Raw genomic sequence first — 57,671 nt, 5'->3', positions numbered from 1 at the left:
GGAGCCGGGGGGATTTGAACCCCCGTCCGCCAGTACTCCGCTTTCGGGACTACATGCTTAGCCAGATCTATTAAGTTAACCCTCTGCGACCCGATTGGCAGGGTGCGTTGGGCGAGCTGTGTAAGTTTTAGCCGATTCGTCCACAGCGTACTGCACGGCGATTCTGTTCTATATGACAATCATTTTGGGTTTACAGACATCCCCTGATGATTGCTGGAGCCGAAGCTGCCAGGAGGAAGGCTAGCACCGCTTACGCGGCGAGAGCTTGTTCCCCGTAGGTTTCGTCATTGGCAACTATAGAAAGTTGCAACAGTGGATTTACGAGTTCTGTTACCAACTCGGCATGCCCCTAGAGTTTCATCACCGGCGTCGAATCCTAATCGGCCCCAGATCTGCTGCCCTAGCAGTCAGGTCGCGGAGTGTACCCGAATCAATAAGATACGTCGACCATCGTGCTCGGCATCGGGGGAGGCCAGCGTTTCGCTGGCCCGCACCCGTCTTACTTAGCGGCAGCGCCTTCGCTGCCCGAACCGGTGGTTTTCAGTTCAGTGATAGCTTTGGTGGTCAGGGCGATGCATTCTTTTTCATCGCCGGCTGCTTTGGCTTTCATGGCCGCTTGCTGGGTTCTTTCAAGCTCAGCCTTGGTGTCTTGGCTCAGGTTGGTGCCGGAAGACGTTTGGGCGTCTTTCAGGGTTTGCAGGTTTGCGCCGCAAAGGTCATCAGCCGCGAATACCGGGGAACCCATCAGTGCTGCGGTCAGGAACAAGCCAGTGATTGCTGTGCGCTTCATGTTGTATCTCCTTTAGCCTGGGGACTCGGTATGGCCGCTGTAGAGGGCCGATGTCCGAGAAAGTCTTAAGCTCCGTCGTTGCCGTGGGGCTTACACAGATGGACTGCCCTCAAACGCAGGGGTTCTATTTTTTTTCACAATCATGCGAAAAAGCCATATCACACATTCGGTAACAAACAGCGTCGAACTCCAAGCCCTGTGCCTTTATCAAGCGGTTCTTGGTTGCGTGACCCGGTCGACCAGGTAAACGAGCCCGTGGTAATCAATGCCGCCATGCTGGGTCAGACCGATTTCGCAGGTGCGGCTGGTGGAGATTCCCTCGCTGCAATGCTGGACGGCGTTCTTGAGGGTGCGCAGTGAATGTGCGTTCAGCTCAGGCGTTGTGAAGCCTTTATCTCCCGCGAAACCGCAGCAGTGAATGCCTTCGGGGATGACCACATTGACGCTGCACAGCCGCGCCAGATCAATCAGCGCCTGGCTTTCGCCCAAATGCTGTGTGCTACAGGTGACGTGCACGGCAATGGCTTCCTGCTGTGGGGTGAACACCAGTTTGTCCAGCAGATGGGTGCGGATGAAGCGCACCGGGTCGTAGAGGTCCAGACGCGTTTCCTTGAGGTCTTCGGCCAGTCGCAATGTGCAGGGGCTGGTGTCGCAGTAGATCGGGTCCAGCCCGCCGCGACTGGCTTTGGTCAATGCGGCGAGCAATTGCTGACGCTTCTCTTCGGCCTGTTCGGCATAGCCCTTGGACGCAAACGGCTGCCCGCAGCACAGGCTGTCCTGACCTTCCGGAAACACCACTTGATAACCCGCCTTTTCCAGCAGCCCGCGTGTCTTGTCCAGCAGCGACATTTGCTCGCGATCACCGGCGGCCGGGCCCATCACCCGGGACACACACGCCGCCAGATAGACCACCCGAGGGCGCTGATCTTCAACCGGTGGCGTGAAGCGAATGGCGTTTTCGGGCTGGGGCATTGCGGACGTCCATTGTGGGATACGTCCTGCCGATGCCTTGCTCAGCGCCGATGAAAGTTTCCCCAGCCTCGGCGCGCCCAGCAACATCCGCGCGCCGTTGGCGGCATGCAGCGTGAACCTTGCCCCTTGCAGTGCTGTGTTGAAGTGGTGCGCGAGCCAGCCGGCCGCTTTGTCGTGGGTGGCTTCCCGGGCGCGGAGTTTTTTCACCAGCGCGCCGGTGTTGATGCCCACCGGGCAACGTTGCGCGCACAGGCCCGTCGCCGCACAAGTGTCGATGCCTTGATAGTGGTAATCACGCTCCAGCTCCGTGGTGTCGGTGCCCGCGCGTTTCTTGGCCTGGATGTCGCGCCAGATGACGATGCGTTGGCGCGGGCTGAGCGTCAGGCCTTTCGACGGACACACCGGCTCGCAGAAACCGCACTCAATGCATTTATCGACGATCTCGTCCGCAGCAGGCATGGGCTTGAGGTGCTTGAGGTGAATCTGCGGATCGGTGCTCAGCACCACGTCGGGATTCAGAATGCCGTTGGGGTCGAGCAGTCGCTTGAGTTGCCACATCAATTGATAGGCGTCGCTGCCCCATTCCAGCTCGACGAAGGGCGCCATGTTGCGCCCGGTGCCGTGCTCGGCCTTGAGGGAGCCGTTGAATTCCACGGCCACCAACTGCGTCACATCGTCCATGAATGCCTGGTAGCGCGCGACTTCCTGCGGATCGTTAAAGCCCTGGGTGAAGACGAAATGCAGATTGCCCTCCAGCGCGTGGCCAAACAGGATGGCTTCGTCGTAACGGTGCTTGTCGAACAGCTCGATCAGCCGTCGCACCCCCAGTGCCAGATGCTCGACGGGGAAGGTCACGTCCTCGATGATCACGGTGGTGCCGGTCTCGCGCACGGCGCCCACGGCAGGGAAGGTGTCCTTGCGGATGGCCCACAAACGCGCGTTTTCCAGCGGGTCTTCGGTGAAATCGATTTGCTTGTCCACCGGGAAATGCGCGATGGACGCCATGATCTGCGCGAGCTGCTCATGCAGCAGCGGTTGCGTTGCGGCGCGGGCTTCGATCAGCAAGGCGCAGGCGTTTTCCGATAGCTCGCGTACGAAAGACGGCATGCCCGGCTTGTCCTGTACCGAGCGCATGCTGCGCCGATCCAGCAGCTCCACGGCAGACACCGGCTGCGTCTTGAGCACGGTCACTGCGTTGCAGCAGGTTTCAACCTCCGGAAACACAATCAGTGCCGACGCCTTGTGTGGGTGATCGACCACTGTGTCGTAGGTCACCGCGCTGATGAAGCCCAGCGTGCCTTCCGACCCCACCAGCAAATGGCTGAGGATATCCAGCGGTTCTTCGAAATCCACCAACGCGTTCAGGGACAGCCCGGTGGTGTTTTTGAGTCGGTATTTATGACGAATCTTCGCCGCCAGTTCGAGGTTGGCGCGGGTGTCGCGGCCCAGCGCTGCAAGACGTTCCAGCAAATCGGCGTGGCTGCCGCGAAAGGCCGCGACGCTTTGAGGGTCTTCGGTGTCGACGCGGGTGCCGTCGGCCAGCACGATGCGCATGCCGGCGAGGGTGTGGTAGGTGTTCTGCGCAGTGCCGCAACACATGCCGCTGGAATTGTTGGCGACGATGCCGCCGATCTTCGCGGCGTTGATTGACGCAGGATCCGGCCCGATCTTGCGCCCGAACGGTGCCAGCCAGGCATTGGCCTGGGCGCCGATCACGCCCGGTTGCAGACGAATCTGGCCGCCCTGTTCGCGCACCTCGCGGCCGTTCCAGTTATCCCCCAACACGATCAGCACTGAATCGCTGATCGCCTGCCCGGACAGGCTGGTGCCGGCAGCACGAAAGGTCACCGGCACCCTGGCCGCCTGCGCCATTTTGAGCAGCGCCACGACTTCATCTTCGGATTCGACACGAACGACCAGCTTGGGGATCAGCCGGTAAAAACTGGCGTCTGTGCCGAAGGCCAGCGTGGACAGCTGATCGTCGAAACGGCGCCCCGCTGGAATCAGGCCCTGGACATCGGCCAGGAAGGAGGCGGGCAGGCTCATGGGGTTTCCTCATCAATCATCAGGGTTTCGCCGCGGCCTCTGGCGTGCCGCGTGCGCGGTGTCAGGGCGCCAAGGCGCTCAGTTCACGGACCAGGGAGTCGCGGTTGATCTCGCTGATGGATTTGGCGCCGGTCAGCACCATGGCCACACGCATTTCCTTTTCGAACAGGTCCAGCAGGTTCTTCACCCCGGCCTCGCCGTGGGTGGCGAGGGCGTAAATGAATGCCCGACCGATCAACACGGCATCGGCGCCCAAGGCGATCATGCGCACCACATCCAGGCCGCTGCGAATGCCGGAGTCGGCGAGGATTTTCAGCTCACCCTTCACGGCGTCAGCAATGGCCGGCAACGCGCGGGCACTGGACAACACGCCATCGAGCTGGCGGCCGCCGTGGTTGGACACGATGATGCCGTCGGCACCGAATTTTACGGCGTCACGCGCATCGTCTGGGTCCAGAATCCCCTTGATGAGCATCGGGCCGTCCCAGAAATCGCGGATCCACTCCAGGTCTTTCCAGGAAATGGACGGATCGAAATTGGTCCCCAGCCAGCCGATGTAGTCGGCGAGCCCGGTGGGGTTGCCGCGGTACGTCGAGATGTTGCCCAGGTCGTGGGGCCGGCCGTTGATGCCCACATCCCAAGCCCATTGCGGGTGGGTCATGGCCTGCAGCACGCGGCGCATCGGGCCGTTCACGCCGCTCATGCCGTGATGAGCGTCACGGTAGCGGGCGCCGGGCACTGGCATGTCGACCGTGAACACCAGCGTCTTGACCCCGGCAGCCTTGGCCCGCTCAAGGGCGTTTTTCATGAAGCCACGGTCCTTGAGCACGTACAGCTGAAACCAGATGGGGCGGTCGATGGCGGGGGCGACTTCTTCAATCGGGCAGACCGACACCGTGGACAGCGTGAAGGGAATGCCCTTGGCCGCTGCCGCCCGCGCGGCCTGCACTTCGCCTCGCCGGGCGTACATGCCGCACAGACCGATGGGCGCGAGTGCGACGGGCATGCTCATGGTTTCGCCGAACAGAGTGGTTTCCAGGCTCAGCTCGGACATGTTTTTCAACACTCGCTGGCGCAGGGCAATGCTGGCGAGGTCCGAGACGTTATGGCGCAAGGTGTGTTCGGCGTAGGCGCCGCCGTCGGCGTAGTGAAACAGGAACGGCGGCAGCTTGCGTTGCGCTGCGGCGCGGTAGTCGGTGGAGGCAGAAATGATCATGGGGTCTCGCAACGTTGAGTGAGCGGGGAACGGCCGGGCGCGCCGAAGCGCACCCGGCGCTCGTCTCGTCAATGAACCAGCATGCCGGTGAACCAGTAAGCCTGGGCGTAGGTGACGCAGCCAACGATGGTAGCGAAGAAGATGCTGTGTTTAAGCGTGAAGCGGAACAGGTCTGACTCTTTGCCCACCAGACCGGTCGCGGCGCACGCAACGGCAATCGACTGGGGCGAAATCATCTTGCCGGTCACGCCGCCGCTGGAGTTGGCCGCCACCATCAAGATGTCGCTGACGCCTACCTGATGCGCGGTGGTCGCCTGCAGGGAGCCGAACAGCGCGTTGGACGATGTGTCCGATCCGGTCAGGAACACGCCCAGCCAGCCGAGGAACGGCGAGAAGAACGGAAACGCGGTGCCTGTGCCGGCCAGGACCAGTGCCAGCGTCGAGGACATGCCCGAGAAGTTCATGACGAAGGCGAAGGCCAGCACCATGCCGATGGACACGATGGCCCAGCGCAGCTCGATCAGCGTCTCTTTGAACGTAATCAGCCCGGTCTTCGGCGTGATGCGCAACACGATCATCGCGAGGATCGCCGAGAACAGGATGGCGCTGCCGGACGCGGCGATGAGGTCGAACTTGTATACCGCCGGCATCGGCGTGGCTGTTGCGACAATGGGCGCGCCCTTTATCACCAGCTTGTCGAGCATCGGGATCGCGATGTTCATGGTCCATGCTTCCAGCGCGCCGCCCGCCGCAAACAGCGCCTTGAACGGCTTGAGCGTCCAGATCGTCACGACCACGGTCAGAATCAGGAACGGCGACCACGCTTTGAAAATGGTGCCCAAGGAGTACGGCGATTTGGTACTGGCGCGCGGTTGACCGAAGCCCCCGGGCCCGCCGCCGACAATGACAGCCGCGCCGCCAGCGGTACTAGCTACGTGAGTTTCACCTGCGCGGGCCGGTTGCCACACTTTCAGGAACAGCGTCAGCGAAACGAGGCTGACCAGTGCTGAGGTGATGTCCGGCAGTTCCGGGCCGATGTAGTTGGACGTCAGGAACTGAACCACCGCGAAACTTCCGCCCGCGACCAGCGCGGCTGGCCAGGTTTCCTTGACCCCTTTCACGCCGTCCATCATGAACATCAGCCAGAAAGGTACGAAGACCGACAGCAGCGGCAATTGACGGCCGGCCATTGCGCCGATCTTGAACGCATCCAGCCCCGACACCTGGCCTGCGACGATGATCGGAATGCCCAGCGCGCCGAACGCAACCGGTGCGGTGTTGGCAATCAGGCACAGGCCAGCGGCGTACAGCGGGTTCAATCCCAAGCCAACCAGCAAGGCAGCGGTAATCGCGACCGGAGCACCAAAACCGGCGGCGCCCTCGAGGAATGCACCAAAGCAGAAGCCGATCAGCAGCACCTGCAAGCGTTGGTCATCAGTGATCGACATGACCGAGCTGCGGATGATCTCGAACTGGCCGCTCTTTACCGTGAGTTTGTAGAGGAACACCGCCGCAACGATGATCCATGCGATAGGCCACAGGCCATAGCAAAACCCGTAAAGCGCTGAGGCGATTGCCATGGTGGCGGGCATCTGGAAAGCAAAGATCGCGACCAGAATCGCCAGGACCAGCGTAATAGTGCCCGCAACATGGCCTTTGAGCCGGAATACGGCCAGCGCGAAAAAGAAAAACACGATGGGGATAACGGCCGCGAGGGCGGATAGCCAAAGGCTGCCGAGCGGTGTGTAGAGCTGCTGCCAGGTTTGCATGTATGAGGCCCCTAATTGTTGTTGGTTAGGCCCGGTGTCCATGTCGTACGTGCGCGGCTCCTGCAGGCGACGTGATCTACGTCGTCATCCTGCTGGCGCTGACGAACGAGTCGCACAGCTCACCAGCTCAAGTCGTACGCCGTCGCGAGGACTTGCGGCGGGGAGGGCAATAGCCACCCACCGCCGGCATCGAAAAAATTGGTAATACCAATTTACAATGTCTTAGCGCTAGGTTAAAAGCCTCAGCATTGCCGTGTCAATTTGTGGTTCTAGAACTTTTGTCGCAGTTGGGCGGCTTTTTCGTCGAATAAGCGGTTATGGCCCCATCAGTTAAGTGAATCCGCGGGCACAATCCGCCAGAATATGCGCCCCCGGAAAACGGCCGGGGCTGTGGAGTAGTTATGGGCTTTGATCAGGTGCGCCAACGGCGTTTGTCTGACGATATCGTTGAGCAACTCGAACGTATGATCCTGGAGGGCACGCTCAAGGCGGGCGGCCGCCTCCCGGCGGAGCGAACCTTGGCCGAACAGTTTGGCGTATCGCGGCCATCGCTTCGGGAGGCGATCCAGAAGCTCGCCGCCAAAGGGCTGCTGATCAGTCGTCAGGGCGGCGGCAATTATGTGGTGGAGAATCTGGGGTCGACGTTCAGCGATCCGCTCATGCATTTGCTGGAAAGCAGCAACGAGGCGCAGCGCGATCTGCTGGAGTTTCGGCACACGCTCGAAGCGTCCTGCGCGTATTACGCCGCCATCCGCGCCACCGATGTTGATCGCGCTCGCCTGCGAGAGGCGTTCGATGCCTTGCAGGACTGTTACAGCCGCGCTGAAGAGGTGAGTCGCGCCGAGGAGGGTGCCGCCGATGCAAGCTTCCATCTGGCGATTGCCGAAGCGAGCCACAACGCGGTGTTGCTGCACACCATTCGAGGTCTGTTCGATCTGCTGACGCGCAATGTCGTCACCAATATCGGCGGCATGTACAAACAGCGCACGGAGACCCGCGACATGCTGATCAGTCAGCACCGCGAGTTGTATCTGGCGATTATCGAAGGCCGCGCGGACGATGCGCGTGAAGTCTCGAGCAGGCACTTGCTGTACGTGCAGGAGGTGCTGGAGGAGGTCAGGCAGCAGGTTCAGCGCACGGCACGGGCCGAGCGGCGGAACAGGATTTAAGGGGCGGTTCGCTTTCTGTAGGAGCCAACTTGTTGGCTCCTACAATGGCAAAGCAGCGCTAATCATCCTTGCCTTTGTTGCGCACCGCACGCTGCAGTTCGCGGTTCGAGTCGCGTTCGCGCTCGGTGTCACGCTTGTCGTATTCCTTCTTGCCTTTGCCCAGAGCAATTTCGCACTTGATCAAGTGCTGCTTCCAGTAAAGGGCAAGGGCTACGCAGGCATAACCCTTTTGCTGAACCGAGGTCGTGAGCTTTTCAAGCTCGCGCTGGTTGAGCAGGAGTTTACGGGTGCGTGTCGGGTCAGCGATGACGTGGGTACTGGCCGTCGTCAACGGTGAAATATGGCTACCCATCAGCCATGCCTCGCCGTCTTTGAGCAGCACGTAACTGTCAACCAGCTGCACCTTGTTGGCACGCAGGCTTTTTACTTCCCAGCCGGCCAGGACCAGACCGGCCTCGAACTTGTGTTCGATGAAGTAATCGTGACGCGCCTTTTTATTTTGCGCGATGGTCCCTGTGGGATGTTTCTTGAGCTTAGCCATAGGCGACGCATTATAGGGACTCGGTGCGTTGTCGGCTATGGGGATCCTGCGTGCTTGAGCACGTTCATCGAATCCCGGACAATGCCCGATCTTTTTTGGGTGCTGGACGTATCAACGATGTCAACGGACAAGGTTTCAGTCCACGGTAGCTGGGCGAGTCGCTGGGTATTCATCCTGGCCGCCACCGGCTCTGCGGTGGGGTTGGGCAGTATATGGAAATTTCCCTATATGGTCGGCGTCTACGGCGGCGGTGCCTTCGTGCTGGTGTTTCTCGCCTGCATCGCGTTGATCGGCATCCCGGTCATGATTGCCGAAACACTGATCGGACGTCGCTCGCGGCAAAGTCCGGCCAATGCGCTGAAAGTGCTGGCGCTTGAGGCGGGGCACTCGACCAAGTGGTCGTGGGGTGCATTTGCCGGAATGATCACTGCGCTGTTGATCCTCTCTTTCTATAGCGTGGTCGGCGGTTGGTCTCTGGAATACATCCTCGATGTGGGCAAGGGAAATTTCCAGGACCTGACGCCAAACCAGGTCGGCGGGTTCTTCGGCGCGATGATTGCCGACCCGTGGCGGCTGGTGGGGTGGCACACGCTGTTCATGGTGCTATCGGCGATTACCATCGCCAAGGGTGTGAACGCAGGGCTTGAGCGCAGCCTGCGTATTCTGATGCCCTTGCTGTTCATCCTGATGGTGATCCTGTTGGGCTACAGCCTGACCACCGGGCATTTCATGGAAGGTGTGCATTTCATGTTCGACTTCAAGCCGGAAAAGCTGCTGGACGGCTTGCTGCCGGCTATGGGGCACGCGTTCTTTTCGCTGAGCGTGGGTGTCGGATCGATCATGATCTATGGCGCCTACATGACCAAGGGCGCGTCCATCAGCGCGACCGTCGTCGGTGTGGCGCTGCTCGACACCTTCGTTTCGCTGCTGGCCGGGCTGGCGTTGTTTCCGATTGTCTTTGCCGCAGGGCTGAACCCCGGCGAGGGACCGGGTTTGATGTTCGTCACCCTGCCGGTTGCGTTTGGCAACGTAGCGTTCGGTCAGTTGATGGGGGTAGTGTTCTTTGTGCTGGTAGCCGTAGCGGCCTGGAGTTCGGCCATTTCGCTGCTGGAGCCGATGGTGGCGTACCTGGTTGAGCGCACGAAGATACGGCGCGGCTGGATCACGTTCTGGCTGTCGTTCATTTGCTGGTTTGTCGGGCTGGGCACCGTGTTCTCGTTCAACATCTGGCAGCAGGCCAAATTTTTCGTGAACGATGGCGGCGCGTTTCACCTCTACCAATGGGGCGCGGCTGGCGGTCTGGACTTTTTTGGAGTGATCGATTTCTTCACTTCACGCATCATGTTGCCGCTAGGCGGCTTGTGCTTTGTAGTATTCGCAGGTTGGGTGATGGGCCGGGAGGCGGTACGCGACGAGTTGTCGATCCGCAGTCCGGTACTCTTCGCTTTGACGTTCTTTTTGATGCGCTATGTGGCGCCGATCGGCATTTTGGTTGTATTTGCCGCTCAGCTTTGGAAATGACGCTGACATGACTACGCATATTCAACGTTCGGCCTTGTTGCCGTATCCCGCCCAGGCGCTGTATGACCTGGTCAATGACGTTTCTCGCTATTCTGAATTCTTGCCCTGGTGCTCGGGTACCACGGTGCTTGAGGACACCGACACGCAAATGCGCGCACGGGTTGAAGTCGCCAAGGGCGGCCTCAGTCAGCATTTCATCACACGCAACACCCTGACGCCCGGACAGACCATCGAGATGAATCTGGAGGAGGGCCCCTTCAGTCAATTGCATGGCGTCTGGACCTTCAAGGCGCTCAATGACAAGGCGTGCAAGATCAGCCTCGACCTGTCGTTTGATTACGCGGGGCCAATCATTCGCGCAACCCTGGGTCCGCTGTTCAATCAGGCGGCAAACACCCTGGTCGATGCGTTCTGCCAGCGAGCCAAAGAGCTGCATGGCTGAGCCGGTGGTCAGCATTGAGGTCGTTTACGCGTCAGTTGATCGCCAGTTGTTGCTCAAGGCCAGTGTGTCGGCTGGTGCAACGGTGCGTGAAGCACTGGCTTCGAGCGGGATTGGCGCGGTGTTTCCTGAGCTGGATCTGCAGCAGTGTCCAGTCGGCGTCTTTGGCAAGCGCGTGACCCATCCCCAGACCCAAGTCGTAAACGAGGGTGACCGACTGGAAATCTATCGTCCCCTGCTGGCCGATCCCAAGGAGGCACGCCGGTTGCGCGCCGCCAAGGCTATCCAGACGAAAAAGGACCTGGACGCGATTTAAGTTTTTAATCGGCTCGATTGAGCAGACGTAAAAAAGCCCGGCATGCCGGGCTTTTTTTGTGACGCCGTAATCTGCGGTTCAGCGCGGATTGGTGTCCAGTGGTTCCTGAGTCGGGACCGGAACGGTCTCGACCTTGTCCACGTCATTCTGGATCTGTTCAAGCAGTGAGCCAGGCTTCGGTGGCTCTTCGGCTTTTGGCTGCTCGCCCTGATTCTCGGGGGGCGTGGTGGTGTCAGTGCCCTTGCCGAGAATCGCTTCGTCACGACTTACGCCCGGCTTGAAGTCACCGGAAAGGCTCGCCAGCTGATCATTGCCGTTGAAGAAAAGCGCGATGCGTTCCTGTTGGCGTTCACCGCCACCAGGCTGCAGGCTGTAGAGGTAATCCCAGCGATCGGCGTGGAAGGTGTCGGCCAGCAGAGGGTTACCCATGATAAACCGCACTTGCCGACGGGTCATTCCGGGCCTTAACTGGTCTATCATGTCCTGCGTGACGACATTTCCCTGCTGGATGTCGATTTTGTAAACCCCGGGGAATGAACAACCGGCGAGTGCGAGCAGTCCCACGAGGGTGAAACTGGTTAGCAGGAGCTTGGTGTTTTGCATCGGTGGGCGACTTCCACTATCTTGGCTGGGACAACGTAAACCCCGATCATACCTGCATTAAGAGAAGCTGCGAAGCAGCGTCTGCGAGAAAGCTGACCATGGTAGAAAATAGCGAACTACGCAAAGCTGGACTTAAAGTGACCCTGCCACGGGTCAAAATCCTTCAAATGCTCGATTCTGCCGAGCAACGTCACATGAGTGCGGAAGACGTTTACAAGGCGCTCATGGAGGCCAGCGAAGACGTCGGTCTTGCGACGGTTTACCGTGTTCTGACTCAGTTCGAGGCTGCCGGATTGGTGGTTCGCCACAATTTCGACGGCGGTCATGCTGTATTCGAGCTGGCAGACGGCGGACACCACGACCACATGGTCAACGTGGAGTCCGGTGAAGTGATCGAATTTTTCGACGAAGAAATCGAGAAGCTGCAGAAGGCCATCGTCGTCAAGCACGGCTTTGAGCTGGTGGATCACAACCTTGTGCTCTACGTACGCAATAAAAAGGTGTAAGCCTTTTTATCGCAAAAAAGGCGACCTGCGGGTCGCCTTTTTCGTTTCCGCCGGCCTTATGACTTGGCCGTGACGACCATCTTCTTGGCGTGCGCCAGGGATTCTTTTGTTAGATCGATGCCGCCCAGCATGCGCGCCACCTCTTCGACGCGTTCGTTCTTGCTGAGCTTGGAGACCGCGGTGCGCGTCGTGTCCTCATCGCGCACCTTGTGCACGAACAAATGCTGATGCCCCTGCGCTGCCACCTGCGGCAAATGCGTGACGGTCATGACCTGGCCGCGATCCCCCAGACGACGCAGCAACTGCCCGACGATTTCCGCAGTAGGGCCACCGATACCGACGTCGACTTCGTCGAACACCAACGTTGGGACGCGTGATGTCTGCGCAGTGATGACCTGAATGGCCAGACTGATGCGTGACAGCTCACCGCCCGACGCCACTTTGGCCAGTGCCTTGAGTGGCTGCCCGGGGTTGGCGCTCACCAGCAGCTCGACGTGTTCCAGGCCGTTGGGCAACAGTTCCTGGTCGCTGTTGACGCGCAATTCAATGATGAATCGCCCGCCGGGCATGCCCAGTCGCTGGATTTCCTGTTCAACGGCCATCGCCAGTTCCGGCGCGGCGCGGTGACGCAGATCACTCAGCTCTCGTGCTTTTTCCTGATAGTGACGGGCATAGGACGACACTTCGTTTTCGAGGCGCTCGATGGCTTCATCGTTGGCATTGAGCGTCTCGATTTCGTCCAGTAGCTTCTGGTGCAGTGCGGACACTTCTGTCGGCTGGACCCGATGTTTGCGGGCCAGGGTGTAGATCGCATCCAGGCGTTCTTCCACTTGTTGCAGGCGAGCAGGATCCGCATCGAAACGATCAAGGAAGCGGTTGATTTCGCCAACGGCTTCCTCCACCTGAATCTGCGCACTGGACAGCAGATTGGTGGCTTCGCTCAAGGCATCGGGTGAATTGTCCACACTGCTAAGGCGGTTCAGGCTTGCCGTCAGCGCGTTGAGCACATTGCCCGAATCGCTTTCGCTGCATTGCTCGACCACTTGCCGGCAGATCGTCAGCAAGCTTTCGGCGTTGGTGAGATTCTTTTGTTCCTGCTCCAGGCGGATGACTTCGTCTTCGCCCAGGCTCAGGCTTTCCAGCTCTTCAAGCTGGTAGCTCAGCAGCTGGTGCTTTGAGCGCTGTTCATCGCCTGAATTGGCGAGACGCTCCAGCTCTTGACGAGTCTGGCGCCAGCGTTGCGCCGCCAGTTGAACCTGTCGCGCCAGATCTGTTGCGCCTGCGTATGCGTCCAGAAGCCGGCGATGGGTGTCGGTTTTAAGCAGCGATTGGTGTTCGTGTTGGCTGTGAATGTCGATGAGCAACTCGCCCAACGATTTCAGGTCGCCTTGCGGGCACGGCGTGCCGTTGATGTACGAGCGCGAGCGCCCTTCGGCCGTGATGACCCGACGCAAAATGCACGGACCGTCGTTATCGAGGTCGCGTTCTGCCAGCCAGGTGCGCGCTTCGGGAATGTCGGCCAGATCGAAGGTGGCGAGGATGTCTGCCTTGTCTGCGCCAGGCCGCACAACGCCGCTGTCGGCGCGATCGCCAAGGGTCAGGCCCAAGGCGTCGAGCATGATCGATTTGCCAGCACCGGTTTCACCCGTGATCACACTCATGCCCCGATCCAGTTCCAGATCGAGGTGTTCAACGATGGCGTAATTGTGTACGGACAGATGCACCAGCATAAGGGCAGCTCCCAAGCGATTTGTCTGGTTATTTATACAGTGTTTCCATTCGCGCTGACAATGCTCGCGCTTAGCTTGATTTGATTGGTGTTCACTCTTTTTTAGCACCGTTGCTGTTTTTCGGTTCTGTGCATGCCGTGAAATCCATGTCAGAAAATTTGCAACGACATTCGCCCCATCCGCGTCTCGAACCCTTGAAGCGAAAAATTCCGACCCCATATAGCCGGACAGAAGCGTGAGTTGAGCTCACGGACGTTATTAGAAGGAGAGAGCTATGGCTGACGAACAGAATCCGGATATGCAGACTCAGGATCAGGCAAGTGATGCAGCGACTTCCGCAGACGAGTTGGTGTCCCGGGTGCAAGTGCTGGAAGAGCAACTGGCAGCTGCACACGACCAATCCCTGCGTGTAGCCGCTGATCTGCAGAACGTCCGCCGTCGTGCAGAGCAGGATGTCGAAAAGGCGCACAAGTTCGCGTTGGAGAAGTTCGCCAGCGACCTTCTGCCGATCGTCGACAGCCTCGAGCGCGGCCTGGACCTGTCCAACCCGGACGACGAAAGCATTCGTCCGATGCGTGAAGGTATCGAGCTGACGTTGAAGATGTTCGCTGACACCCTCAAGCGTTATCAGCTTGAAGCCATCGATCCTCATGGCCAGCCATTCAATGCTGAGCACCATCAGGCGATGGCCATGCAGGAAAGCGCTGATGTCGAACCAAACAGCGTGTTGAAGGTGTTTCAAAAGGGATATCAGCTCAATGGTCGTTTGCTGCGCCCGGCCATGGTCGTGGTCAGCAAGGCACCGTCGCCTGTTGCACCGTCAATTGACGAGCAGGCTTGAAATCAGCTGAGTGGCCCCCATTTACAGGCCATGCGTTAAAGAATTACCGCAATTTGTCTACGCAGTTGCGGCAACCTAATTAAAGTTCTGGGAGAGTCAAAGATGGGCAAGATTATCGGTATCGACCTGGGGACCACCAACTCCTGCGTCTCCATTCTTGAAAACGGTAAAGCCAAGGTTATCGAGAACGCTGAAGGCGCGCGGACTACCCCGTCGATCATCGCTTACGCGAACGACGGCGAAATCCTGGTCGGCCAGTCTGCTAAGCGCCAAGCTGTCACCAACCCGCACAACACCCTGTACGCGGTAAAGCGTCTGATCGGTCGTAAGTTCGAAGAAGAAGTCGTTCAGAAAGACATTCAGATGGTCCCGTACAAAATCGCCAAAGCTGATAACGGCGACGCGTGGGTTGAAGTCAACGGCAAGAAAATGTCCCCTCCTCAGATTTCCGCTGAAATCCTGAAGAAGATGAAGAAAACCGCCGAAGACTACTTGGGCGAAACCGTGACGGAAGCTGTTATCACCGTCCCGGCTTACTTCAACGACAGCCAGCGTCAAGCCACCAAGGATGCCGGTCGCATCGCGGGTCTGGACGTCAAGCGCATCATCAACGAGCCAACCGCTGCCGCACTGGCCTACGGTATGGACAAAGCGAAGGGCGACCACACTGTCATCGTTTATGACCTGGGTGGCGGTACGTTCGACGTCTCGGTGATTGAAATCGCTGAAGTCGATGGCGAGCACCAGTTTGAAGTGTTGGCCACCAACGGCGACACGTTCCTGGGCGGTGAAGACTTCGACATCCGCTTGATCGACTACCTCGTAGACGAGTTCAAGAAAGAAAGCGGCATGAACCTAAAAGGTGACCCGCTGGCAATGCAACGTCTGAAAGAAGGCGCTGAGAAAGCCAAGATCGAGCTGTCTTCGAGCAACTCCACCGACGTCAACCTGCCGTACATCACTGCAGATGCGACCGGTCCGAAGCACTTGAACGTGAAAATTTCCCGCGCCAAGCTGGAAGCGCTGGTTGAAGACCTGGTTCAACGCACCATCGAGCCTTGCCGCATTGCCTTGAAAGACTCCGGTATCGATATCGGCGCGATCAACGACGTGATCCTGGTCGGCGGTCAGACCCGTATGCCGCTGGTTCAGCAGAAAGTGACCGAGTTCTTCGGTAAAGAAGCCCGCAAGGACGTCAACCCGGACGAAGCTGTTGCCATGGGTGCTGCGATTCAGGGCGCTGTTCTGGCTGGCGATGTGAAGGACGTTCTGCTGTTGGACGTCAGCCCGCTGACCCTTGGTATCGAAACCATGGGCGGCGTGATGACCGCGCTGATCGAGAAAAACACCACGATTCCTACCAAGAAATCCCAAGTGTTCTCGACGGCCGATGACAACCAGGGTGCCGTGACCATTCACGTGCTTCAGGGCGAGCGCAAGCAAGCCGTGTCCAACAAGTCGTTGGGCAAGTTCGATCTGGCCGAGATTCCACCAGCGCCACGCGGCGTGCCTCAGATTGAAGTGACCTTCGACATCGATGCCAACGGCATCCTGCACGTCGGTGCGAAAGACAAGGCCACTGGCAAGACCCAGTCGATCGTCATCAAGGCGAACTCCGGTCTGTCGGACGAAGAAATCCAGCAGATGATTCGCGACGCTGAAGCAAACACTGAAGAAGATCGCAAGTTCGAAGAGCTGGCCACTGCCCGTAACCAGGGTGATGCACTGGTCCACTCGACGCGCAAAATGATCGCTGACGCTGGCGACAAAGTGACTGCAGAAGAGAAGACCGCCATCGAAGCCGCATTGGTTGCCCTTGAAGCTGCCGTTAAAGGCGACGACAAGGCTGCCATCGACGCGAAAGTCGAAGAGCTGTCGAAGCTGTCCGCGCCGGTTGCTCAGAAAATGTACGCCGAGCAAGCCGACAAGCCTGAAGGCGGCGCCCAAGCCGCACAGGAAGAAAGCAAGCCTGCGGACGACGTGGTAGACGCCGAGTTCGAAGAAGTGAAAGACCACAAGTAAGCGCAGGCTCACTTGAACGCCAGTTGACCGCTTTCGGGTGGTCGCTGGTAGGATGTCGCCGCGCGGGAGCTTGCTCCCGCGTTGGCGTGTCTGGAACAGACGAAATTTCTGGCGTGTGGATATTTCCGCATGCCTCGTGGCAAAGCCGGATGCTCCTGCGTTCTGGCTTGTTCTGCCGCTTTTCTCGGTCGATCAACTGGCCGATGAACGAAGACCAGGATCGTTGAATTGACGTGAGTTGGGTCCGGGCCTGAATGGGGTCCAACGAGTTCGGCAAGCTCAGGAGGGTTTTGTCGGACGTCCTCAAGAGTGCAGAAGACTTATGGCAAAGCGTGACTATTACGAAGTATTGGGGGTGGAGCGTGGCTCCAGCGAGGCGGACCTGAAAAAGGCATACCGTCGTCTCGCGATGAAATTTCACCCGGACCGCAATCCAGGTGACAAGGCCTCTGAAGATTCCTTCAAAGAGGCCAATGAGGCTTACGAAATCCTGTCCGACGCCAGCAAGCGCGCGGCCTACGATCAATACGGCCATGCCGGTGTCGATCAAGGCATGGGCGGCGGCGGTCCCGGTTTCGGCGGCCAGAACTTCTCCGACATCTTCGGGGATGTGTTCAGTGACTTCTTCGGCGGCGGACGTGCAGGCGGCGGTCGTGGCGGCGCACAACGCGGCAGCGACTTGCGCTACACGCTTGAGCTGAATCTCGAAGAAGCGGTGCGTGGCACGACGGTCAACATCCGCGTTCCGACGCTGGTCAACTGCAAGCCATGTGACGGTTCGGGCGCGAAGAAAGGCTCGGCGCCGGTCACCTGTCCTACTTGTGGCGGTATCGGCCAGGTGCGCATGCAGCAGGGCTTCTTCTCTGTGCAGCAGACCTGCCCACGCTGCCACGGCAACGGCAAGATCATTTCTGATCCGTGCGACTCCTGCCATGGCGAAGGTCGCGTCGAAGAGTACAAAACCCTTTCGGTCAAAGTGCCACCTGGTGTCGATACCGGCGATCGCATTCGTCTGTCCGGCGAAGGCGAGGCGGGCGTGCAGGGTGGTCCGACGGGCGACCTGTATGTCGTGATCAATGTGCGTGAGCACGCCATCTTCCAGCGTGACGGCAAGCACCTGTTCTGCGAGGTGCCGATCAGCTTCACCGACGCGGCGCTGGGCGGCGAACTTGAAGTGCCGACGCTGGACGGTCGCGTCAAACTCAAAATTCCGGAGGGCACTCAGACCGGCAAGCAGTTCCGCATGAAGGGCAAGGGTGTTGCGCCTGTTCGCGGCGGCGGTGCAGGCGACTTGATGTGCCGCGTTATCATCGAAACCCCCGTGAACCTTGGGCGTCGTCAGCGCGAATTGCTGGAAGAGCTGCGTGCTTCGCTGGACGGTGACAGCTCTCATTCGCCCAAGGCCAATGGCTGGTTCGAAGGCGTGAAGCGTTTCTTCGGCGATCTCTGAGGAGCAGGGCATGCGACGTATTGCTGTGATGGGCGCCGGCGGGCGCATGGGTAAAACGCTGATCGAAGCGGTACAGGCCACGCCAGGCGCCGGGTTGACTGCCGCCGTAGATCGTCCTGACAGCACGCTGGTCGGCGCTGATGCCGGCGAGCTGGCGGCGTTGGGCCGGATCGGTGTGCTGTTGTCGGGCGATCTGGCCAAGGTGGCGGACGAATTCGATGTGTTGATCGATTTTACTCATCCGTCCGTCACGCTGAAAAACCTGGAGTTCTGCCGTCAGGCGGGCAAGGCGATGATCATCGGTACGACCGGTTTCAGCGTCGAGGAAAAGCAGCTGCTGGCTGAAGCCGGCAAGGACATTCCGATTGTCTTCGCCGCTAATTTCAGCGTAGGCGTCAATCTGTGTCTGAAGCTGCTGGACACGGCTGCGCGCGTGCTGGGTGACGAGGTCGATATCGAAATCTCCGAAGCCCATCACCGTCATAAGGTCGATGCGCCATCGGGTACCGCCGTGCGCATGGGTGAAGTCATCGCCAGTGCGCTGGGGCGTGATCTGAAAGAGGTGGCGGTCTACGGTCGTGAGGGTCAGACCGGCGCTCGTGACCGGCAGACCATTGGCTTTGCAACAGTGCGTGCCGGCGACATCGTCGGTGATCACACTGTGCTGTTCGCCGCCGACGGTGAGCGGGTCGAGATCACGCACAAGGCGTCCAGCCGCATGACGTTCGCCAAGGGTGCCGTGCGTGCAGCCTTGTGGCTCGACGGCAAGCAGCCGGGCCTCTACGACATGCAAGACGTGCTGGATCTGCGTTAAGTCCCTCTCGCATGACATTGCGGGCGGACCAGGTGTTTTACCTGTATCCTGCCCGCAGTTTTGAGCCGCTACGCGATGTTCTGTCGCCTCCCTCAGCCTCCAAGGCATTTTAGCGGTGGATTAAAAGCCCCTCTGTCTGTAAGCTACAGCTTTAGTGTGTCCACTAAAAGCGCGCAGATAATTCTATGAAAAAAGCGGGGTGACGTGTCTATACGTCATTCCGCTTTTTTACAACCTGCGAACGCCCTTTCAGGCTTTACTACGGGAGGTCTTCTTGACTAAGCCAGCCATACTCGCCCTTGCTGATGGCAGCATTTTTCGCGGCGAAGCCATTGGAGCCGACGGTCAAACCGTTGGTGAGGTGGTGTTTAACACCGCAATGACCGGCTATCAGGAAATCCTTACCGATCCTTCCTATGCCAAGCAAATCGTCACCCTGACTTACCCTCATATCGGCAATACCGGCACCACGCCGGAAGACGCCGAGTCGGATCGCGTCTGGTCAGCCGGCCTGGTGATTCGTGATCTCCCACTGGTTGCGAGCAACTGGCGCAACAAGATGTCCCTGGCCGACTACCTTAAGGCCAATAACACTGTCGCTATCGCCGGTATCGATACCCGCCGCCTGACCCGCATTCTGCGTGAGAAAGGTGCGCAAAACGGCTGCATCATGGCGGGCGACAATATTTCCGAAGAGGCTGCAATTGCAGCTGCGCGTGGTTTCCCCGGCCTCAAAGGCATGGATCTGGCGAAAGAAGTCAGCACCCAGAAGAGCTACGAGTGGCGCTCAAGCGTGTGGGACCTCAAGACCGACACCAGCCCTGAAATTGCCGCTTCCGATCTGAAATACCATGTGGTTGCCTGGGATTACGGCGTCAAGCTGAACATCCTGCGCATGCTGGTGGCCCGCGGCTGCCGCGTCACCGTAGTGCCGGCACAGATGCCCGCCAGCGAAGTACTCGCACTCAAGCCGGACGGTGTGTTCCTGTCCAACGGCCCCGGTGATCCGGAGCCCTGCGATTACGCCATCCAGGCGATCAAGGACGTGCTGGAGACCGACATTCCGGTGTTCGGCATCTGCCTGGGTCACCAGCTGCTGGCTCTGGCATCAGGTGCTGCAACCATCAAGATGGACCTGGGCCACCACGGGGCCAACCACCCGGTCCAGGATCTGGACACCGGCGTCGTCATGATCACCAGTCAGAACCACGGTTTTGCAGTGGATGAAGCGACCCTGCCAAGCAACGTTCGCGCGATTCATAAATCGCTGTTCGACGGCAGCCTGCAGGGTATCGAGCGGACCGACAAGGAGGCCTTCAGCTTCCAGGGTCACCCTGAAGCCAGCCCGGGCCCGACCGACGTTGCGCCGCTGTTTGATCGCTTCATCACAGCAATGGCCAAGCGCCGCTAAGCGGCTGACTCGACCACAGTGAGCAGGTGACAGGGGCGAGCCGGATGAACCGTCCGGCGACATCGCCCCCTAGCCGCAGAATGTTCAAGACGGCTTGCCGACTGACATAGGATTTGAGTGACAACCCATGCCAAAACGTACAGACATTAAAAGTATCCTGATTCTCGGCGCCGGCCCCATCGTGATTGGCCAGGCCTGCGAATTCGACTACTCCGGCGCCCAGGCCTGCAAGGCTCTGCGCGAGGAGGGTTACCGCGTCATTCTGGTGAACTCCAACCCGGCAACGATCATGACCGACCCGGACATGGCCGATGCGACCTACATCGAACCGATCAAATGGCAGACCGTTGCCAAGATCATCGAGAAAGAACGCCCGGACGCACTGCTGCCGACCATGGGTGGCCAGACGGCGCTCAACTGCGCACTGGATCTGGAGCGCGAAGGCGTTCTGGAGAAGTTTGGCGTGGAAATGATCGGCGCCAACGCTGACACCATCGACAAAGCCGAAGACCGCTCGCGCTTCGACAAGGCGATGAAGTCCATCGGCCTTGATTGCCCGCGTTCCGGCATTGCCCACACGATGGAAGAAGCCAATACCGTGCTTGAGAAGCTTGGCTTCCCTTGCATCATCCGTCCATCGTTCACCATGGGCGGCACGGGCGGCGGTATCGCTTACAACCGTGAAGAATTCGAAGAAATCTGCACCCGCGGTCTGGACCTGTCGCCGACCAAAGAGCTGCTGATCGACGAATCGCTGATTGGCTGGAAAGAATATGAAATGGAAGTTGTCCGCGACAAAAAGGACAACTGCATCATCGTCTGCTCCATCGAAAACTTTGACCCGATGGGCGTCCACACCGGCGACTCCATCACGGTTGCGCCAGCGCAGACGCTGACCGACAAGGAATACCAGATCATGCGTAACGCCTCGTTGGCGGTACTGCGTGAGATCGGCGTTGAAACCGGCGGTTCGAACGTTCAGTTCGGCATTTGCCCGGACACTGGCCGCATGGTCGTGATCGAGATGAACCCGCGGGTATCGCGTTCGTCGGCACTGGCTTCCAAAGCGACCGGCTTCCCGATTGCTCGCGTTGCCGCCAAGCTGGCCATCGGTTACACCCTGGATGAACTGCAGAACGAAATCACCGGCGGCAAGACCCCGGCGTCCTTCGAGCCTTCCATCGACTACGTCGTGACCAAGCTGCCGCGCTTTGCCTTCGAGAAATTCCCGAAAGCAGACGCCCGCCTGACCACGCAAATGAAGTCGGTCGGCGAAGTCATGGCCATCGGCCGGACGTTCCAGGAGTCCTTGCAGAAAGCACTGCGCGGTCTGGAAGTCGGCGTAAGCGGTCTTGATCCGAAGCTGGATCTGAGCAATCCGGACAGCATGAGCGTCCTCAAGCGCGAGCTGACCGTGCCGGGCGCCGAGCGTATCTGGTACGTCGCTGACGCCTTCCGCGCTGGCATGACGGTCGAGCAGATCTTCAGCATGAACATGATCGACCCTTGGTTCCTGGTGCAGATCGAAGATCTGATCAAGGACGAGGAGAAGATCAAGACGATGGGCCTGTCGAGCATCGACCGCGACCTGATGTATCGCCTCAAGCGCAAGGGCTTTTCCGATTCGCGTCTGGCCAAGCTGCTGGGCGTCACTGAGAAGAACCTGCGCACGCATCGTCACAAGCTCGAAGTGTTCCCGGTCTACAAGCGCGTCGACACCTGCGCTGCCGAGTTCGCCACTGACACCGCGTACATGTACTCCACGTACGAAGAAGAGTGCGAAGCCAGCCCGACAACGCGCGACAAGATCATGATCCTGGGCGGCGGTCCAAACCGTATCGGTCAGGGCATCGAGTTCGACTACTGCTGTGTACACGCGGCTCTGGCCCTGCGTCAGGACGGGTACGAGACCATCATGGTCAATTGCAACCCTGAAACCGTTTCTACCGACTACGACACCTCTGATCGCCTGTACTTCGAGCCAGTGACCCTGGAAGACGTACTGGAAATCGTCCGTGTCGAGAAGCCTAAAGGCGTGATCGTCCAGTACGGCGGCCAGACTCCGCTGAAGCTGGCTCGCGCCCTGGAAGCCGCTGGCGTGCCGATCATCGGTACCAGCCCTGATGCCATCGACCGTGCCGAAGACCGTGAGCGTTTCCAGCAGATGGTCGAGCGCCTGAACCTGCGTCAGCCGCCTAACGCCACCGTGCGCAGCGAAGACGAAGCCATTCGCGCCGCGGCCAAGATCGGTTACCCGCTGGTGGTGCGCCCGTCCTATGTGTTGGGCGGTCGTGCGATGGAAATCGTTTACGAAGAGGACGAACTCAAGCGCTACCTGCGCGAAGCGGTTCAAGTGTCCAACGACAGCCCGGTGCTGCTGGACCACTTCCTCAACTGCGCCATCGAAATGGACGTGGATGCGGTGTGCGACGGCACCGACGTGGTGATCGGCGCCATCATGCAGCACATCGAGCAGGCGGGGGTTCACTCCGGTGACTCGGCCTGTTCGCTGCCGCCATACTCGCTGCCTGCGCATATCCAGGACGAGATGCGCGAGCAGGTCAAGAAGATGGCCCTCGAACTGGGCGTCGTCGGGCTGATGAACGTTCAGTTGGCGCTGCAGGGCGAAGACATCTACGTCATCGAAGTGAATCCGCGTGCATCGCGTACCGTACCGTTTGTTTCCAAGTGCATCGGTGTGTCTCTGGCGATGATCGCCGCCCGTGTAATGGCCGGTAAAACGCTGAAGGAAATCGGTTTCACCAAGGAAATCATCCCGAATTTCTATAGCGTGAAAGAAGCGGTCTTCCCGTTCGCCAAGTTCCCGGGTGTCGACCCGATCCTTGGCCCGGAGATGAAGTCCACCGGCGAAGTCATGGGCGTGGGCGACACGTTCGGCGAAGCGTTCGCCAAAGCCCAGATGGGCGCCAGCGAACTGTTGCCAACGGGCGGCACGGCATTCATCAGCGTGCGGGACGACGACAAGCCATTGGTGGCCGGCGTCGCGCGCGACCTGATCAGCCTGGGCTTTGAAATTGTTGCCACCGCCGGTACTGCACGCCTGATCGAAGCGGCTGGCCTGAAGGTCCGTCGCGTGAACAAGGTGACCGAGGGTCGCCCGCACGTGGTCGATATGATCAAGAACGACGAAGTCACGTTGATCATCAACACCACGGAAGGTCGGCAGTCGATTGCTGATTCCTACTCCATCCGCCGTAACGCCTTGCAGCACAAGATCTACTGCACCACCACCATTGCTGCGGGCGAGGCTATCTGTGAAGCGCTGAAATTCGGTCCTGAAAAAACCGTGCGTCGCTTGCAGGATCTACATGCAGGATTGAAGGCATGATCAAATACCCTATGACTCTCCAGGGCGCCAAAGCCCTGGAAGAAGAGCACGCTCATCTGACCAAAGTCGTCCGTCCGAAGCTGAGCCAGGACATCGGCACCGCCCGCGAGCTGGGCGACTTGAAAGAAAACGCCGAATACCATGCTGCCCGCGAGCAGCAGGGTATGGTCGAAGCGCGAATCCGTGATATCGAAGGCCGCATGCAGAATGCTCAGGTCATCGACGTCAGCGCGATTCCGCACACCGGCAAGGTGATTTTCGGCACGACAGTGGAGATTGCGAACGTCGAGACTGACGAGCGCGTGACTTACCAGATCGTGGGTGAGGATGAGGCTGACATCAAGCTTGGCAAGATTTCCGTTGGCTCACCGATTGCGCGTGCGCTGATTGCCAAGGAAGAAGGTGACGTCGTCGCGGTGAAAACCCCAGGCGGCGTGATTGAGTATGAGATCGTAGAAGTCCGCCACGTGTGATACGGGCGCCCGCCTTGCGCGGGTGCTACCTCGGGCTGCCAATCGGTAAGATTGGCGGCCCGATGTCGCGATGGGCCAAGCAGTTGTCAGGCGAACCGATGGACGTTGGACAGTTGCTTGTTTACCTTGGCGTTCTTGCGGTAGATGAGCGCCATTTTGCCGATTACCTGCACCAGATCGGCGTGGCCGGCCTTGCACAATTGTGCGATGGATTCCAGACGGCTTTCGCGATCGAGGATGTTGAGCTTGATCTTGATCAGCTCGTGATCGCCCAGTGCGCGTTCCAGTTCGGCCAACACACCTTCAGTCAGACCATTGTCAGCCACAGTCAACACCGGTTTCAGATGGTGGCCAATGGATTTGTATTGTTTCTTCTGCTCTTGAGTGAGCGGCATAATCTGACCCCTGCGTCTGATCTTGTAAAAAGCGGCGGCCAGTTTACCCGAGCGAGTCCGGGACCGCCCAGTTAATCGCGACTCGTCCCATTTTGAGGTGCTACGTGGCCCGTTCCAAAACCAGCCATAACTGGCTCAAAGAGCATTTCGACGACAAGTACGTCAAAATGGCGCAGAAGGACGGTTACCGTTCTCGCGCCAGCTACAAGCTGCTAGAGATTCAGGAAAAGGACAAAATCATCCGTCCCGGTATGACCGTTATCGACTTGGGTGCCGCGCCAGGCGGTTGGTCCCAAGTGACCAGTCGTCTGATTGGTGGGCAGGGAAGATTGATCGCTTCCGACATCCTGGAGATGGACAGCATCCCCGATGTGACCTTTATCCAAGGGGATTTCACCGAAGACGCGGTGCTCGCACAGATCCTGGAAGCCGTCGGTAATACGCAGGTAGACCTTGTGATTTCCGATATGGCCCCCAATATGAGTGGACTGAGCGCTGTCGACATGCCTCGTGCAATGTTTCTGTGCGAATTGGCACTCGACCTTGCCGGGCGTGTCTTACGGCCAGGTGGTGATTTTCTGATCAAGGTCTTCCAGGGTGAAGGCTTTGATGTGTACCACAAGGACATCCGCAAGTTGTTCGACAAGGTTCAGATGCGTAAACCGTTGTCCTCACGTGATCGTTCCCGCGAGCAGTATCTGCTGGGGCGTGGGTTCCGCGGTATCGAGGGTTCCGCCAGTATCGAACGTCTCGACGTACCGCTATAGCTTTTTTCAAATGGTTTTATTGATGAAGCGTATCCAAGATCGTGTAGTCAAAGGTTCACAAAGGGTTACAGACGTCGCCTGCCGCGTCTGTAGGATCTGTAGTAAGTTAGGCCGGTAAATATCATGCGAGGCAGGCTTCAGCCTGGGGCTTGCTTCAGAGGGTAGCTAATTGAACGATATGGCAAAGAATTTGATCCTGTGGTTGATCATCGCCGCTGTCCTTGTGACGGTGATGAACAACTTCTCCAGCCCGAACGAGCCGCAGACCCTCAACTACTCTGAGTTCATCCAGCAAGTGAAGGATGGCAAGGTCGAGAAGGTTGCCGTTGATGGCTACGTCATTACGGGTAAACGCAGCGACGGCGACGCCTTCAAGACCATTCGTCCCGCTATTCAGGACAACGGCCTGATCGGCGATCTTGTCGACAACAACGTCGTTATCGAAGGCAAGCAGCCTGAACAGCAGAGCATCTGGACTCAGCTGCTCGTCGCCAGCTTCCCGATCCTGGTGATCATCGCGGTCTTCATGTTCTTCATGCGCCAGATGCAAGGCGGTGCAGGCGGGAAGGGCGGACCGATGAGTTTCGGCAAGAGCAAGGCGCGCCTGCTGTCCGAAGATCAGGTCAAGACCACGCTGGCCGATGTCGCAGGTTGCGACGAAGCCAAGGAGGAAGTCGGCGAGCTCGTAGAATTCCTGCGCGATCCTGGCAAATTCCAGCGTCTGGGCGGTCGGATTCCTCGTGGCGTGTTGATGGTCGGCCCTCCGGGTACCGGTAAGACCTTGCTGGCAAAAGCCATCGCAGGGGAAGCCAAGGTTCCGTTCTTCACTATCTCCGGTTCTGACTTCGTTGAAATGTTTGTGGGTGTTGGTGCAAGCCGCGTCCGTGACATGTTCGAACAAGCCAAGAAACATGCACCTTGCATCATCTTCATCGACGAAATCGATGCTGTGGGTCGCCATCGTGGCGCCGGCATGGGTGGGGGTCATGATGAGCGTGAGCAGACTCTCAACCAGTTGCTGGTAGAGATGGACGGCTTTGAAATGAATGACGGCATCATCGTCATTGCCGCGACCAACCGTCCAGACGTCCTTGACCCGGCTTTGCTGCGTCCAGGTCGTTTCGACCGCCAGGTGGTTGTCGGCCTGCCGGACATTCGTGGTCGGGAGCAGATTCTCAAGGTTCACATGCGCAAAGTGCCGATGGGTGACGACGTTGCCCCGGCGGTGATCGCTCGTGGTACGCCAGGCTTCTCCGGTGCTGATCTGGCCAACCTCGTCAACGAAGCGTCTCTGTTCGCTGCCCGTACCGGCAAGCGCATTGTCGAGATGAAAGAGTTTGAGCTGGCCAAAGACAAAATCATGATGGGCGCCGAGCGCAAATCGATGGTGATGTCGGAAAAGGAAAAGCAGAACACTGCTTACCACGAGGCGGGGCATGCCATCGTTGGTCGTGTGGTGCCTGAGCACGATCCGGTCTACAAGGTTTCGATCATTCCCCGTGGTCGTGCGCTGGGTGTGACGATGTTCCTCCCCGAGGAAGATCGGTACAGCCTGTCCAAGCGTGCGCTGATCAGCCAGATCTGCTCGCTTTATGGCGGTCGTATCGCTGAGGAAATGACCCTTGGTTTTGACGGTGTCACTACCGGCGCCTCGAACGACATCATGCGGGCCAGTCAAATCGCCCGGAACATGGTGACCAAGTGGGGTCTTTCTGAAAAGCTCGGTCCGCTGATGTACTCCGAAGACGAAGACGGCGGTTACCTGGGCCGTGGCGGTGGTGGTCAGACGGCCAGTCTGTCTGGTGACACTGCCCGTTTGATCGACTCCGAAGTGCGCAGCATCATTGATCAGTGCTACGGCACCGCCAAGCAGATCCTGACGGACAATCGCGACAAGCTCGATGCGATGGCTGATGCGTTGATGAAGTACGAAACCATTGATGCCGAGCAGATCGACGACATCATGGCGGGTCGCGCACCGCGTGAGCCGCGTGACTGGGAAGGTGGTTCGGGTACCTCGGGTACGCCACCTGCGCCTGTCGGGCCTCGTCCGGAAACTCCGATTGGCGGCCCTGCTGCTGATCACTAGGGTTTGATATGACTTCTGCGCTGTACTCGACCCGGTTGCCTTGCGGCAACCGGGTTCTTGATTTAGCCCGTACGCACGTGATGGGCATCCTCAATGTCACTCCAGATTCGTTTTCCGATGGCGGGCGCTTTGCCCGGCAGGACGCGGCCTTGCGACATGCAGCGGCTATGGTCGCTGCAGGTGCAACGCTGATCGACGTCGGTGGAGAGTCCACTCGTCCCGGCGCTCATTCCGTTTCACCCCTTGAAGAGCTCGAACGCATCGGGCCGGTGGTCGAGGCGATTCATCGCGAACTCGACGTCATTGTCTCGGTAGACACCTCGACGCCAGCGGTCATTCGCGAGGCGGCCCGTCTGGGCGCAGGGCTGATCAACGACGTGCGGTCACTGAGGCGAGAGGGCGCTCTGGATGCTGCGCTTGCCACCGGGTTACCGGTCTGTCTGATGCACATGCGCGGCGAGCCAACCGATATGCAAAATGATCCCCACTATGTCGACGTAGTGGGGGAGGTCAGCACCTTCCTGAGCGATCGGATGGCTGAATGCATGGCTGCCGGCATTGATCGAGACAAGATCGTTCTTGATCCCGGATTTGGCTTTGCCAAGACAGTGGAACATAATCTGAGCCTATTCAAGCATATGGCAGCGCTCCATGCGTTGGGTCGCCCATTGCTGGTCGGAGTGTCGCGCAAAAGCATGATTGGCAAAGTGCTCGATCGTCCGGTGGATGAGCGCCTTTACGGAGGTCTTGCGCTGGCGGCTATGGCCACACTCCAGGGCGCGCGAATTCTGCGTGTGCATGATGTTGCTGAAACGGTCGATGTAGTGCGCATGCTTGCCGCTGTTGAATCGGCAAAATAAGAATGATGGAGCTTCAATGACTACCAAAAAATATTTCGGCACCGACGGCATTCGCGGTCGAGTCGGCCAGTTTCCCATTACCCCTGATTTCATGCTCAAGCTTGGCTGGGCGGCCGGGATGGCGTTTCGCAAAATGGGGGCTTGTCGGATCCTCGTGGGCAAAGACACGCGAATCTCTGGCTACATGTTTGAATCGGCGCTAGAAGCTGGCCTTTCCGCCGCCGGCGCCGATGTCATGCTGCTTGGTCCGATGCCAACGCCGGCGATCGCGTACCTGACCCGGACGTTCCATGCCGAGGCGGGCATCGTGATCAGCGCATCGCACAATCCGCACCATGACAACGGCATCAAGTTTTTCTCCGGTCAGGGCACCAAGCTGCCGGATGATATCGAGATGATGATTGAAGAGCTGCTTGATGCACCGATGACGGTTGCCGAGTCTGAAAAGCTGGGCAAGGTCTCGCGGATCAACGACGCCGCAGGCCGTTACATTGAATTCTGCAAAAGCAGCGTCCCGAGCAGCACCGACTTCGCAGGCCTGAAAATGGTCATCGACTGCGCGCATGGGGCGACTTATAAAGTAGCGCCAAACGTGTTTCGAGAGCTGGGTGCACAGGTCACTGTGTTGTCCGCCTCGCCCAACGGGCTCAACATCAACGACGACTGCGGTTCAACCCACATGGGCGCGCTGCAAGCTGCCGTGGTCGCCGAGAAGGCTGACCTGGGTATCGGCTTCGACGGCGACGGCGATCGAGTCCTGATGGTCGATCACACGGGCGCGATCGTCGATGGTGATGAGTTGCTGTTCATCATCGCCCGCGATTTGCACGAACGTGGCCGCTTGCAAGGCGGTGTCGTGGGTACCTTGATGAGTAATCTCGGGCTTGAGCTGGCGTTGGGCGAACTGAATATTCCGTTTGTTCGTGCCAACGTCGGCGACCGCTATGTCATCGCCGAGTTGTTGGAGCGTAACTGGCAGGTGGGCGGCGAGAACTCCGGACACATCGTCTGCTTCCAGCACACGACCACCGGAGACGCCATCATCGCTGCGCTGCAGGTCTTGCTGGCATTGCGGCGCAGTGGCGAAAGCCTTGCGCAGTCGCGGCAGGCATTGCGCAAATGTCCTCAGGTGCTGGTGAATGTTCGCTTCAATGGCGGGGGTGTTGATCCTCTGTCGCACCCGGCGATCAAGGAGGCGTGTGACCGGGTGACGGCAGCCATGGGTGGCCGCGGTCGCGTGCTCCTTCGTAAGTCGGGGACTGAGCCTCTGGTGCGGGTGATGGTCGAAGGCGAGGATCAGGCTCAAGTCGGCGGTTACGCGGATGAGTTGGCAAAACTGGTTACTGAAATTTGCGCCTGAATTCGGCTTGCCAGTGTTGAAACTGTTGGGTAACATCTGCGCCCACTTTGACCGACGAGGTACAGCATGCGTCGCCCTATGGTAGCTGGTAACTGGAAAATGCACGGTACCCGCGCCAGCGTCGCTGAGCTGATCGAGGGTCTCGGTAATCTGTCCCTCCCTGGCGACGTTGATATTGCGGTGTTTCCGTCGAATCTGCATGTCGAGCAAGTGGTCGGCGGATTGCACAGCAAAGCAATTCTTGTCGGTGCGCAAAACTGCGCCCACGAAGCAGGGCAGGGTGCGTTAACGGGCGAAGTCTCGGCAACTCAGCTGGCCGATGCAGGTTGCAAGTTCGTGCTGGTAGGGCATTCCGAGCGTCGCCAGATAATGGGTGAGCGCAATGAGGTGCTCAATCGCAAGTTCGCTGCCGCTCAAGCGAGTGGTCTGACTCCAGTGCTTTGTATTGGTGAGACCCTCGAAGAGCGCGAAGCGGGCAGGACCTTGGTGGTTGTCGGGCAACAGCTTGACAGCATCATTGAAGAGCTCGGTATTGATGCGCTCGTCAATGCGGTGATTGCTTACGAGCCGGTCTGGGCAATCGGAACGGGGCTGACTGCATCGCCCCAGCAGGCCCAGGATGTGCACGCAGCTATTCGTGCGCAGCTCGCAAAAGAGAATGCTGAGGTCGCACAAGGCGTGCGACTTCTTTATGGCGGCAGCGTGAAGGCGGCCAATGCGGCTGAACTGTTCGGCATGCCGGATATCGATGGGGGGCTCATTGGTGGTGCCTCCCTGAATGCAGATGAGTTCGGTGCGATCATTCGCGCCGCGGGAAACTGAAAAAATGCTGGAAACAGTCGTAGTCGTTTTTCATCTGATGGGTGCTTTGGGCGTAGTCGCTCTGGTATTGATGCAGCAGGGTAAAGGTGCGGATGCAGGTGCGTCTTTCGGAGCCGGTGCGTCAAATACTGTGTTCGGCGGACAAGGTTCTTCTACCTTTCTCAGTAAACTTACTGCTATACTCGCGGCCTGTTTCTTCATAACCAGCTTGGGGTTAGGTTACTTTGCTAAAGAGAAAGCTCACCAGCTGACTCAAGTAGGTTTGCCAGATCCAGCGGTATTGGAAGTGAAGCAAAAGCCGGCTGCAGATGATGTTCCGGTTCTGGAAGCGCAGCAGAAACCAGCGGTTGTTCCAGCTGATGTTCCTCAGGCTCCTCAGAAGTAACACAGGATTCGCAGCTGATATTGGAGCTGCAAAAGAGTTGTAATGCCGAGGTGGTGGAATTGGTAGACACGCAACCTTGAGGTGGTTGTGCCCATAGGGTGTAGGGGTTCGAGTCCCCTTCTCGGTACCAATTAACAAGGCAGCCCGCAGATGCGGGCTTTCTTGTAGGTGGATGTTGGATTGATTCTTCAGGGGATCAGTCGTATACTTCCGCCCCAGCTTTGTCGCGGGGTGGAGCAGTCTGGTAGCTCGTCGGGCTCATAACCCGAAGGTCGTTGGTTCAAATCCAGCCCCCGCAACCAGTTTTAGCGGAGCCCCTTTTTAGGGGCTTTTTGTTAGCTGGACACTTTACTACGCCGCTGTTCGACGGCGTTTTCATGGATGGGCGCTTTGCCCATTTTTTTATTTGCACAGCATGCACGAGGGGGTTCAGGTGTCGAGCAAGCTAGAACAGTTGCAGGCCTTGTTGGTCCCGGTGGTCGAAGGTCTTGGCTATCAATGTTGGGGGATCGAATACGTCTCCCAGGGCCGACATTCACTGCTGCGTATTTTTATCGATAAAGAAGACGGCGTTCTGGTTGAAGACTGCGCAATTGTCAGTCGCCAGCTCAGCGGCATTCTGGATGTCGAAGATCCTATCAGCGCTGAATACACGCTTGAGGTTTCTTCTCCTGGCATGGATCGCCCACTGTTCACCATCGAACAGTTTGCCTTGCACGCCGGGGCACAAGTGAAGATAAAGCTGCGCTCGCCCTTTGATGGCCGACGTAACTTTCAGGGTCTTCTCCGCGGGGTGGAGGAGCAGGATGTCGTGGTGCAAGTTGAGGACCACGAGTACCTGTTGCCGATCGATCAGATCGACAAAGCCAACATTATTCCCACGTTTGACTGAGACGCGGATCCCGCGGATCCAATGGCTTGCGAAAGGCGAGGCGTACGATGAGCAAAGAAGTACTGCTGGTTGTTGAGTCGGTATCCAATGAAAAAGGCGTACCGGCGAGTGTGATTTTCGAAGCGCTGGAGTTGGCTCTTGCCACTGCTACCAAGAAACGTTTTGAAGACGAAGTTGAACTGCGTGTGGAGATCAATCGCCAGACCGGTAACTACGAAACATTCCGTCGTTGGACGGTCGTCGAAGATGAAGATCTTGATGATCCCGCGTACGAGTTGGCTGTTGATCAGGCCCAGGAGAAAAAACCTGGCGCGGTCGCAGGCGATCTGATTGAAGAAAAAATCGACTCCATCGAATTTGGCCGCATCGCCGCACAGACCGCTAAACAGGTCATCGTGCAGAAAGTTCGCGAAGCCGAGCGCGCTCAGGTTGTCGATGCTTACCGCGAACGTGTCAACGAAATCATTTCGGGCACTGTTAAGAAAGTTACACGTGACAATGTCATCGTCGATCTGGGCAACAACGCCGAGGCGCTGCTGGCCCGCGAGGACATTATTTCGCGCGAAACTTTCCGTGTTGGTGTGCGCGTCCGTGCATTGCTAAAAGAAATTCGTACTGAAAACCGTGGCCCTCAGTTGATCCTGTCGCGTACTGCGCCTGAGATGCTGATCGAGCTTTTCCGGATTGAAGTTCCAGAAATCGCCGAAGGTCTCATTGAGGTGATGGCTGCCTCTCGGGATCCGGGTTCGCGTGCAAAAATCGCCGTCCGCTCCAAGGATAAGCGCATCGATCCGCAGGGCGCTTGTATCGGCATGCGCGGTTCGCGTGTCCAGGCTGTTTCCGGCGAGTTGGGCGGTGAGCGTGTAGACATTGTGCTGTGGGACGACAATCCTGCGCAGTTTGTGATTAACGCAATGTCGCCGGCTGAAGTCGCGGCGATCATTGTTGATGAAGATGCCCATGCCATGGACATCGCTGTAGGCGCAGACAACCTGGCCCAGGCGATTGGCCGTGGTGGTCAGAACGTGCGGTTGGCCAGTCAGTTGACGGGCTGGACGTTGAACGTGATGACCGAATCGGACATCCAGGCAAAGCAACAGGCAGAAACCGGTGACATCCTGCGCAATTTCATCGACGAGCTGGAAGTCGACGAAGATCTGGCGCAGGTACTGGTTGATGAAGGTTTCACCAGTCTGGAAGAAATTGCCTACGTACCCGTGGAAGAGATGCTCAACATCGACGGCTTTGACGAAGATACCGTCAACGAGCTTCGCGCTCGGGCCAAGGATCGTTTGTTGACCAAAGCCATTGCTACAGAGGAAAAGCTGGCAGACGCCCATCCGGCCGAAGACCTGCTCTCGCTTGAGGGTATGGACAAGGATTTGGCGATGGAACTGGCGGTGCGCGGCGTAGTTACCCGCGAAGACCTGGCCGAGCAGTCTATTGACGACCTGCTCGACATCGACGGCATTGACGATGATCGTGCCGGCAAGTTGATCATGGCCGCCCGAGCCCACTGGTTCGAGTAATTAGGCGCGGCCTGAGGAGAGAAGTGCATGACGCAAGTCACGGTGAAACAACTGGCCGATGAGGTCAAAACACCGGTAGAGCGCCTGTTGCAGCAGATGCGTGAGGCAGGTCTGCCGCACACCGCCGCCGAGCAAGATGTGACTGATATTGAGAAACAAGCCCTTTTGACTCATTTGAAAAGCGGTCACAAGGCGAAAGTGGAAGAACCGCGCAAGATCACCTTGCAGCGCAAAACCACTAGCACACTGCGTGTTGCTGGCAGCAAGAGCATCAGTGTTGAAGTTCGTAAAAAGAAAGTGTTCGTACAGCGCAGCCCGGAAGAAATCGAAGCCGAGCGCAAGCGTGAGATGGACGAACGCCGTGCTGTAGAAAACGCTGCACGTCAAAAGGCTGAAGAAGAAGCCCGTGCCCGCGCCGAAGAAGAAGCGCGTCGCCAGCCTGCTGGTGCTCAGCCGTCTTCTGATGCTGCTGCCGCTGTTGCCGCACCTGCGCCGGAGCCGACGCCTGTCGCCCCTGCTGCGCCTGTGCGCGAAACGCCTGCTGCAGCACCGACGCCGACGCTTGATGTACGCAAGCGCGAAGAACAACGTCGCCCGGACAAGCCTCGTGCCGATGACAACAGTCGTCGTGGCGGCGGTGGTGATGGCGAGCGTAAAAACGCTCCACATCGTGCGTCCGTTAAAGAGAAGGCGCCTACGCCGCGCGTTGCTCCACGTACCACCGATGAAGAAAGCGACGGCTTCCGTCGTGGCGGTCGTGGCAAGGCCAAGCTGAAAAAGCGCAACGCTCATGGTTTCCAGAGCCCAACCGGCCCTGTCGTGCGCGAAGTGAAGATCGGCGAGACCATCACTGTTGGCGATCTTGCCCAGCAGATGTCGGTCAAGGCCGCTGAAATCATCAAGTTCATGTTCAAGCTGGGTACGCCCGCCACCATCAACCAGGTACTGGATCAGGAAACTGCCCAACTGGTCGCCGAAGAGCTGGGCCACAAAGTGACCCTGGTCAGCGACACCGCGTTGGAAGATTCCCTGGCCGAGTCCCTGAAGTTTGAAGGTGAGACGTTCTCCCGTGCTCCAGTCGTGACCGTCATGGGCCACGTTGACCACGGTAAGACGTCGCTGCTCGACTACATTCGTCGTGCCAAGGTTGCTGCGGGCGAAGCCGGCGGCATCACCCAGCACATCGGTGCTTACCACGTTGAAACCGAGCGTGGCATGGTCACCTTCCTCGATACCCCGGGTCACGCTGCGTTTACCGCAATGCGCGCTCGCGGTGCCAAGGCTACCGACATCGTGATCCTCGTCGTTGCTGCTGACGACGGTGTAATGCCGCAGACCATCGAAGCCGTGCAACACGCCAAGGCTGCCGGTGTTCCGCTGGTTGTTGCAGTGAACAAGATCGACAAGCCGGGCGCTGACCTTGATCGCATCCGCAGTGAACTCTCTGTTCACGGCGTGACGTCCGAAGAGTGGGGCGGTGATACGCCTTTCGTTTCGGTCTCCGCGAAAATGGGTACTGGCGTTGACGCGTTGCTCGAAGCTGTTCTGTTGCAGGCTGAAGTCCTGGAACTGACTGCAACACCGTCGGCCCCAGGTCGTGGTGTCGTGGTTGAATCGCGCCTTGATAAAGGCCGCGGTCCGGTTGCCACTGTTCTGGTTCAGGACGGTACGCTGCGTCAGGGCGACATGGTCCTGGTCGGATCGAACTATGGCCGTGTTCGCGCCATGCTCGACGAGAACGGCAAGCCTATCAAGGAAGCCGGTCCTTCCATTCCTGTCGAGATCCTCGGCCTGGACGGTACGCCGGACGCTGGCGACGAGATGAGCGTGGTTGCCGACGAGAAGAAGGCCCGTGAAGTGGCTCTGTTCCGTCAAGGCAAGTTCCGCGAAGTCAAACTGGCCCGTGCTCACGCCGGCAAGCTTGAAAACATCTTCGAGAACATGGGTCAGGAAGAGAAGAAGACGCTCAACATCGTCCTCAAATCCGATGTCCGTGGTTCGCTGGAAGCGCTGAACGGCGCCTTGAACGGCCTGGGTAACGACGAAGTGCAAGTGCGCGTCGTCGGCGGCGGTGTCGGTGGTATCACCGAAAGCGACGCCAACCTGGCACTGGCTTCGAACGCTGTACTGTTCGGCTTCAACGTGCGTGCCGATGCTGGCGCTCGCAAGATCGTCGAGCAGGAAGGTCTGGATATGCGTTACTACAACGTGATCTACGACATCATCGAAGACGTCAAGAAAGCCCTTACCGGTATGCTTGGCAGCGACGTCCGGGAGAATATCCTGGGTATCGCCGAAGTCCGCGACGTGTTCCGTTCGCCGAAGTTTGGTGCGATTGCAGGTTGCATGGTTATCGAAGGCGTTGTCTTCCGTAACCGTCCAATCCGTGTACTGCGTGAAGACATCGTTATCTTCGAAGGCGAGCTGGAATCCCTGCGCCGCTTCAAGGATGACGCTTCCGAAGTACGTGCCGGCATGGAATGCGGTATCGGCGTCAAGAGCTACAACGACGTCAAGGTCGGTGACAAGATCGAAGTCTTCGAGAAGGTCCAAGTGGCTCGCAGCCTCTAATTTGCGAGCTTGAGGAGCCGTGGCAAGCGTGGCAGGCAAATGCTCATACGCTTTCGTCACGAGCTCTAAACGCAACGCCCGGTCCGGCTTCTGCCAGGCCGGGCGTTTGCCGCTTTCAGACCGCATGGCTTTTGCCATGGGTCAGTGACAGGTAACAAGACATGGCAAAAGAATACAGCCGTACCCAACGTATCGGCGATCAGATGCAGCGTGAGCTGGCACAGCTTATCCGTCGTGAAATCAAGGATCCGCGCGTCGGCCTGGTCACCATCACAGCCGTTGATGTCAGCCGCGATGTGGGCCACGCCAAGATTTTCATGACGGTGATGGGTCAGGACAGTGCAGAAGAAATTGCGCAAACCATCAAGGTGCTGAACGCCGCTGCAGGCTTCTTGCGCATGCAACTGGCCCGTGAAATGAAACTGCGCAGCGTCCCTCAGTTGCACTTCCACTACGACGAGAGCGTCGTGCGTGGCGCGCATCTGTCCGCGTTGATCGAGCGTGCGGTAGCCGAAGATGGTCAGCACCCGCAAGGCGAAAAGCCAGACAGTTCCGAGGAGTAAGGCGTGGCTCAGGTCAAGCGTATTCGCCGGAACGTCAGCGGGATCATCCTGCTGGACAAGCCGCTGGGTTTTACTTCCAACGCAGCCCTGCAAAAGGTTCGTTGGTTGCTCAATGCGGAAAAGGCCGGTCACACCGGTAGCCTGGATCCTCTGGCCACCGGCGTACTGCCGTTGTGCTTTGGTGAGGCCACAAAGTTTTCCCAGTATTTGCTCGATTCGGACAAGGGTTATGAAACCCTTATGCAGTTGGGCAAGACGACCACCACCGCAGACGCCGAAGGCGAAGTTTTGCAAACGCGTCCGGTAACCGTTGGTCGTGCCGAAATCGAAGCGGCATTGCCTGCTTTTCGCGGAAAAATCAGTCAGATACCGCCGATGTACTCCGCGCTCAAGCGTGATGGCCAGCCGTTGTACAAGCTGGCGCGTGCGGGGGAAGTGGTGGAGCGCGAGGCGCGTTCTGTTACTATTGCGCGCCTGGAATTGCTGGCGTGTGAAGGTGAAACCGCACGTCTGGCGGTTGACTGCACCAAGGGTACGTATATTCGCACCCTGGTCGAAGATATCGGCGAGCAACTGGGTTGTGGCGCCTATGTCGCGCAGTTGCGTCGGACCCAGGCAGGGCCTTTCGATCTTTCCCAGACCGTAACGCTGGAAGAGCTGGAGGCGGTTCATGCCGAAGGCGGCAATGAGGCGGTTGATCGTTTCCTGATGCCATCGGACAGTGGGTTATTGCACTGGCCGCTGCTACAGTTTTCAGAGCACAGCTCGTTCTACTGGTTGCACGGTCAACCAGTCAGGGCACCGGACGCGCCGCAGTCAGGCATGGTTCGGGTGCAGGATCATGAAGGACGCTTCATCGGGATCGGTGAAGTGAGTGAAGACGGGCGAATCGCGCCGCGTCGACTGATTCGGTCAGAATGACCGAACCCGCGGAGGCAGGGTTTCCTGCTTCGGTGGTAATGAGGGTGGCTGTTAACAGGCACGGTTATCCCTCACTTTTTAATACGAGAGTCTGCTCTCGGCCTGTTGAAATCGTTTTTCTGAAACGGTTTCCTGATAAAAGGATTGCCCACATGGCACTCAGCGTTGAAGAAAAAGCTCAGATCGTAACCGACTACCAGCAAGCTGTTGGTGATACTGGTTCGCCAGAAGTGCAAGTTGCACTGCTGACCGCCAACATCAACAAACTGCAAGGCCACTTCAAGATCAACGGTAAAGATCACCACTCCCGTCGTGGTCTGATCCGTATGGTAAACCAGCGTCGCAAGCTGCTGGATTACCTGAAGGGTAAAGAAATCAGTCGTTACAGCGCTCTGATCGCGCGTCTGGGTCTGCGTCGCTAATAACGATGTGGCTAGAGGTTGGTTGTCTGTCGCGGGCTTTCCGGTTGTTTCGGGAAGCGGGGCAGGCTTCCAGCCTCAAGTTTTATCTGGACTGCCGACGGGTCCGATTCCCGCCGCTGCCCAAGAATTCGCAAGAAACCAGTTCCCCCAAGAGCCACAAAGAAGGTAGGAAACCGTGAACCCGGTAATCAAGAAGTTTCAATTCGGTCAATCGACCGTAACCCTCGAGACAGGCCGCATTGCCCGTCAAGCTTCTGGTGCAGTATTGGTCACCGTTGACGACGACGTCACCGTTCTCGTGACTGTGGTCGGCGCCAAGCATGCAGACGCCAGCAAAGGCTTCTTCCCCCTTTCCGTGCACTACCAAGAAAAAACCTACGCCGCAGGCAAGATTCCCGGCGGTTTCTTCAAGCGTGAAGGCCGTCCTTCCGAAAAAGAAACCCTGACCTCGCGTTTGATCGATCGCCCGATCCGCCCTCTCTTCCCTGAAGGTTTCATGAACGAAGTGCAGGTTGTCTGCACCGTCGTTTCCACCAGCAAAAAGACCGATCCGGACATCGCTGCGATGATCGGTACTTCGGCTGCGCTGGCCATTTCCGGCATCCCGTTCGACGGTCCCATCGGCGCCGCGCGCGTTGCTTTCCACGAAAGCACCGGCTACCTGCTGAACCCGACTTACGAACAACAGAAAGCCTCGAGCCTGGACATGGTCGTTGCCGGTACGTCGGAAGCGGTATTGATGGTTGAATCGGAAGCCAAAGAGCTGACCGAAGACCAGATGCTGGGCGCGGTATTGTTCGCCCACGACGAATTCCAGTCGGTCATCAAGGCCGTGACAGAGCTGGCTGCCGAAGCGGCCAAGCCTACCTGGGCATGGGCGCCGAAGCCTGAAGCGACCGACCTGCTGGCTGCTATCCGTTCCGAGTTCGGCGACGCGATCTCCCAGGCTTACACCATCACCGTCAAGGCAGACCGCTACGCACGTCTGGGCGAGCTGAAAGACCAGATCGTTGCCAAACTCGCCGTTGAAGAAGGCAGCCCGTCTGCCAGCGAAGTCAAAGCAGCGTTCGGTGAAATCGAATACCGCACCGTTCGCGAAAACATCGTTAACGGCAAGCCACGCATCGACGGTCGCGACACCAAGACCGTGCGTCCGCTGAACATCGAAGTCGGCGTTCTGCCGAAGACTCACGGTTCGGCACTGTTCACCCGTGGTGAAACGCAGGCGCTGGTGGTTGCTACCCTGGGTACCGCGCGTGACGCACAGTTGCTCGACACCCTGGAAGGCGAACGCAAAGACCCGTTCATGCTGCACTACAACTTCCCTCCGTTCTCGGTAGGCGAGTGTGGTCGCATGGGCGGCGCAGGTCGTCGTGAAATCGGTCACGGCCGTCTGGCTCGTCGTTCCATCCAGGCGATGCTGCCTGCTGCTGACGTGTTCCCGTACACCATCCGTGTCGTGTCGGAAATCACCGAGTCCAACGGTTCCAGCTCCATGGCTTCGGTCTGTGGCGCATCCCTGGCACTGATGGACGCTGGTGTTCCAATGAAGGCACCGGTTGCCGGTATCGCCATGGGTCTGGTTAAAGAGGGCGAAAAGTTCGCCATCCTGACCGACATCCTGGGCGACGAAGACCACTTGGGCGACATGGACTTCAAAGTAGCCGGTACCGCCAAGGGCGTGACTGCGTTGCAGATGGACATCAAGATCAAGGGCATCACCGAAGAGATCATGGAAATCGCTCTGGGCCAGGCCCTGGAAGCGCGCCTGAACATCCTCGGCCAGATGAACCAGATCATTGGCACGTCGCGTACCGAGCTGTCGGAAAACGCGCCGACCATGATCGCGATGAAGATCGACACCGACAAAATCCGTGATGTCATCGGTAAAGGCGGCGCGACCATCCGTGCGATCTGTGAAGAGACGAAAGCCTCGATCGACATCGAAGACGATGGCTCGATCAAGATCTTCGGCGAGACCAAGGAAGCCGCTGAAGCTGCACGTCAGCGCGTTCTGGGTATCACGGCTGAAGCGGAGATCGGCAAGATCTACGTCGGCAAGGTTGAGCGCATCGTCGACTTCGGCGCATTCGTCAACATCCTGCCGGGCAAAGACGGTCTGGTTCACATCTCCATGCTGAGCGACGCTCGGGTTGAGAAAGTGACTGACGTCCTGCAAGAAGGTCAGGAAGTCGAAGTACTGGTACTGGACGTGGACAACCGCGGCCGTATCAAGCTGTCGATCAAAGACGTAGCAGCAGCGAAGGCGTCGGGCGTTTAATCACCCCGTCAACGTTCGTTTGAAAAGAAGGACCCTTCGGGGTCCTTTTTTTATGTGTGAATTTAAAGGGTTAGCGCCCACCCCTCATGGGTTTCCATCGGTCAGAACATGCATCTTGCAATTGGAACTTTGGATAAACGGGCAATCTGCACGATCCTTCCAAATCGTTGAATTCATAACTAACTGAATTATATGATTTTTATGGGTAATGCGGCTTTGGCACAGCGCTTGCGATATATCCAGTAACCCTGCAGTTAAAGCTCGCTGCAGATTTTGAGAAAAACAGGAGTTACTCGTATGAAGAAGTTCGCTATTGCTGCCGCTACCGCCACTGCTCTGACTCTGACCATGGCCAACGTCGCCATGGCCGAGACCTCTACCAAAGCGCCGATGGTTGTAGCTGCTAACGAAGTTGCCAAGACCAAAGAAGCTACTTCCGACACTTGGATCACCACCAAGGTCAAATCCGATCTGCTGACTGAGAAAGGTATTCCTGGCTCCGACATCAAGGTAGAGACCAACAAAGGTGTGGTTTCCCTGTCGTCGACTGTAGCCATCACTGACGCTCAGAAGACCACAGCTGTTGCGATCACCAAGAAGATCAAAGGCGTTAAAGCTGTTTCGGCTGACGGCCTGAAAGCTGAGTAATCAGTACAGGATTGAATGACCATGGAAAACGAGCAGTCGACGGCCATGGAGGTCGCTGACTGATCGATTAAAGGTTCATGCGAAAGGCCACAAGGATGTGGCCATTACAGGCCCCGGCGTTTACGTCGGGGCCTGTTCTATTGTGGGTCCGAAATATTGTAGGAGCGCGCTTGCCCGCGATTAAGGTGTAGGGCATCCAGACTTCTATCGTCTGACGAATCCATCGCGGGCAAGCGCGCTCCTACATAGCTTGTCGCTGGTCACTTACCGCGCTTGCTGTCGATGACCACCAGCCGGCCACCTTCGAACCGCAGGTACTGGTACATGCCGTTATTGGGTCCGTAGATCCATTCCTGGACCTGAACCTGATCCACCTGCCGGAAATGATTGACCGTCTCTTTGTAGCCAATCACATCCTGGCTCACCGGTTGACCGCACTTTTGTTGTACCTCGAACATTCGGTCACCGACGCTGATCAGCTGGCTGCCGCAGCGCAGGGTGCCGGCCTGGGTCAGCGCACTGAACGTCGATAACCCCCACAACACCAAAAGCCCCGCTCGTACGTTCTTCAAATGGCGTTACTCACTGTCCAGATGCAAAGGGCTGACGACGCGCCCGTCTTTTTCGGCCTGACCCAGGCTGGCGTCGACGAAGTACACCCGATCGTCCGCCAGTTGTCCTTTGTCCACCAGATAGTCCTTGATGCTGCTGGCCCGGGATTGCCCCAACTGGCGAAGCAGGGGCGCGCTTGAGCTCCAGGATTTGAGCACCGCCTCCCGCAGCTTGACCTGGCGTTGTTCCTTGCCCAGCTCCACCCACTGCGCAGGCGGTTGTTGCTTGAGCCGGGTGCGGTAGATGCCTTCGAGCATGGGCGCCTTTTCGTCATCAGGCACGGCCAGGTCGCTGGCCTGCGCGGGCACCTTGTCGCCGCGTCGCTGCAGGATCTTGTAGTAGGTGCTCTGGTATTCACGCTCCAGACGCTGCTGAGCAATGAGTGGGCCGTCGCTGGTCTCCGCGCTGGTGCCTTCGATCTCCAGGCGCAACGCCGGGCGTTCCCTGAGCGCGGACGCCAGCTTATCAAGCGATGCCTGGGCTTCCCCGCTCAGCTCGTCGGAACCTGCCGCGAAGGACACGGTGCCCAGATCCTGTGACCCGCCGCCGCTGACCAACCCGCCGATGAACTTGAACGGTGCCGTGGCCGCGCGCAGGACCAGATTGCGCAGGGTCTGCCAGACGATGGGCATCACACTGAACTGCGGATTGTTCAAATCCCCGGACACGGGAAGCTCGATGGAAATCTTGCCGTCGGTGTCCTTGAGCAAGGCGATGGCCAGTTTGAGCGGCAGATTCACTGCATCGGCGCTGTCGACCTTTTCGCCCAGTTGCAGCTGCTCAACCACCACCTTGTTTTCAGCCTTCAACTGGCCTTTGGTGATGAGGTAATGCAGGTCCAGGTTCAGGCGCCCCTTGCGGATGCGATAGCCGGCAAATTTCCCGGAGTAGGGGGTCAGGTTGGTCAACTCCACCCGTTTGAAGCTGGTGGCGATATCCAGGCTCGCCAGCGGATCGAACGGATTGAGCGCGCCCTTGATGGTGACTGGCGCGTAGCGGTCCACCTTGCCGTTGATGTTGACGCTGGCAGGCGTCGACTGCCGGTTGTCCAGCGTGCCGATCTTGCCGTTGAGTTGCTGCACGGCGGTCGCGAAATTGGGCGTCAGGCTGAAGTCAGCAAAATTGGCCGAGCCGTTGTTGATGTTCACCTCACCAATGTGGATGCCCATGGGCTTGTCGGCGCTCGCTGTTTTGCCCTTGGCAGCTGGTGCGCCAGTGTCGGCTGGCTGAGGGACGAGCAGGTCACTGATGTTGGTGGTGCGGTCGTCGGCGATGATGAACCGCGCATAGGGTTGCTCCAGATTGACCTGGGCGATGGTCAGGCTGTCGCCGAGCTGGAAGTTCAGGCCTTCGAGGTTCAGCGTCTGCCAGCGCAGAAAGTCCCGGGACTTGAGCGTGTCCAGGGTGTGCAACTGATCCACCTGAACCTTGCCGGTCACGCCCATCGCCAGGGGCTCGGTGCTTTTGAGGTCGACCGCCAGATCGCTATTCAACATGCCGCTGCGCACTTCCAGACGAATGAAGGGCGTGACGTAGGCCTGTGCCACGCGCAGGTCGATGTCGCGGGTGGTGACGTTAAGTTTGGCCGTGACCGGCGCAAGGTTCACTTCGCCTTCGGCGGTCAGCTTGCCCTGCTTGCCCAGCCCGGTGTCGAGCTTGAGGGTGAAGGGCGATTTGTTCAGGCTGTCAAAGTTCTGGGCATCCAGGTTCAACGGGCCCAGGTCTATCTCCACGGGCTCTTTCGGTACGCGGTCAGCCAGGTGCGCCATGTAATCGCGAAGCTGTACGTCACGCAGCAGGACCTGCCACGGTTTGCTCGGGGCGGCGGCGATTTCGGCTTTTTTGGCCTCGGTGCCTGATGCGGTCGCCGGTTCCTGTTTAGCCGCCTCACTGGCTTTGGCGGGCTGACCGGCGAACAGTTTCTGCCAGTCCAGCTGGCCATCCGATTCCCGGGCGGCCCACGTCTCCAGACCGTTGCTGCGGATCTTGCCAACGGTCACCAATTGCTTGGCCAGGTCAATGGAGGTGTCGCTCACTTCCAGCTTTTTGAGTCGAACCAGCGGGCGGCCATCCGGCGCATTCAGCCCGAACGGGGCCACGCTGAGCGAAGTTTTATCCAGTAACAGCTCGGTCTCTTTGGCGAGGCTGAGTTTGTAGTGGGTATTGAAGTTGAGGATACCGTCCTGCAGCGCCAGCGGCAGGGCGTCGCGCACATACGGCCACCAGACTTTCATCTGGCCGTCCGTGACTTTCAGCGTGCCTTCGGAGGTGATCGGCACCAGACTGATGCGGCCAACCCAGTCGATCTGGCCCCCCGAGGGACCGGCCGCGACCAGGGTCATGTCGGCATTGTCTTCAGGCAGCGTGCTCAGGTTTTTCAGCTCGAAATCAAGGGCGTCATAAAGAAACTCGATCGGCTCGCTCGGGCGCAAATCCTGAAAGTGCACGTAGCCGCGGGCCAATTTGATTTCGCCGATGCGCAACGGGAAGGGTTTGCTGGGCGGCTCGTCCGGTTTGGCGGGCTCGCTGGGGGGCAGTTTGAACAGCTGCGCCAGATTGAGCGTGCCGTCTTTGGCGAACAGCAATTCGGTCTTGGGCTTGTCCAGTTCGACGGTTTTCAGGTGCAGGGCGCGGGTCCAGAGGCTATCGATCTGCAGGTTGGCGTAGAGACGTTCGAAGCCCAGGTCTTCTTTGCCTGGCGTGCCGATGTTCAGGCCCCACAGCGTGACTTCCAGGGTGTAGGGGTTCAGCTCCAGCCGGTCAAGCCGGGCTGGCGCCGTGGAATAGTTCGCCAACTGTTGGTTGATCACGCGCAGCGCGATGCCCGGCAGGATCAGGAACCCCAGCAAGCTGTAGATTGCAAAAACGGCCAGCAGGGCGCCGATGGCGCGTTTCAATCCTTTGGGCATGTGGAGTGTGACTCTCTTTATGGGAGGTCCTTGGAGTATGGCACGCCCATCTGGTTCCGAAATCGGTCGTTACATACCCTGTAGGAAGTTTCGCCGGCCCGGTGCCCCCATCAGAACTGCAGGATCAGGGTTTTCAGCGGTGGCTGCTGGTCCATGGACGGAAAGTCGGCACCGGGCGTGAGTACCTGACAATCACGCACGGGACGCCCGGTTTTGGTGGCGCAACGCAGCACCTGTTCGCGCCAGTCTTCCAGGCTGACCTTCGCCAGATTGTTGCAGCAAATCAGCACGCCGTCCTCGGCGGTCGCCAGCACAGCCGGCTTGAGCAGGCTTTGATAGTCGCGCAGCAAATCGACCGTGCCGAATGCACTCTTGGCCCAGGCGGGCGGGTCGAGCAACACCAAGTCGTACTGGCGTTGATCCAGGCGTGGGTAATCCGGCAGTTTGTGGCCACGGCGCGCGGCAATGGGCAGCCCGGCCAGTTGGCGGATCGCCGGGAAGTAATCGGACTGAATGAATTCCATCGGTTTTAGCTGCGGATTCAGCAAGCCATTCTCTCGGCCGACGGCAAGATTGCCCTCGGCGAAATCCAGGTTGCAGACCTCACTGGCGCCCCCCGCGGCTGCGCTCAGACCAACGCCGCAGGTGTAGGCGAACAGGTTCAGCACGCTTTTGCCTGCGCTGTGATCCTTGACCCAACCCCGGGCGTTGCGCAGGTCGAGAAAAAGCAGGGGATCCTGGCCGGCGTGCCGCCCGCGAACGCGGTAATTCAGGCCCCATTCGTGACCGACCTGATCTTCCAGCGCGGCGTCATCGGCCTTGTACACCGGATCGCTGCGGTCGACTCGCGAGTTGCCTTGGGAGCGGTCGTTGTAGACCAGTTGAGTGTCGACGCCCAGGTAGCTGTTGATCTGGGCGTGCGCCGCGAGCAACGCCACGCGATCCAGGCTGTGGTGAAAGCTCTGAACCAACAATTGCGGGCCGTAGCGATCAATGGTCAGGCCGCTGGCGCCCTCCTGGCTGCCGTGGAACAGGCGATAGCAATCGGTGTCTTGAGCATGCAGTTCAACCAGCAGTGATTGGCGTTGATCGAGGGCGACGCGAAGCGCCTGATTCAGCGAAGACATGCAAGGCGCCTATGGAGCGGAATGAGGCGCGGGAGTTTATCAGGTTGGGCAATGGCGGTCTTGGGACTGCAATGGCCCTTGAAATCGAGACCGACCCGCAGGCTCGTCAGCGTCGACAAAGGCTTGTCCGCCTCTGCATACCTGAACGCTCCCTGAAGATTTTTCTGATACCCCGTGACGGCGCTTTCCGACGATTTACTCTGTCAACAGCCGGGCGTAATCTTCGCCCGTTTTCAACCAGTGCGGAGACCCTCAGTGGGTACGAGTTCGAGCGACAGACGTCAGCCGGTATTGATTACCGGCCCATCCTCGGCGAGATAACGCGCGGTCTTTTTACTGCCGTCTTCTCGCTGATAACGCGAGAAGCGGCAGTTACGCAGGTCTGGTTCCAGGCCTGCCGCTGTCCTTTCATATGACGCTGACCACCTGCGCGATGGCCGACCTTGCGGTCGCCATCAGTGCAACGGACGCGCATGTCTTTCAGGCATGCGGGCCAGCCTGCCGTGCGTTCCGTAATGAACGGAGCACGCTGCAGGTCGGCCGTGCCTGCTCAAGGTTTAAGCCGTAAACCTTCAGCCCAGGGCTACAGCCATGAAATTCACCCTCCTGAAAGAGTTCTTCGCAGGCTTTCTGCAAAACCGGCACATTGCCCGGCACTTCCGTCGGCTGGCAATGCTCGATAGCGTGACCGACCCAACAGTCAGCCGTGAAGTACCGCCGACGCTGGCGCAAACCCTCATTCGCGGCGCCAGCAGCGATGCGCAACACCTCCTCGACCAACTTGGCAGCCACCGCGACGGTCTTACCTGTGCGGCTGCGTTGTCCCTGCGTTTGCAACATGGCCTCAACCAGGTCGAGCACGAACAACCGTTACCGTGGTGGGTGCATGTGTGGCACTGCTACAAAAACCCGTTCAACCTGCTGCTGACCCTGCTGGCTGTGATCTCGTGGCTGACCGAAGACCTAAAAGCCGCGACCGTCATTTTCTCGATGGTGGTGCTGTCGACCCTGTTGCGGTTCTGGCAGGAAGCACGCTCCAACCAGGCGGCCGACGCCCTGAAAGCCCTCGTGAGCAATACGGCCACGGTGATGCGGCGCGCTGACGATGAAGATGACGCGGGCGTGGCGCCGGCCAACGGCAAGTCCCGCCATCTCGAATTGCCGATCAGCGAGCTGGTGCCGGGGGATTTGATCGTGTTGTCAGCTGGCGACATGATCCCGGCTGATTGCCGGGTGCTCAGCGCCAAGGACCTGTTCGTCAGCCAGGCCGCCATGACGGGCGAATCCATGCCTGTGGAAAAGTTTTCTCGCGCCCAAGCTGGCCACACCGACAACCCGCTGGACCTTGAAAATATCCTGTTCATGGGCACAAACGTGGTGTCAGGGGCGGCGACGGGCGTGATTCTCACCACGGGCAATCACACGTATTTCGGGGCGCTCGCCCAGCGGGTCAGTGCTACGGACCGGGCGCCGACCGCGTTCCAGTCCGGGGTCAACAAAGTCAGCTGGCTGTTGATCCGTTTCATGTTTGTGATGGCGCCGCTGGTGCTGTTCATCAATGGCTTCACCAAGGGTGACTGGATGCAGGCGCTGCTGTTTGCGCTGTCCATTGCCGTCGGCCTGACCCCTGAAATGCTGCCGATGATCGTCACGTCCACCCTGGCCAAGGGCGCGGTGTTTCTGTCGCGCAAGAAGGTTATCGTCAAACGTCTGGATGCGATTCAGAACTTCGGTGCCATGGACGTGCTGTGCACGGACAAGACCGGCACCTTGACCCAGGACAAGATTTTTCTGGCACGCCATGTCGATGTCTGGGGCGACGAATCTGACGATGTGCTGGAAATGGCCTACCTCAACAGCTACTACCAGACCGGCCTGAAGAATCTGCTGGACGTGGCCGTGCTGGAACACGTCGAGGTCCATCGTGAGCTGCAGGTGGGTACGGCGTTTCGCAAGGTCGATGAAGTGCCGTTCGACTTCAATCGGCGCCGGATGTCGGTGGTAGTGGCTGAACAGGGGCATCGGCACCTGCTGATCTGCAAGGGCGCGCTGGAAGAAGTGCTGAGCGTTTGTGCGCGCGTTAGGCACGCCGACGCTGAAGAAGCCCTGACCGATGAGCTGATGGCACGGATTCTGGACGTCACGGCCGCCTTTAACGAAGAAGGGCTGCGGGTGGTCGCCGTCGCTGCGCGTTCGATGGAGGCCGGCCGTGAAACCTATGGCCTGGCGGATGAGAGCGACATGACGCTGATCGGGTACGTGGCGTTTCTCGATCCGCCCAAGGAGAGCACGGCACCTGCGCTCAAGGCGTTGGCCGAACATGGCATTGCCGTCAAGGTGTTAACCGGTGACAACGAGCGTGTGACCGCGAAGATCTGTCGTGAGGTTGGCCTGGAGCGACAAGGCCTGCTGCTGGGTGGGGACATCGAACGCATGAGCGACGCCGAGCTGGCGGTCGCGGTGGAAACCACCAACGTCTTCGCCAAACTCACACCGTCCCACAAAGAGCGCATCGTGCGCTTGCTCAAGGCCAACGGCCACGTGGTGGGCTTTATGGGCGACGGTATCAACGACGCTCCGGCGTTGCGTACGGCGGACATCGGCATTTCGGTGGACAGCGCGGTGGACATCGCCAAGGAGGCGGCCGACATCATTTTGCTGGAGAAAAGCCTGATGGTGCTGGAGGAAGGCGTACTGGAAGGGCGCAGAACGTTTGCCAACATGCTCAAGTACATCAAGATGACGGCCAGCTCCAACTTCGGCAACGTGTTCTCGGTATTGGTGGCCAGCGCGTTCATTCCATTTTTGCCGATGCTGCCGATGCACCTGCTGGTGCAAAATCTGCTGTACGACATTTCGCAGATCGCCGTCCCGTTCGACAACGTCGATGACGAACTGCTGATAAAGCCGCAGCGGTGGCAGCCCTCGGAAGTCGGGCGTTTCATGCTTTTTTTCGGGCCGATCAGCTCGATGTTCGACATCATCACGTTCGCAATCATGTGGTACGTATTCGGCGCCAATACCCCCGAGCATCAAACGCTGTTTCAGTCGGGCTGGTTTGTCGTGGGGCTGCTGACGCAAACCCTGGTGGTGCACATGATCCGCACGCCCAAGATCCCGTTCCTGCAAAGCCGTGCGGCGATGCCATTGATGGTGATGACCGGGCTGATCATGGCGGTGGGGATTTTTCTGCCGATGGGGCCGTTGGCGCATTACTTCAAGCTGCAGGCGCTGCCACCGTTGTACTTCCTGATATTGCCGTTGATTTTGCTGGGGTACATGGCAGTCACGCAGGCGATGAAAGGGTTTTACGTGCGGCGGTTTGGGTGGCAGTGAGGGGGGTTAGGCGTGAGCGTGCTCGCGAGGCGTCAGGTCAGGCAGCGCAACACTGACTGTCAGACCCATCGCGAGCAAGCGCCCTCCCACCTGTCTTCAGTACGGGACTTCAGACATTAACGCGCCAACGCCAACGCCACACCCTGACCACCACCAATGCACAACGTCGCCAGGCCTTTTTTGGCGTCGCGCTTGATCATTTCGTGGAGCAGGGTCACCAGCACCCGGCAGCCCGACGCGCCGATGGGGTGGCCCATGGCGATGGCGCCGCCGTTGACGTTGACCTTGTCCATGTCCCAGCCCAACTCCTTGCCCACCGACAGCGACTGCGCGGCGAACGCTTCGTTGGCTTCGATCAGGTCCAGTTCTTCCAGGGACCAGCCGGCTTTGTCCAGGCAGCGACGCGTTGCGCTGACCGGGCCAATGCCCATGATCGCGGGATCGACACCGGCATTGGCGTACGCCGCGATGCGCGCCAGCACCGGCAAGCCCAATGCCTCTGCTTTGGCGGCACTCATCAGGATCACGGCGGCGGCGCCATCGTTGAGCGAGGAAGCATTGCCAGCGGTGACGGTGCCGTCTTTCTTGAACGCGGGTTTGAGTCTGGCCAGCGACTCGGCGGTTGTGCCTGCGCGCGGCTGCTCGTCGACGGCGAAGGACAGCGGGTCGCCCTTGCGCTGTGGAATCAGGATGGGGGTGATTTCATCGACGAACCGACCTGCTTCGATGGCGGCCGCGGCTTTCTGCTGCGACGAGGCGGCGAATGCATCCTGCGCCTCACGGGTGATTTCGTACTTGTCGGCCAGGTTCTCGGCGGTGATGCCCATGTGGTAATCGTTGAACGCGTCCCACAGGCCGTCGCTGATCATCGTGTCGATCATCGTGGCATGGCCCATGCGCAAACCGGTGCGCGCGCCGGGCATGACATAGTTGGACAGGCTCATGTTTTCCTGGCCACCGGCGATGATGATCTCGGCATCGCCGCAGCGAATCGCCTGGGTCGCCAGATGCAACGCCTTGAGGCCTGAGCCGCAGACCTTGTTCAGGGTCATGGCCGGGACCGCGAACGGCAACCCGGCCTTGATCGACGCCTGACGCGCCGGGTTTTGCCCGGCCCCGGCGGTCAAGACCTGGCCCATGATGACTTCATCGATTTGCGAACCGTCCAGGCCGGTCTGGTCCAGCAGTTGGCGGATGACCGCGGCGCCCAGGTCAACCGCTGGAACATGCGCCAGCGAACCCTGGAAACTGCCGACGGCGGTGCGGGTGGCGGCAACGATTACGACGTCTTGCATGGTACCCATCCTCATTGTTGTTGGTTTCGCGCCGGGGCCGTTGGCTGCAAAGCAGGTGCGCAGCGGGCCTGGGCGCGGTGATCAAGGGCGCCCATGGTGGCATGAACGGGCTGTGAAATTTAAGCCCTTTGTCGCGTGGTCAGCGGGTCGCGCCGTTTTCCAGTTCGCCGGTGATCACCACCTTGCTGCTGGGCAGGTTCGGGTTGGCGATCCGCTCCAGCAACAGGTGCACCGCGCTGCTCCCTGCCAGCGACGCATCATGGGCGATGCAGGCGATGGGGATGCCGAAGATGTCACCAAAGGGCAGGCGGTCTATGCCGCACAGCGTGACGTTTTCATAGCTGATGCCCTGATCGCGCAGCGCTTTCATCGCCCCGAGGGTGATCAACTGATTGAAGCCGAAAATGGCGTCCGGGAGGGGCTGCTCGCGCAGGTAGTGCAGGGTGCTCTGATACGACGGCTCAAGGGTGTAGTCACCGGCGAACACGTCCAGTTGCACGTGCTTGCCGGTCTGCGCCAATGCCGCTTCAACGCCTTTGAGCCGCTCTTCGGAGATGCGCGAATGGGCAGGGCCGGTCAACACCAGCAAGCGCTGCATGTCCGGCTTTTGCGCCAGCAAGTACCCCGCGCCCTTGAGCCCGCTGTGGAAGTTATCCAGCACCACGTGGCTGAACGGGCTCTGGTGCAAGGCGCGATCCAGCTGCACCACGGGGATGTCGCCATTGCTCAGGCGGCTTAAGTACTGCGGCTGATAGTCCGGCTCGTCCGAGACCGGGGACAGCACGATCCCCGCCACGCGATAGCTGAGCAGGGTTTCCACCGCTTTCTTTTCCAGCTCCTCGGAGCCGTCGGTGTCCACCAGCATGATGGTGTAGCCCTGCTTCTTGGCTTCCCGCGAGATGGCCTTGATCATCTCGCTGTAAAACGGGTTGTCCACCGACGCAGTGATCACACCGATGATCATGCTTTCGCTGCGTTTAAGGCTGCGAGCGAAGGCATTGGGGACGTAATCAAGCTCTTGCGCCACCTCGAGAATGCGCGCCAGCGTTTCGGGCTTGACCAGATCGGGCTTGTTCAGCGCGCGGGAGACGGTCACCGGCGTCATGTTCACGCGCCGTGCGATGTCGGTGATGGTGACGGGCGTTTTTTTGCTCATGGGCGGCGGGCTGCCTGAAATCGAAATAACATGCGGGGCAGTCACTTTCGTTATGTTGTTGCGCAAGGCTAGCACGCTGACGCGATGTATCACGTGCTCAGCGCATAGAAATGTCATCGTTTGCATTGCTATGCTGCCCACCGAATTACCTCTCAGGGAGACCCCATGACTCAGGCCGCTTCATCTTCAGCCCGCGATTTCATCCTGGTGGCGGGCGCGCTGTTGGTCGCCATGGTCGGTACGACGCTGCCGACACCGCTGTACGCGATCTACCAGCAACGCCTGGGTTTCGACGCGAGTTGGGTGACGATCATTTTCTCGATTTATGCCGCAGGCGTGATTGCGGCGCTGTTGGCCGTAGGCAGCTGGTCGGATCAGTTGGGCCGCAAGCCGCTGCTGTGTGCCGGTTTGCTGATGGGGGCAATCAGCGCGGTGGTGTTCCTGTTCTCCGATTCCATCGCCGGCCTGTTGATCGGGCGGCTGTTTTCAGGCTTTTCTGCCGGGATCATGACCGGCACCGCCACGGTTGCGGTGATCGAACTGGCGCCCAGGCGCTGGTCCAAAAGCGCGACGCTGATCGCCACTGCCGCCAACATGTTCGGACTGGGTCTGGGCCCGCTGCTGGCGGGGATCACGTCCCAATACTTGCCAGACCCGCTGCACCTCATTTTCTACGTGCACCTGGCCTTCCTGTTGCTGGCGATGCTGGGCGTGCTCATCGCTCGGGAAACCGTTACACGTCCCGAGACGCTGCACCTGGGCATTCAGAAACCGTCGATTCCGGCCTCGGTGCGCAGTGTGTTCATTCCGGCGTCGATTGCCGGGCTGGCGGGGTTCAGCGTCGCCGGCCTGTTCACCAGCATGGTGCCGTCGGTGATGATTCAGGTGATGGAGCAAACCGGCGGGCTGCTGATCGGCGCTGTAATCGGGCTGTTCTTCGTGGCCTCCGTTGTCGGGCAGGCGTCGCTGCAATGGCTGCCGGCGCAACGGCACATGACGCTGGGTTGCCTGGCGTTGATCGTCGGCATGATATGCCTGGGGCTGAGTATTGCCACCGCGCAGGTGACGTTACTGGTGCTGGCGGGCTTCATCGCGGGGATGGGGCAGGGGATGATCTTCCGCGCCGCAATGGGGGCGGTGAGCGCGAAAAGTCCGCCTGACCAGAAGGCAGCGGTGACTTCGGCTTACTTTGTGGTGCTGTACATCTCGATTTCCGTGCCAGTGATTGCCGTGGGTTTCAGCGTTCACGCCTTCGGCTTGCGCCACGTCGGCGAATTCTTCGCATCACTGGTGGCGGTGATCGCCTTGTTCGCCATGATCAGCATGAAACGCGTCCAGGCCCGGCAGAACGCCGCGTCCACCCGGGGGTAAACGATGAGCGTGAAAATCGGCCTGATTTCAGACACCCATGGCTTGCTGCGTCCTCAGGCGTTGAGCGCGTTGCAGGGCTGTGACCACATCATTCACGGGGGCGACATCGGCAAGCCGGAGATACTTGACGCCTTGCGGGCCATCGCGCCGTTGACGGTGGTGCGCGGCAACAATGACACCGACGATGCGTGGGCAAGCGACGTGCCTTATGAAGCGACTTATCGAGTGGGGGCGCTGGCTATCTACGTCACGCACATCCTGGCCGACGTACCGAACACCCTGCCAACAGATATCCGTGTGGTGGTCACCGGTCATTCGCACAAGCCGCTGCAGCAGCTGCGGGACGGGGTGTTGTTCATTAACCCGGGCAGCGCCGGGCCACGGCGCTTCAAACTGCCGATCACGGTGGGGTTGCTGCACATCGAAGGGGAGGATGTGCGGGGGGAGTTGATCGAGCTGGCGCTGTAAGAGTCCGCGTCAATCTGTTGGAGCGAGGCTTGCCCGCGAATGGGTTTGGCGTCGCCCAATCATCGCCTGTGAGGACGCCTTCGCGGGCAAGCCTCGCTCCAACAAGACCTGCGTCTTACTCGAATTTGACGCTCACTTCGCAATCGGATCCAGCCCGCTGGTCTTGACGGCGGCCGCCGCTGCGCTCGATCCCAGGTAGTCAACCAGAGCCTTGGCCTGTTCCGGGTGTTTGCTCATGCTGACCACGCCTGCCGAATACAGGGTCATCTGCTGCGCCTGATCAGGGATCAGACCGATGATGTCGATGCCTTCCACCGGCTTGAGCTCACTCAGTTGCTGGAAGCCGATATCGGCCTCGCCACGGGCGACGATCTCACCCACGGGGGTCGCCTGGATCATGTGGCTCTTGTCTTTGATGCGATCAGCAATGTGCATCTGATTGAACAGCACCCGCGACAGGTACACGCCGCTGGCGCTGTCGGAGTAGGCAATGCTTTTGGCGTTCAGCAGGGTTTCCTTGAACGCCTCCATGGTGCTGATATCGGGCTTCGGCGCGCCGTGTCGCACGGCCATGGCGATGTAGGACTTACCGATGTCCTTGCGGGTCTTGGGATCGACCTGACCGTCCTTGATCAACTTGTCCAGCGCCGAACCCACCATCAGCACCACATCGGCCGGCTCACGGCGGGCCAGGCGGTTGGGGATGGCCTGCGGCGTCGCGCCCATCGACGGTGCAACTTCCGGGACCAGCTTGACCCCCACGCGTTGTTCGTAATCCGGGCTGATGGCCTGGAAGGCACCCATGATGCCCCCCGAACTGAGCACGATCAGCTGCACGGGCGCAGGCGCTGGCGCGGCATGAACAAAAGCGGCAGGGACGAAACAAATGGCGGCGGACAAAAGATGCGGCAGGAGTTTTTTCATGAATATGAACCTGGCAATGAAGAAAATTGATTCTAAATAAGAAGATGAAAACAAGCGCGGGCAGTATGTGGGAAAAGGGCGATCTGTGAAGCGCTTTTTCATGAGCGCATACGGCGGCAGGTGCCAATGAACAGGGATCGGTACGCTCTCAAAATGATAAAAAAAGCCTGCGGTGGACATCGCTGTCCAGCGCAGGCTTGGTTATTGCACTTGGCCAATCACACCTTGAAGTGGCTCACCAGCATTTGCAGCTGATTGCCCAGGCGGGCGAGTTCGACGCTGGAGGCAGCAGTTTCTTCGCTGGCGGCGGCGGTCTGTTCAGACACGTCGCGCACGTTGAGGATGCTGCGGCTGATCTCTTCGGCCACCGAGCTTTGTTCTTCGGCGGCCGCTGCGATCTGCTGATTCATCGCCTGGATGGTTGAAACGGTCTGCGTGATGCTGGCGAGTGACGAGCCCGCCTTACGGGTCAGGGCCACGCTGCTGTCGGTCAGGTTACGACTGCTCAGCATGATGTCCGACACCTGCCGCGTGCCGTTCTGCAGACCGGCGACCAGGCCTTCGATTTCTTCGGTCGATTGCTGGGTGCGCTGGGCAAGACCGCGCACCTCGTCGGCCACCACCGCAAAGCCACGACCGGCTTCACCGGCGCGAGCGGCCTCGATGGCAGCGTTCAGGGCCAGCAGGTTGGTCTGCTGCGCAACCGCCTTGATCACGTCCATTACTTTGCCGATCTTGTCGCTTTCCTGCTCCAGCACGGTCATGGCATCGGTGGAACGGCCCACTTCGGCGGCCAGTTTTTCGATTTGAGCGATGGCTTCACCGACCACGACGTCGCCCTCACGGGCCTGTTTGTCGGCGGCCGATGCCGCGACCGAAGCCTGTTCGGCGTTGCGGGCGACTTCTTGCACCGTGGCGGACATTTCGTGCATCGCGGTGGCCACCTGATCGGTCTCCACCTTCTGGCTATTAACGCCGGCGCTGGTCTGCTCGGTCACGGCCGACAGCTCTTCGGCGGCGCTGGCGATCTGGGTGACGCCGTCGCGGATGCCTGCGATCAAGTCGCGCAGCGTTGTGCCCATGCGTTGAATGCCTTGTTGCAGAACGCCGATTTCATCACGGCGCGTGACCACCAGCGTCTGGGACAAGTCACCGGACGCGATGCGATCGACCACGGTCAGCGTTTGCTGCAGCGGGCCCGTGATCTGCCGGGTAATGATGACCGCCGCCAATGCGCCGAAAACAAGCGCCAGCAAGGTCATGATGAGCTGCAGGTTGCGGGCTTTTTCGCTGTCCTGGTCACGCAACGTTTGTTGGATGTCTTGCATTTCACTGTTGAGTTTGACAATGGCGCCACCCTGATCGGTCATTTCTGTCCGTGCAGCGACAATCTGGCTGTTGGCGGTCTGGAAACCCTGCACAGACGCGCGATACGCCAGCAGCGCGGCGTCCAGTTGCTTGAGTGGTTCGGCCTGGGTGTCAGCAAACGCGGTCTTGAGTGACGGCATGCCGTTGATCGCCGTTTCCAGCTGGCGCAGCGCAGTCTCCTCGGTCTTGGCGTTTGGAGTGGCGGTGAACGCACGCACTTCATAACGGACCAGCATCAGGTCTTCTTTGGCCTTGATGATGGCCTGAAGACGATCGAAACGTTGTTCGTCAGTCGGATCGAGGCGCAGGACGGCGTCGTAGATGCCATTGATCAGCTCTGCGCCCTTGACCGCTGCCACGCCCATGTCGGTACGTGCGCTGGCGCTGAGGCGATACCCCTCGCGCATCTTGTCAAAAGACTTCTGATAAGCCGTCGTCAGCTCGGCAAGTCCCGCGAGTGGTTTCTGGTTCAGCGGGTTGGTGAAGCGACCCTTCATCGCTTCTTGCTGCGCCTTGTATCCATCCATCGCGGCTTGCACCGCTTGGGCAGCGGTGTCATCGCCATTGGCGATCATGTACTGCAGGCGCGATACCCGCAGCTTGGTCAGCTGATCGCTGAGATCGGAAATGTCGTTCATCCGGTCACTGCGCTGGATCAGGCTGCCCAGGCTGGTCCACCCGGTCAGCGCCAGCAACGCGGTGAAAACGAGTACAACGCCAAAGCCAAGTGCCAACTTCATGTTGACGCTGATGTTTGCAAACCAGCTCTTCATCCAAAACCTCCAGGGGTTCAAACGTGTTGATCAACGCGGCTGGTAGGTTATTTGTGCGCAAGCCAGCAGAGTGTCTATGTCGAAATGGCTATCGGCTGAGGTTTAGATATCTGTATGCAGGGCTGTCAGAAAATAGCGCGTCAATTTCACCGAGCGCCGGTTTGTGACCAAGCAGTCTTGCTGGGCAAGGTTTCCGCGGCTGAGGGCTACGCTCAAGCCCCGAACCGGCTCGACGAGTGGCGCCAGTGTCGAACGCGGCTGCGCCGGTAACTGCCATCCGTTTGAGTGTTGATCGGCGTACGGCAAATACTGGGCGTCAACATTCGAGTGGGGATTGTATCGGGGATGAAATAATTCAACTGTTGGCCCATCGCCGGACCTCATAACGTGTGCGCTGGCCCTTCATTCAGCCGGACCGATCACGCTTGCACAGACCTCAAGGATGTCGCGTTATGAAAACCGCCCAGCGATTTACGACACTCGACAGTTTCCGGGGCATCTGTGCCCTGCTCGTTGTGTTTTTCCATTTGCACGTTGTCGGTGCCTTCAGTGAGCTTCACTTTTTTCGCCACGCCGAAGTGCTGCTCAACTTCTTCTTCGTGCTCAGCGGTTTCGTGCTGGCGCACACTTACGGCATGAAGGCCAATTTGAGCTTCAAGTCGTTTTTCATCTCTCGGGTGTTTCGTCTGTATCCGCTGCACTTGGTGATGCTCGCGGTATTTATCCTCTTTGAACTGGTGCGCTGGACGGCATACAAGAAAGGGGTGTCCTTCAACAACGTGCCCTTCACCGGCCTGTTTGCGCCGTCTGAGATCGTCCCCAACCTGCTGCTGGTGCAGGCGTGGACCACGCTCACCGAGACCATGTCCTTCAATTACCCGTCATGGACCATCAGCATCGAGTTCTATATTTACATGCTGTTCGGCGGGCTGTGCCTGTTCGGGATGAAAACGCGCTTCGCACTGTTTGCCTGCGTGTCGCTCATCACCTTCGCCTTGATCTTCAGCGGCAGTGACCTGTTGGTGGAGCGCGCACTTCAAGGGCTGTCGTGTTTCTTCGCCGGGACCCTCACATACGTGGCGTATCGGCAGGTGCGGGACAAAGTCGCGCCCGTGTTCTGGGTGATGACCGTACTCGAAGCCCTGCTGATGTACGCCACGTACTGGATCGTAATGAACGATTTCGAATACCGGTCACCCTTGGGCGGCCTGTTTTTCGGCGCGCTGGTGCTGCTGTTTGCGTTTGAAGGCGGGCTGGTGTCGACGTTTCTCAAGGGCCGGTTTTTCGTGCTGCTGGGCAAACTGTCGTATTCGATCTACATGACCCACGCGTCATTGCTGTTCTGCCTGTCGACGGTGTTCATCATGGCGCAGAAGCTCAGCGGGCGAGAACTATCGCCGATGATCAACGGGCAACGCTACATGGACACCGGTTCGTTTCTGGGCAACAACCTGATGGTGGTTGCGGTGGCCATCGCGGCCCTGGGCATTGCCGCCCTCGCGCATAAATACATCGAGATGAAAGGCTACGAAGTGGGCAAGCGGATCGCTACCCCGGCCCCGCGCAAGGCCAAGGCTGAACAGACGCGGGTGGACGCTGGGCCGATTGAACCGCGGCTCGATCGCACCGCCTGATTGCCTGAGCCGAAGCTGATAATCAACCGCCTCGCAACCACGACAGCATCCCCAGCCCGGCGGCTCGCCCACTGGCAAAACAGGCGGTCAGCAGGTAGCCGCCGGTGGGCGCCTCCCAGTCGAGCATTTCTCCGGCGCAGAACACGCCGGGTTGGGCCGTCAGCATCAAGTGATGGTCCAGCGCTTCGAACGCGACGCCACCTGCGGTGCTGATG

Annotated in this window: 46 protein-coding genes, 2 tRNA genes and 1 other RNA gene (2 of these 49 cut by a window edge); 32 read left to right on the top strand and 17 right to left on the bottom strand. The window is 59.0% G+C overall.

What is annotated here, in order from left to right:
- The 5 genes from ssrA to ABQX22_RS18105 all read right to left on the bottom strand — a co-directional run.
- Positions 1-388: a transfer-messenger RNA gene (gene ssrA / locus ABQX22_RS18125) on the bottom strand; it reaches 4 nt to the left of the window's first position.
- 111 nt (positions 389-499) lie between these two features.
- Positions 500-790, bottom strand: a complete 291-nt coding sequence (locus ABQX22_RS18120; RefSeq protein ID WP_349801245.1) for a hypothetical protein — start codon at positions 788-790, stop codon at positions 500-502.
- A gap of 207 nt (positions 791-997) precedes the next feature.
- A complete protein-coding gene (locus ABQX22_RS18115; RefSeq protein WP_349801244.1) occupies positions 998-3,808 on the bottom strand; it encodes an FAD-binding and (Fe-S)-binding domain-containing protein in 2,811 nt (936 codons plus the stop codon).
- Positions 3,809-3,869: 61 nt separating this feature from the next.
- Positions 3,870-5,024, bottom strand: coding sequence for an FMN-dependent L-lactate dehydrogenase LldD (lldD, locus tag ABQX22_RS18110; protein WP_349801243.1), 1,155 nt, complete (start codon positions 5,022-5,024; stop codon positions 3,870-3,872).
- 68 nt (positions 5,025-5,092) lie between these two features.
- On the bottom strand, positions 5,093-6,793 hold the full coding sequence (locus ABQX22_RS18105) for a lactate permease LctP family transporter (RefSeq protein ID WP_349801242.1): 1,701 nt from the start codon (positions 6,791-6,793) through the stop codon (positions 5,093-5,095).
- Positions 6,794-7,194: 401 nt separating this feature from the next.
- Here ABQX22_RS18105 and ABQX22_RS18100 point away from each other — a divergent pair, with 401 nt between their 5' ends.
- The gene (locus ABQX22_RS18100; protein WP_349801241.1) at positions 7,195-7,962 is read left to right on the top strand and encodes a GntR family transcriptional regulator; all 768 of its coding nucleotides are present in this window, start codon (positions 7,195-7,197) and stop codon (positions 7,960-7,962) included.
- Between the two features lie 58 nt (positions 7,963-8,020).
- Here ABQX22_RS18100 and smpB read toward each other — a convergent pair whose 3' ends face one another.
- Entirely contained in the window at positions 8,021-8,503 is a 483-nt protein-coding gene (smpB, locus tag ABQX22_RS18095) for an SsrA-binding protein SmpB (protein ID WP_349801240.1), read from the bottom strand.
- 117 nt (positions 8,504-8,620) lie between these two features.
- Here smpB and ABQX22_RS18090 point away from each other — a divergent pair, with 117 nt between their 5' ends.
- From ABQX22_RS18090 to ABQX22_RS18080, 3 genes are read left to right on the top strand one after another with little or no spacing between them, the layout of a single operon-like run.
- On the top strand, positions 8,621-10,024 hold the full coding sequence (locus tag ABQX22_RS18090; RefSeq protein WP_349801239.1) for a sodium-dependent transporter: 1,404 nt from the start codon (positions 8,621-8,623) through the stop codon (positions 10,022-10,024).
- 7 nt (positions 10,025-10,031) lie between these two features.
- Positions 10,032-10,466, top strand: a complete 435-nt coding sequence (locus ABQX22_RS18085) for a type II toxin-antitoxin system RatA family toxin (protein ID WP_349801238.1) — start codon at positions 10,032-10,034, stop codon at positions 10,464-10,466.
- Positions 10,459-10,779, top strand: a complete 321-nt coding sequence (locus ABQX22_RS18080) for an RnfH family protein (protein ID WP_349801237.1) — start codon at positions 10,459-10,461, stop codon at positions 10,777-10,779. The genes ABQX22_RS18085 and ABQX22_RS18080 overlap by 8 nt, the downstream gene beginning before the upstream one ends.
- A 78-nt stretch (positions 10,780-10,857) precedes the next feature.
- Here the strand turns inward: ABQX22_RS18080 and ABQX22_RS18075 are convergent, their stop codons facing one another.
- Entirely contained in the window at positions 10,858-11,382 is a 525-nt protein-coding gene (locus ABQX22_RS18075; protein WP_349801236.1) for an outer membrane protein assembly factor BamE, read from the bottom strand.
- A 98-nt stretch (positions 11,383-11,480) separates the two neighbouring features.
- Between ABQX22_RS18075 and fur the strand changes: the two genes are divergently transcribed.
- Positions 11,481-11,888, top strand: coding sequence for a ferric iron uptake transcriptional regulator (gene fur, locus ABQX22_RS18070; protein ID WP_349801352.1), 408 nt, complete (start codon positions 11,481-11,483; stop codon positions 11,886-11,888).
- Positions 11,889-11,944: 56 nt separating this feature from the next.
- On the opposite strand, the gene recN is transcribed toward fur, so the two are convergent.
- Positions 11,945-13,618, bottom strand: coding sequence for a DNA repair protein RecN (gene recN, locus ABQX22_RS18065; RefSeq protein WP_349801235.1), 1,674 nt, complete (start codon positions 13,616-13,618; stop codon positions 11,945-11,947).
- A 274-nt stretch (positions 13,619-13,892) separates the two neighbouring features.
- On the opposite strand from recN, the gene grpE reads away from it, so the two are divergent.
- The 7 genes from grpE (at position 13,893) to greA (ending at position 23,978) form a co-directional block, all read left to right on the top strand.
- A complete protein-coding gene (gene grpE / locus ABQX22_RS18060) occupies positions 13,893-14,459 on the top strand; it encodes a nucleotide exchange factor GrpE (RefSeq protein ID WP_349801234.1) in 567 nt (188 codons plus the stop codon).
- Positions 14,460-14,561: 102 nt separating this feature from the next.
- A complete protein-coding gene (dnaK, locus tag ABQX22_RS18055) occupies positions 14,562-16,481 on the top strand; it encodes a molecular chaperone DnaK (protein WP_349801233.1) in 1,920 nt (639 codons plus the stop codon).
- Between the two features lie 322 nt (positions 16,482-16,803).
- A complete protein-coding gene (gene dnaJ / locus ABQX22_RS18050) occupies positions 16,804-17,931 on the top strand; it encodes a molecular chaperone DnaJ (protein ID WP_349801232.1) in 1,128 nt (375 codons plus the stop codon).
- Between the two features lie 10 nt (positions 17,932-17,941).
- Positions 17,942-18,745 (top strand): 4-hydroxy-tetrahydrodipicolinate reductase, encoded by an 804-nt coding sequence (gene dapB / locus ABQX22_RS18045; protein ID WP_349801231.1) that lies wholly within the window; start codon positions 17,942-17,944, stop codon positions 18,743-18,745.
- Positions 18,746-19,019: 274 nt separating this feature from the next.
- The gene (carA, locus tag ABQX22_RS18040; protein ID WP_349801230.1) at positions 19,020-20,156 is read left to right on the top strand and encodes a glutamine-hydrolyzing carbamoyl-phosphate synthase small subunit; all 1,137 of its coding nucleotides are present in this window, start codon (positions 19,020-19,022) and stop codon (positions 20,154-20,156) included.
- Between the two features lie 127 nt (positions 20,157-20,283).
- Positions 20,284-23,505: a carbamoyl-phosphate synthase large subunit gene (gene carB, locus ABQX22_RS18035; protein ID WP_349801229.1), complete on the top strand. Its 3,222-nt coding sequence runs from the start codon at positions 20,284-20,286 to the stop codon at positions 23,503-23,505.
- Positions 23,505-23,978, top strand: coding sequence for a transcription elongation factor GreA (gene greA, locus ABQX22_RS18030; RefSeq protein ID WP_441005310.1), 474 nt, complete (start codon positions 23,505-23,507; stop codon positions 23,976-23,978). The genes carB and greA overlap by 1 nt, the downstream gene beginning before the upstream one ends.
- A gap of 86 nt (positions 23,979-24,064) precedes the next feature.
- Here greA and ABQX22_RS18025 read toward each other — a convergent pair whose 3' ends face one another.
- Entirely contained in the window at positions 24,065-24,373 is a 309-nt protein-coding gene (locus ABQX22_RS18025) for a YhbY family RNA-binding protein (protein WP_349801227.1), read from the bottom strand.
- A 104-nt stretch (positions 24,374-24,477) separates the two neighbouring features.
- On the opposite strand from ABQX22_RS18025, the gene rlmE reads away from it, so the two are divergent.
- The 16 genes from rlmE to ABQX22_RS17945 all read left to right on the top strand — a co-directional run bounded on the left by rlmE (position 24,478) and on the right by ABQX22_RS17945 (position 40,483).
- Positions 24,478-25,140, top strand: a complete 663-nt coding sequence (gene rlmE, locus ABQX22_RS18020; RefSeq protein WP_349801226.1) for a 23S rRNA (uridine(2552)-2'-O)-methyltransferase RlmE — start codon at positions 24,478-24,480, stop codon at positions 25,138-25,140.
- Between the two features lie 169 nt (positions 25,141-25,309).
- Positions 25,310-27,229 (top strand): ATP-dependent zinc metalloprotease FtsH, encoded by a 1,920-nt coding sequence (ftsH, locus tag ABQX22_RS18015; protein ID WP_441005307.1) that lies wholly within the window; start codon positions 25,310-25,312, stop codon positions 27,227-27,229.
- An 8-nt stretch (positions 27,230-27,237) separates the two neighbouring features.
- Complete coding sequence (gene folP, locus ABQX22_RS18010) at positions 27,238-28,089, top strand: dihydropteroate synthase (RefSeq protein ID WP_349801224.1); 852 nt, start codon at positions 27,238-27,240, stop codon at positions 28,087-28,089.
- Positions 28,090-28,105: 16 nt separating this feature from the next.
- Positions 28,106-29,449 carry a phosphoglucosamine mutase gene (glmM, locus tag ABQX22_RS18005; protein WP_349801223.1) on the top strand — a complete coding sequence of 448 codons (1,344 nt, stop codon included), beginning with the start codon at positions 28,106-28,108 and terminating at the stop codon, positions 29,447-29,449.
- A gap of 66 nt (positions 29,450-29,515) precedes the next feature.
- Positions 29,516-30,271, top strand: coding sequence for a triose-phosphate isomerase (gene tpiA / locus ABQX22_RS18000; protein WP_349801222.1), 756 nt, complete (start codon positions 29,516-29,518; stop codon positions 30,269-30,271).
- Positions 30,272-30,275: 4 nt separating this feature from the next.
- On the top strand, positions 30,276-30,656 hold the full coding sequence (secG, locus tag ABQX22_RS17995) for a preprotein translocase subunit SecG (RefSeq protein ID WP_349801221.1): 381 nt from the start codon (positions 30,276-30,278) through the stop codon (positions 30,654-30,656).
- 44 nt (positions 30,657-30,700) lie between these two features.
- Positions 30,701-30,786 (top strand) — tRNA-Leu (locus ABQX22_RS17990).
- Between the two features lie 95 nt (positions 30,787-30,881).
- Positions 30,882-30,958: transfer RNA gene (locus tag ABQX22_RS17985), tRNA-Met, on the top strand.
- Positions 30,959-31,089: 131 nt separating this feature from the next.
- A complete protein-coding gene (gene rimP, locus ABQX22_RS17980; protein ID WP_349801220.1) occupies positions 31,090-31,548 on the top strand; it encodes a ribosome maturation factor RimP in 459 nt (152 codons plus the stop codon).
- A gap of 47 nt (positions 31,549-31,595) precedes the next feature.
- The gene (gene nusA, locus ABQX22_RS17975; RefSeq protein ID WP_349801219.1) at positions 31,596-33,077 is read left to right on the top strand and encodes a transcription termination factor NusA; all 1,482 of its coding nucleotides are present in this window, start codon (positions 31,596-31,598) and stop codon (positions 33,075-33,077) included.
- Positions 33,078-33,104: 27 nt separating this feature from the next.
- Positions 33,105-35,648 (top strand): translation initiation factor IF-2, encoded by a 2,544-nt coding sequence (infB, locus tag ABQX22_RS17970; RefSeq protein WP_349801218.1) that lies wholly within the window; start codon positions 33,105-33,107, stop codon positions 35,646-35,648.
- A 161-nt stretch (positions 35,649-35,809) separates the two neighbouring features.
- Positions 35,810-36,211, top strand: coding sequence for a 30S ribosome-binding factor RbfA (gene rbfA / locus ABQX22_RS17965; RefSeq protein ID WP_349801217.1), 402 nt, complete (start codon positions 35,810-35,812; stop codon positions 36,209-36,211).
- A 3-nt stretch (positions 36,212-36,214) separates the two neighbouring features.
- A complete protein-coding gene (truB, locus tag ABQX22_RS17960) occupies positions 36,215-37,132 on the top strand; it encodes a tRNA pseudouridine(55) synthase TruB (protein ID WP_349801216.1) in 918 nt (305 codons plus the stop codon).
- A gap of 152 nt (positions 37,133-37,284) precedes the next feature.
- Entirely contained in the window at positions 37,285-37,554 is a 270-nt protein-coding gene (gene rpsO / locus ABQX22_RS17955; protein ID WP_349801215.1) for a 30S ribosomal protein S15, read from the top strand.
- A 175-nt stretch (positions 37,555-37,729) separates the two neighbouring features.
- A complete protein-coding gene (pnp, locus tag ABQX22_RS17950) occupies positions 37,730-39,835 on the top strand; it encodes a polyribonucleotide nucleotidyltransferase (protein ID WP_349801214.1) in 2,106 nt (701 codons plus the stop codon).
- Positions 39,836-40,132: 297 nt separating this feature from the next.
- Positions 40,133-40,483, top strand: a complete 351-nt coding sequence (locus tag ABQX22_RS17945) for a BON domain-containing protein (protein WP_349801213.1) — start codon at positions 40,133-40,135, stop codon at positions 40,481-40,483.
- Between the two features lie 260 nt (positions 40,484-40,743).
- Here the strand turns inward: ABQX22_RS17945 and ABQX22_RS17940 are convergent, their stop codons facing one another.
- The 3 genes from ABQX22_RS17940 to ABQX22_RS17930 form a co-directional block, all read right to left on the bottom strand.
- The gene (locus ABQX22_RS17940; RefSeq protein ID WP_349801212.1) at positions 40,744-41,055 is read right to left on the bottom strand and encodes a DUF2845 domain-containing protein; all 312 of its coding nucleotides are present in this window, start codon (positions 41,053-41,055) and stop codon (positions 40,744-40,746) included.
- Positions 41,056-41,061: 6 nt separating this feature from the next.
- Entirely contained in the window at positions 41,062-44,004 is a 2,943-nt protein-coding gene (locus ABQX22_RS17935; protein WP_349801211.1) for a DUF748 domain-containing protein, read from the bottom strand.
- A 110-nt stretch (positions 44,005-44,114) separates the two neighbouring features.
- Entirely contained in the window at positions 44,115-45,131 is a 1,017-nt protein-coding gene (locus ABQX22_RS17930) for a class I SAM-dependent rRNA methyltransferase (RefSeq protein WP_349801210.1), read from the bottom strand.
- Positions 45,132-45,722: 591 nt separating this feature from the next.
- Between ABQX22_RS17930 and mgtA the strand changes: the two genes are divergently transcribed.
- Positions 45,723-48,467, top strand: coding sequence for a magnesium-translocating P-type ATPase (gene mgtA / locus ABQX22_RS17925; RefSeq protein ID WP_349801209.1), 2,745 nt, complete (start codon positions 45,723-45,725; stop codon positions 48,465-48,467).
- Between the two features lie 116 nt (positions 48,468-48,583).
- On the opposite strand, the gene ABQX22_RS17920 is transcribed toward mgtA, so the two are convergent.
- Positions 48,584-49,762: an acetyl-CoA C-acetyltransferase gene (locus tag ABQX22_RS17920; protein ID WP_349801208.1), complete on the bottom strand. Its 1,179-nt coding sequence runs from the start codon at positions 49,760-49,762 to the stop codon at positions 48,584-48,586.
- 139 nt (positions 49,763-49,901) lie between these two features.
- Positions 49,902-50,918 carry a LacI family DNA-binding transcriptional regulator gene (locus tag ABQX22_RS17915; protein WP_349801207.1) on the bottom strand — a complete coding sequence of 339 codons (1,017 nt, stop codon included), beginning with the start codon at positions 50,916-50,918 and terminating at the stop codon, positions 49,902-49,904.
- Positions 50,919-51,083: 165 nt separating this feature from the next.
- On the opposite strand from ABQX22_RS17915, the gene ABQX22_RS17910 reads away from it, so the two are divergent.
- Both ABQX22_RS17910 and ABQX22_RS17905 read left to right on the top strand, forming a co-directional pair.
- Entirely contained in the window at positions 51,084-52,289 is a 1,206-nt protein-coding gene (locus tag ABQX22_RS17910) for an MFS transporter (RefSeq protein WP_349801206.1), read from the top strand.
- Positions 52,290-52,292: 3 nt separating this feature from the next.
- Entirely contained in the window at positions 52,293-52,757 is a 465-nt protein-coding gene (locus ABQX22_RS17905) for a metallophosphoesterase family protein (RefSeq protein WP_349801205.1), read from the top strand.
- Positions 52,758-52,889: 132 nt separating this feature from the next.
- On the opposite strand, the gene ABQX22_RS17900 is transcribed toward ABQX22_RS17905, so the two are convergent.
- Positions 52,890-53,681, bottom strand: coding sequence for a substrate-binding domain-containing protein (locus ABQX22_RS17900; RefSeq protein ID WP_349801204.1), 792 nt, complete (start codon positions 53,679-53,681; stop codon positions 52,890-52,892).
- Positions 53,682-53,899: 218 nt separating this feature from the next.
- A complete protein-coding gene (locus ABQX22_RS17895; RefSeq protein WP_349801203.1) occupies positions 53,900-55,822 on the bottom strand; it encodes a HAMP domain-containing methyl-accepting chemotaxis protein in 1,923 nt (640 codons plus the stop codon).
- Positions 55,823-56,274: 452 nt separating this feature from the next.
- Here ABQX22_RS17895 and ABQX22_RS17890 point away from each other — a divergent pair, with 452 nt between their 5' ends.
- Positions 56,275-57,456, top strand: a complete 1,182-nt coding sequence (locus ABQX22_RS17890) for an acyltransferase family protein (protein ID WP_349801202.1) — start codon at positions 56,275-56,277, stop codon at positions 57,454-57,456.
- A gap of 22 nt (positions 57,457-57,478) precedes the next feature.
- On the opposite strand, the gene ABQX22_RS17885 is transcribed toward ABQX22_RS17890, so the two are convergent.
- On the bottom strand, positions 57,479-57,671 hold the final stretch of the coding sequence (locus ABQX22_RS17885; RefSeq protein ID WP_349801351.1) for a TIGR03862 family flavoprotein. Its footprint extends 1,046 nt past the window's final position; only the last 193 of its 1,239 coding nucleotides appear in the window; its start codon lies beyond the right edge, outside the window — the gene reads right to left on this strand; it ends in the stop codon at positions 57,479-57,481.

Origin of the sequence: Xanthomonas sp. WHRI 1810A (genome assembly GCF_040202885.1) — a bacterium.
In the GTDB taxonomy this organism is placed as follows: Bacteria; Pseudomonadota; Gammaproteobacteria; order Pseudomonadales; family Pseudomonadaceae; genus Aquipseudomonas.
Note: the sequence above shows the minus strand (reverse complement) of the source record. Positions and strands in the feature narration are given on the sequence as shown.

What these genes read in the sequence shown, in the direction of transcription:
- carB (WP_349801229.1), top strand. Translation starts at nt 20,284, where the DNA reads ATGCCAAAACGTACAGACATTAAAAGTATCCTGATTCTCGGCGCCGGC.
- rbfA (WP_349801217.1), top strand. Translation starts at nt 35,810, where the DNA reads ATGGCAAAAGAATACAGCCGTACCCAACGTATCGGCGATCAGATGCAG.
- ABQX22_RS18100 (WP_349801241.1), top strand. Translation starts at nt 7,195, where the DNA reads ATGGGCTTTGATCAGGTGCGCCAACGGCGTTTGTCTGACGATATCGTT.
- mgtA (WP_349801209.1), top strand. Translation starts at nt 45,723, where the DNA reads ATGAAATTCACCCTCCTGAAAGAGTTCTTCGCAGGCTTTCTGCAAAAC.
- ABQX22_RS17895 (WP_349801203.1), bottom strand. Translation starts at nt 55,822, where the DNA reads ATGAAGAGCTGGTTTGCAAACATCAGCGTCAACATGAAGTTGGCACTT.
- folP (WP_349801224.1), top strand. Translation starts at nt 27,238, where the DNA reads ATGACTTCTGCGCTGTACTCGACCCGGTTGCCTTGCGGCAACCGGGTT.
- ABQX22_RS18090 (WP_349801239.1), top strand. Translation starts at nt 8,621, where the DNA reads ATGTCAACGGACAAGGTTTCAGTCCACGGTAGCTGGGCGAGTCGCTGG.
- ABQX22_RS17915 (WP_349801207.1), bottom strand. Translation starts at nt 50,918, where the DNA reads ATGAGCAAAAAAACGCCCGTCACCATCACCGACATCGCACGGCGCGTG.
- smpB (WP_349801240.1), bottom strand. Translation starts at nt 8,503, where the DNA reads ATGGCTAAGCTCAAGAAACATCCCACAGGGACCATCGCGCAAAATAAA.
- ABQX22_RS18105 (WP_349801242.1), bottom strand. Translation starts at nt 6,793, where the DNA reads ATGCAAACCTGGCAGCAGCTCTACACACCGCTCGGCAGCCTTTGGCTA.
- glmM (WP_349801223.1), top strand. Translation starts at nt 28,106, where the DNA reads ATGACTACCAAAAAATATTTCGGCACCGACGGCATTCGCGGTCGAGTC.
- ABQX22_RS17935 (WP_349801211.1), bottom strand. Translation starts at nt 44,004, where the DNA reads ATGCCCAAAGGATTGAAACGCGCCATCGGCGCCCTGCTGGCCGTTTTT.
- ABQX22_RS18115 (WP_349801244.1), bottom strand. Translation starts at nt 3,808, where the DNA reads ATGAGCCTGCCCGCCTCCTTCCTGGCCGATGTCCAGGGCCTGATTCCA.
- ABQX22_RS17920 (WP_349801208.1), bottom strand. Translation starts at nt 49,762, where the DNA reads ATGCAAGACGTCGTAATCGTTGCCGCCACCCGCACCGCCGTCGGCAGT.
- dnaJ (WP_349801232.1), top strand. Translation starts at nt 16,804, where the DNA reads ATGGCAAAGCGTGACTATTACGAAGTATTGGGGGTGGAGCGTGGCTCC.
- fur (WP_349801352.1), top strand. Translation starts at nt 11,481, where the DNA reads ATGGTAGAAAATAGCGAACTACGCAAAGCTGGACTTAAAGTGACCCTG.
- ABQX22_RS18120 (WP_349801245.1), bottom strand. Translation starts at nt 790, where the DNA reads ATGAAGCGCACAGCAATCACTGGCTTGTTCCTGACCGCAGCACTGATG.
- grpE (WP_349801234.1), top strand. Translation starts at nt 13,893, where the DNA reads ATGGCTGACGAACAGAATCCGGATATGCAGACTCAGGATCAGGCAAGT.
- ABQX22_RS18085 (WP_349801238.1), top strand. Translation starts at nt 10,032, where the DNA reads ATGACTACGCATATTCAACGTTCGGCCTTGTTGCCGTATCCCGCCCAG.
- ABQX22_RS17905 (WP_349801205.1), top strand. Translation starts at nt 52,293, where the DNA reads ATGAGCGTGAAAATCGGCCTGATTTCAGACACCCATGGCTTGCTGCGT.
- secG (WP_349801221.1), top strand. Translation starts at nt 30,276, where the DNA reads ATGCTGGAAACAGTCGTAGTCGTTTTTCATCTGATGGGTGCTTTGGGC.
- dnaK (WP_349801233.1), top strand. Translation starts at nt 14,562, where the DNA reads ATGGGCAAGATTATCGGTATCGACCTGGGGACCACCAACTCCTGCGTC.
- ABQX22_RS18080 (WP_349801237.1), top strand. Translation starts at nt 10,459, where the DNA reads ATGGCTGAGCCGGTGGTCAGCATTGAGGTCGTTTACGCGTCAGTTGAT.
- tpiA (WP_349801222.1), top strand. Translation starts at nt 29,516, where the DNA reads ATGCGTCGCCCTATGGTAGCTGGTAACTGGAAAATGCACGGTACCCGC.
- ABQX22_RS17910 (WP_349801206.1), top strand. Translation starts at nt 51,084, where the DNA reads ATGACTCAGGCCGCTTCATCTTCAGCCCGCGATTTCATCCTGGTGGCG.
- dapB (WP_349801231.1), top strand. Translation starts at nt 17,942, where the DNA reads ATGCGACGTATTGCTGTGATGGGCGCCGGCGGGCGCATGGGTAAAACG.
- ABQX22_RS18025 (WP_349801227.1), bottom strand. Translation starts at nt 24,373, where the DNA reads ATGCCGCTCACTCAAGAGCAGAAGAAACAATACAAATCCATTGGCCAC.
- infB (WP_349801218.1), top strand. Translation starts at nt 33,105, where the DNA reads ATGACGCAAGTCACGGTGAAACAACTGGCCGATGAGGTCAAAACACCG.
- ABQX22_RS17930 (WP_349801210.1), bottom strand. Translation starts at nt 45,131, where the DNA reads ATGTCTTCGCTGAATCAGGCGCTTCGCGTCGCCCTCGATCAACGCCAA.
- lldD (WP_349801243.1), bottom strand. Translation starts at nt 5,024, where the DNA reads ATGATCATTTCTGCCTCCACCGACTACCGCGCCGCAGCGCAACGCAAG.
- recN (WP_349801235.1), bottom strand. Translation starts at nt 13,618, where the DNA reads ATGCTGGTGCATCTGTCCGTACACAATTACGCCATCGTTGAACACCTC.
- ABQX22_RS17945 (WP_349801213.1), top strand. Translation starts at nt 40,133, where the DNA reads ATGAAGAAGTTCGCTATTGCTGCCGCTACCGCCACTGCTCTGACTCTG.
- ABQX22_RS18075 (WP_349801236.1), bottom strand. Translation starts at nt 11,382, where the DNA reads ATGCAAAACACCAAGCTCCTGCTAACCAGTTTCACCCTCGTGGGACTG.
- ABQX22_RS17900 (WP_349801204.1), bottom strand. Translation starts at nt 53,681, where the DNA reads ATGAAAAAACTCCTGCCGCATCTTTTGTCCGCCGCCATTTGTTTCGTC.
- nusA (WP_349801219.1), top strand. Translation starts at nt 31,596, where the DNA reads ATGAGCAAAGAAGTACTGCTGGTTGTTGAGTCGGTATCCAATGAAAAA.
- rpsO (WP_349801215.1), top strand. Translation starts at nt 37,285, where the DNA reads ATGGCACTCAGCGTTGAAGAAAAAGCTCAGATCGTAACCGACTACCAG.
- ABQX22_RS17890 (WP_349801202.1), top strand. Translation starts at nt 56,275, where the DNA reads ATGAAAACCGCCCAGCGATTTACGACACTCGACAGTTTCCGGGGCATC.